At 70.8% G+C, this 57,096-nt stretch carries 53 protein-coding genes (2 of these 53 cut by a window edge); 38 read left to right on the top strand and 15 right to left on the bottom strand.

All coding sequences use genetic code 11. The annotated features are described in order from the left end of the window. Nucleotides 1-289, top strand: partial view of a tetratricopeptide repeat protein gene (locus tag ABT340_RS24935; RefSeq protein WP_352013224.1) — the 3' portion only. Its footprint begins 53 nt before the window's first position; 289 of the gene's 342 nt are visible here — the last part of the coding sequence; its start codon lies off the left edge, out of view; the stop codon is at nt 287-289. A gap of 25 nt (nt 290-314) precedes the next feature. Further along, complete coding sequence (locus ABT340_RS24930) at nt 315-1,334, top strand: HAD-IIA family hydrolase (RefSeq protein WP_352013223.1); 1,020 nt, start codon at nt 315-317, stop codon at nt 1,332-1,334. Nucleotides 1,335-1,363: 29 nt separating this feature from the next. On the opposite strand, the gene ABT340_RS24925 is transcribed toward ABT340_RS24930, so the two are convergent. Then, a complete protein-coding gene (locus ABT340_RS24925) occupies nt 1,364-1,711 on the bottom strand; it encodes an SCP2 sterol-binding domain-containing protein (RefSeq protein WP_352013222.1) in 348 nt (115 codons plus the stop codon). 351 nt (nt 1,712-2,062) lie between these two features. On the opposite strand from ABT340_RS24925, the gene ABT340_RS24920 reads away from it, so the two are divergent. The 12 genes from ABT340_RS24920 to pssA all read left to right on the top strand — a co-directional run bounded on the left by ABT340_RS24920 (nt 2,063) and on the right by pssA (nt 14,635). Further along, on the top strand, nt 2,063-2,236 hold the full coding sequence (locus ABT340_RS24920; RefSeq protein ID WP_352013221.1) for a hypothetical protein: 174 nt from the start codon (nt 2,063-2,065) through the stop codon (nt 2,234-2,236). Next, nucleotides 2,233-3,051 (top strand): TlyA family RNA methyltransferase, encoded by an 819-nt coding sequence (locus ABT340_RS24915; RefSeq protein ID WP_352013220.1) that lies wholly within the window; start codon nt 2,233-2,235, stop codon nt 3,049-3,051. The genes ABT340_RS24920 and ABT340_RS24915 overlap by 4 nt, the downstream gene beginning before the upstream one ends. A gap of 25 nt (nt 3,052-3,076) precedes the next feature. Beyond that, entirely contained in the window at nt 3,077-3,982 is a 906-nt protein-coding gene (locus ABT340_RS24910) for an NAD kinase (RefSeq protein ID WP_352013219.1), read from the top strand. A gap of 90 nt (nt 3,983-4,072) precedes the next feature. Then, nucleotides 4,073-5,785: a DNA repair protein RecN gene (gene recN / locus ABT340_RS24905; RefSeq protein ID WP_352013218.1), complete on the top strand. Its 1,713-nt coding sequence runs from the start codon at nt 4,073-4,075 to the stop codon at nt 5,783-5,785. Between the two features lie 165 nt (nt 5,786-5,950). Then, a complete protein-coding gene (gene steA / locus ABT340_RS24900) occupies nt 5,951-7,162 on the top strand; it encodes a putative cytokinetic ring protein SteA (protein ID WP_352013217.1) in 1,212 nt (403 codons plus the stop codon). Next, entirely contained in the window at nt 7,159-8,124 is a 966-nt protein-coding gene (locus tag ABT340_RS24895; protein WP_352013216.1) for a copper transporter, read from the top strand. Before steA ends, ABT340_RS24895 begins: the two co-directional genes overlap by 4 nt. A gap of 5 nt (nt 8,125-8,129) precedes the next feature. Beyond that, nucleotides 8,130-8,993 carry a hypothetical protein gene (locus ABT340_RS24890; RefSeq protein ID WP_352013215.1) on the top strand — a complete coding sequence of 288 codons (864 nt, stop codon included), beginning with the start codon at nt 8,130-8,132 and terminating at the stop codon, nt 8,991-8,993. Next, on the top strand, nt 8,993-10,696 hold the full coding sequence (murJ, locus tag ABT340_RS24885; RefSeq protein WP_352013214.1) for a murein biosynthesis integral membrane protein MurJ: 1,704 nt from the start codon (nt 8,993-8,995) through the stop codon (nt 10,694-10,696). Before ABT340_RS24890 ends, murJ begins: the two co-directional genes overlap by 1 nt. Continuing rightward, nucleotides 10,689-11,795, top strand: a complete 1,107-nt coding sequence (locus ABT340_RS24880; protein WP_352013213.1) for a glycosyltransferase family 4 protein — start codon at nt 10,689-10,691, stop codon at nt 11,793-11,795. The genes murJ and ABT340_RS24880 overlap by 8 nt, the downstream gene beginning before the upstream one ends. A 222-nt stretch (nt 11,796-12,017) precedes the next feature. Continuing rightward, nucleotides 12,018-13,037 carry a TerC family protein gene (locus ABT340_RS24875; protein WP_352013212.1) on the top strand — a complete coding sequence of 340 codons (1,020 nt, stop codon included), beginning with the start codon at nt 12,018-12,020 and terminating at the stop codon, nt 13,035-13,037. Between the two features lie 100 nt (nt 13,038-13,137). After that, the gene (locus ABT340_RS24870; RefSeq protein WP_352013211.1) at nt 13,138-13,812 is read left to right on the top strand and encodes a phosphatidylserine decarboxylase; all 675 of its coding nucleotides are present in this window, start codon (nt 13,138-13,140) and stop codon (nt 13,810-13,812) included. Continuing rightward, nucleotides 13,799-14,635, top strand: coding sequence for a CDP-diacylglycerol--serine O-phosphatidyltransferase (gene pssA / locus ABT340_RS24865; protein WP_352013210.1), 837 nt, complete (start codon nt 13,799-13,801; stop codon nt 14,633-14,635). The genes ABT340_RS24870 and pssA overlap by 14 nt, the downstream gene beginning before the upstream one ends. Nucleotides 14,636-14,707: 72 nt before the next feature. Here the strand turns inward: pssA and ABT340_RS24860 are convergent, their stop codons facing one another. Both ABT340_RS24860 and ABT340_RS24855 read right to left on the bottom strand, forming a co-directional pair. After that, nucleotides 14,708-15,349 (bottom strand): MBL fold metallo-hydrolase, encoded by a 642-nt coding sequence (locus ABT340_RS24860; protein ID WP_352013209.1) that lies wholly within the window; start codon nt 15,347-15,349, stop codon nt 14,708-14,710. After that, nucleotides 15,346-16,149, bottom strand: a complete 804-nt coding sequence (locus ABT340_RS24855) for a maleylpyruvate isomerase family mycothiol-dependent enzyme (RefSeq protein ID WP_352013208.1) — start codon at nt 16,147-16,149, stop codon at nt 15,346-15,348. Before ABT340_RS24855 ends, ABT340_RS24860 begins: the two co-directional genes overlap by 4 nt. A 223-nt stretch (nt 16,150-16,372) precedes the next feature. Between ABT340_RS24855 and uvrA the strand changes: the two genes are divergently transcribed. From uvrA to ABT340_RS24795, 12 genes are all read left to right on the top strand, one after another. Next, on the top strand, nt 16,373-19,213 hold the full coding sequence (uvrA, locus tag ABT340_RS24850) for an excinuclease ABC subunit UvrA (protein ID WP_352013207.1): 2,841 nt from the start codon (nt 16,373-16,375) through the stop codon (nt 19,211-19,213). Between the two features lie 152 nt (nt 19,214-19,365). Further along, nucleotides 19,366-19,791 (top strand): Rieske (2Fe-2S) protein, encoded by a 426-nt coding sequence (locus ABT340_RS24845; RefSeq protein ID WP_352013206.1) that lies wholly within the window; start codon nt 19,366-19,368, stop codon nt 19,789-19,791. A 148-nt stretch (nt 19,792-19,939) separates the two neighbouring features. Then, the gene (locus tag ABT340_RS24840; protein WP_352013205.1) at nt 19,940-20,389 is read left to right on the top strand and encodes a Rieske (2Fe-2S) protein; all 450 of its coding nucleotides are present in this window, start codon (nt 19,940-19,942) and stop codon (nt 20,387-20,389) included. 130 nt (nt 20,390-20,519) lie between these two features. Further along, a complete protein-coding gene (gene uvrC, locus ABT340_RS24835) occupies nt 20,520-22,460 on the top strand; it encodes an excinuclease ABC subunit UvrC (RefSeq protein ID WP_352013240.1) in 1,941 nt (646 codons plus the stop codon). Next, nucleotides 22,457-23,329, top strand: coding sequence for an RNase adapter RapZ (gene rapZ / locus ABT340_RS24830; RefSeq protein ID WP_352013204.1), 873 nt, complete (start codon nt 22,457-22,459; stop codon nt 23,327-23,329). The genes uvrC and rapZ overlap by 4 nt, the downstream gene beginning before the upstream one ends. Beyond that, nucleotides 23,326-24,261, top strand: coding sequence for a gluconeogenesis factor YvcK family protein (locus tag ABT340_RS24825; RefSeq protein WP_352013203.1), 936 nt, complete (start codon nt 23,326-23,328; stop codon nt 24,259-24,261). The genes rapZ and ABT340_RS24825 overlap by 4 nt, the downstream gene beginning before the upstream one ends. 90 nt (nt 24,262-24,351) lie before the next feature. Further along, entirely contained in the window at nt 24,352-25,332 is a 981-nt protein-coding gene (gene whiA / locus ABT340_RS24820) for a DNA-binding protein WhiA (protein WP_012892507.1), read from the top strand. Between the two features lie 293 nt (nt 25,333-25,625). Beyond that, on the top strand, nt 25,626-26,630 hold the full coding sequence (gene gap, locus ABT340_RS24815; RefSeq protein WP_352013202.1) for a type I glyceraldehyde-3-phosphate dehydrogenase: 1,005 nt from the start codon (nt 25,626-25,628) through the stop codon (nt 26,628-26,630). Beyond that, nucleotides 26,630-27,817, top strand: coding sequence for a phosphoglycerate kinase (locus ABT340_RS24810; RefSeq protein WP_352013201.1), 1,188 nt, complete (start codon nt 26,630-26,632; stop codon nt 27,815-27,817). Before gap ends, ABT340_RS24810 begins: the two co-directional genes overlap by 1 nt. A gap of 109 nt (nt 27,818-27,926) precedes the next feature. Continuing rightward, entirely contained in the window at nt 27,927-28,712 is a 786-nt protein-coding gene (gene tpiA, locus ABT340_RS24805) for a triose-phosphate isomerase (protein ID WP_352013200.1), read from the top strand. Nucleotides 28,713-28,838: 126 nt separating this feature from the next. After that, on the top strand, nt 28,839-29,069 hold the full coding sequence (secG, locus tag ABT340_RS24800) for a preprotein translocase subunit SecG (protein ID WP_352013199.1): 231 nt from the start codon (nt 28,839-28,841) through the stop codon (nt 29,067-29,069). Nucleotides 29,070-29,148: 79 nt separating this feature from the next. Continuing rightward, nucleotides 29,149-29,496: an RNA polymerase-binding protein RbpA gene (locus tag ABT340_RS24795; RefSeq protein ID WP_012892502.1), complete on the top strand. Its 348-nt coding sequence runs from the start codon at nt 29,149-29,151 to the stop codon at nt 29,494-29,496. A 98-nt stretch (nt 29,497-29,594) separates the two neighbouring features. Here the strand turns inward: ABT340_RS24795 and ABT340_RS24790 are convergent, their stop codons facing one another. Beyond that, on the bottom strand, nt 29,595-30,275 hold the full coding sequence (locus ABT340_RS24790; RefSeq protein ID WP_352013198.1) for a TetR/AcrR family transcriptional regulator: 681 nt from the start codon (nt 30,273-30,275) through the stop codon (nt 29,595-29,597). Between the two features lie 224 nt (nt 30,276-30,499). Between ABT340_RS24790 and ABT340_RS24785 the strand changes: the two genes are divergently transcribed. Next, complete coding sequence (locus tag ABT340_RS24785; protein WP_352013197.1) at nt 30,500-30,979, top strand: GNAT family N-acetyltransferase; 480 nt, start codon at nt 30,500-30,502, stop codon at nt 30,977-30,979. Nucleotides 30,980-31,224: 245 nt separating this feature from the next. Continuing rightward, on the top strand, nt 31,225-32,385 hold the full coding sequence (locus ABT340_RS24780) for a UDP-N-acetylglucosamine--N-acetylmuramyl-(pentapeptide) pyrophosphoryl-undecaprenol N-acetylglucosamine transferase (RefSeq protein WP_352013196.1): 1,161 nt from the start codon (nt 31,225-31,227) through the stop codon (nt 32,383-32,385). Nucleotides 32,386-32,569: 184 nt separating this feature from the next. On the opposite strand, the gene ABT340_RS24775 is transcribed toward ABT340_RS24780, so the two are convergent. Continuing rightward, nucleotides 32,570-32,929, bottom strand: coding sequence for a transposase (locus tag ABT340_RS24775; protein WP_352013195.1), 360 nt, complete (start codon nt 32,927-32,929; stop codon nt 32,570-32,572). 327 nt (nt 32,930-33,256) lie between these two features. Here ABT340_RS24775 and ABT340_RS24770 point away from each other — a divergent pair, with 327 nt between their 5' ends. Beyond that, a complete protein-coding gene (locus ABT340_RS24770) occupies nt 33,257-34,321 on the top strand; it encodes a M4 family metallopeptidase (RefSeq protein ID WP_352013194.1) in 1,065 nt (354 codons plus the stop codon). Between the two features lie 163 nt (nt 34,322-34,484). On the opposite strand, the gene ABT340_RS24765 is transcribed toward ABT340_RS24770, so the two are convergent. Then, nucleotides 34,485-36,098 (bottom strand): amidohydrolase, encoded by a 1,614-nt coding sequence (locus ABT340_RS24765; RefSeq protein ID WP_352013193.1) that lies wholly within the window; start codon nt 36,096-36,098, stop codon nt 34,485-34,487. Between the two features lie 67 nt (nt 36,099-36,165). Further along, a complete protein-coding gene (locus ABT340_RS24760; protein WP_352013192.1) occupies nt 36,166-37,566 on the bottom strand; it encodes an NAD(P)/FAD-dependent oxidoreductase in 1,401 nt (466 codons plus the stop codon). A 166-nt stretch (nt 37,567-37,732) separates the two neighbouring features. Between ABT340_RS24760 and ABT340_RS24755 the strand changes: the two genes are divergently transcribed. Continuing rightward, complete coding sequence (locus tag ABT340_RS24755) at nt 37,733-38,767, top strand: GNAT family N-acetyltransferase (RefSeq protein WP_352013191.1); 1,035 nt, start codon at nt 37,733-37,735, stop codon at nt 38,765-38,767. Nucleotides 38,768-38,826: 59 nt separating this feature from the next. Here the strand turns inward: ABT340_RS24755 and pgl are convergent, their stop codons facing one another. The 6 genes from pgl to tkt form a co-directional block, all read right to left on the bottom strand. Beyond that, nucleotides 38,827-39,600 carry a 6-phosphogluconolactonase gene (gene pgl / locus ABT340_RS24750; protein ID WP_352013190.1) on the bottom strand — a complete coding sequence of 258 codons (774 nt, stop codon included), beginning with the start codon at nt 39,598-39,600 and terminating at the stop codon, nt 38,827-38,829. A gap of 109 nt (nt 39,601-39,709) precedes the next feature. Beyond that, complete coding sequence (locus ABT340_RS24745) at nt 39,710-40,621, bottom strand: glucose-6-phosphate dehydrogenase assembly protein OpcA (RefSeq protein ID WP_352013189.1); 912 nt, start codon at nt 40,619-40,621, stop codon at nt 39,710-39,712. Continuing rightward, on the bottom strand, nt 40,622-42,289 hold the full coding sequence (gene zwf / locus ABT340_RS24740; RefSeq protein WP_352013188.1) for a glucose-6-phosphate dehydrogenase: 1,668 nt from the start codon (nt 42,287-42,289) through the stop codon (nt 40,622-40,624). Then, nucleotides 42,290-43,918 (bottom strand): phosphoglucose isomerase-related protein, encoded by a 1,629-nt coding sequence (locus ABT340_RS24735; protein WP_352013187.1) that lies wholly within the window; start codon nt 43,916-43,918, stop codon nt 42,290-42,292. Nucleotides 43,919-43,923: 5 nt separating this feature from the next. Continuing rightward, a complete protein-coding gene (tal, locus tag ABT340_RS24730) occupies nt 43,924-45,027 on the bottom strand; it encodes a transaldolase (RefSeq protein ID WP_352013186.1) in 1,104 nt (367 codons plus the stop codon). A 2-nt stretch (nt 45,028-45,029) separates the two neighbouring features. Then, complete coding sequence (gene tkt / locus ABT340_RS24725; protein ID WP_352013185.1) at nt 45,030-47,126, bottom strand: transketolase; 2,097 nt, start codon at nt 47,124-47,126, stop codon at nt 45,030-45,032. 321 nt (nt 47,127-47,447) lie between these two features. Here tkt and ABT340_RS24720 point away from each other — a divergent pair, with 321 nt between their 5' ends. After that, nucleotides 47,448-48,401 (top strand): heme o synthase, encoded by a 954-nt coding sequence (locus ABT340_RS24720; protein WP_352013184.1) that lies wholly within the window; start codon nt 47,448-47,450, stop codon nt 48,399-48,401. Between the two features lie 126 nt (nt 48,402-48,527). Continuing rightward, nucleotides 48,528-49,754 (top strand): PrsW family intramembrane metalloprotease, encoded by a 1,227-nt coding sequence (locus tag ABT340_RS24715; RefSeq protein ID WP_352013183.1) that lies wholly within the window; start codon nt 48,528-48,530, stop codon nt 49,752-49,754. Here ABT340_RS24715 and ABT340_RS24710 read toward each other — a convergent pair. Both ABT340_RS24710 and ABT340_RS24705 read right to left on the bottom strand, forming a co-directional pair. After that, complete coding sequence (locus ABT340_RS24710; protein WP_352013182.1) at nt 49,736-50,449, bottom strand: SanA/YdcF family protein; 714 nt, start codon at nt 50,447-50,449, stop codon at nt 49,736-49,738. The two genes, ABT340_RS24715 and ABT340_RS24710, sit on opposite strands and share 19 nt — an antisense overlap. 49 nt (nt 50,450-50,498) lie before the next feature. Further along, complete coding sequence (locus tag ABT340_RS24705; RefSeq protein WP_352013181.1) at nt 50,499-51,467, bottom strand: COX15/CtaA family protein; 969 nt, start codon at nt 51,465-51,467, stop codon at nt 50,499-50,501. A gap of 182 nt (nt 51,468-51,649) precedes the next feature. On the opposite strand from ABT340_RS24705, the gene ABT340_RS24700 reads away from it, so the two are divergent. From ABT340_RS24700 to ABT340_RS24675, 6 genes are all read left to right on the top strand, one after another. Continuing rightward, the gene (locus ABT340_RS24700) at nt 51,650-52,810 is read left to right on the top strand and encodes an NAD(P)/FAD-dependent oxidoreductase (RefSeq protein WP_352013180.1); all 1,161 of its coding nucleotides are present in this window, start codon (nt 51,650-51,652) and stop codon (nt 52,808-52,810) included. Continuing rightward, nucleotides 52,807-53,115, top strand: a complete 309-nt coding sequence (locus ABT340_RS24695) for a (2Fe-2S)-binding protein (RefSeq protein ID WP_352013179.1) — start codon at nt 52,807-52,809, stop codon at nt 53,113-53,115. Before ABT340_RS24700 ends, ABT340_RS24695 begins: the two co-directional genes overlap by 4 nt. Continuing rightward, nucleotides 53,112-54,479 carry an FAD-dependent oxidoreductase gene (locus ABT340_RS24690; RefSeq protein WP_352013178.1) on the top strand — a complete coding sequence of 456 codons (1,368 nt, stop codon included), beginning with the start codon at nt 53,112-53,114 and terminating at the stop codon, nt 54,477-54,479. Before ABT340_RS24695 ends, ABT340_RS24690 begins: the two co-directional genes overlap by 4 nt. Before the next feature lie 8 nt (nt 54,480-54,487). Then, a complete protein-coding gene (locus tag ABT340_RS24685) occupies nt 54,488-55,423 on the top strand; it encodes a dihydrodipicolinate synthase family protein (protein WP_352013177.1) in 936 nt (311 codons plus the stop codon). Further along, a complete protein-coding gene (locus ABT340_RS24680; protein WP_352013176.1) occupies nt 55,420-56,421 on the top strand; it encodes a proline racemase family protein in 1,002 nt (333 codons plus the stop codon). The genes ABT340_RS24685 and ABT340_RS24680 overlap by 4 nt, the downstream gene beginning before the upstream one ends. A gap of 370 nt (nt 56,422-56,791) precedes the next feature. Further along, a protein-coding gene (locus tag ABT340_RS24675) for a GntR family transcriptional regulator (RefSeq protein WP_352013175.1) crosses the window boundary here: on the top strand, nt 56,792-57,096 show its start. Its footprint extends 379 nt past the window's final position; 305 of the gene's 684 nt are visible here — the first part of the coding sequence; the start codon lies at nt 56,792-56,794; the stop codon falls past the right edge of the window.

The raw sequence follows: 57,096 nt of genomic DNA, 5'->3' as shown, positions 1-57,096 counted from the left end.
TGCCGCCGACGCGGAGCCGGAGTCGCGAAGCATTCGCGAGGCACTCGCCCGTGCCCAGTTCAACTCCAGACAGTACGCCGACGCCGCCGACAGCTTCCGATGGATCATCGACGCGAACCCGGCCGAGGACTACGCCTATTTCGGGCTCGGGCTCGCTCTGTGGCGGACCGGTGACATGGAGGGGGCACAGGAGCCCCTTGCCATCGCCGTCGCCATGCGTCCCGACCAGCGGCACTACGTGTCGGCCCTGAAGAGCGTCCGGGCGACGCTACGCGCCCGCCGGGCGTGATTCCCGCGGGTGATGGAATGGGCGGGTGGACACGCAAACGTTGATCGACCCCTATGACACTCTTCTCCTCGATCTCGACGGGGTGGTGTATCTCGGGCCCGACGCCGTGCCGGGGGCTCCCGAGGCGCTGCGTGAGGCGGTGGAACGCGGCGTACGGCTCGCGTACGTCACCAACAACGCCTCACGCACTCCTCGCGCGATCGCCCAGCACCTGAGCGCGCTCGGCGCTCCCGCCACGCCCGATGACGTGGTCACCTCGGCTCAGGCCGCCGCGAGACTGGTGGCCGAACGGGTCGATCCGGGTGCCGCGGTGCTGGTCGTCGGCGGGATGGGTCTGCGTGACGCCGTACGCGCCCATGGGCTGCGTCCGGTCAGCACCGCCCTGGAAGACCCGGCGGCGGTGGTGCAGGGCATGGCCCACGGCATCTCCTACGGCTTGCTGGCCGAGGGGGCGCTGGCCGTACGGCAGGGGGCTCTGTTCGTGGCCGCGAACGCGGACTCGACCATGCCCACGGGACGCGGGGAGGTCCCGGGCAACGGCGCGATGATCAGGGTGATCGCCACGGCGACCGGGGCCGAGCCGATCGTCGCGGGAAAGCCGGAGCCGCCACTGCACCGCGAGTCGATCCTGCGGACCGGTTCGAAGCGGCCCCTGGTGGTCGGCGACCGGCTCGACACCGACATCGAGGGAGCGGCCAACGCCGGGGTCGACGGGCTGCTCGTGCTGACAGGCGTGACCACTCCGCTGGACCTGCTGACGGCGCCACCCGAGCACAGGCCCTCGTACGTCGCGGCGGACCTGTCGGCTCTGCACCTGCCCTACCCTCAGGTGCGACGGGCCGGAGACGGCTGGTCCTGCCGCAGGTGGAACGCCCGCTGGCAGGAGGGCCGTCTCAGGCTGGAGGGGGAGGGGGACCCCGTCGACGGCCTCAGGGCGGCCTGCGCCGCGGCGTGGGAGGCGGCCGGTGCCGGCCGGGCGGACGAGGACGCCGTGAAGGCCGTCCTCGGCTCCCCGCTCTCCGGCCGGACGTCCTCACCCGGGTGAGACGTCCCGAAACCGGGGGCCGTGACGGCTCACAGGAGCTTACGCAGGCGCATCAGGTCGCCGAAACTGGCATCGATCTTGACACGGCCGCCGAACACCGCGCGCCCCATGTCGAGTTCACCGTTGACCAGGGCGATCAGGTCGTCACTGCCTATGGTCAGCTTCACGTTCGCGGATCTGGCGTCACCCGGAGGAAGGTCGTCGAAGGGGCCGAGCCCTCCGTGGTGGATGCGGCCGTAGAAGGTGACCCCCAGGTCGCTGATGTGACAGCTGATGCTGCGGTCGACCACGTGCCTGGCGCGGCTCTCCTGGTCGAGTTCGTCGAACTGCTCGCCGAGTTTGCGCAGTGCCACCCGGCACTCGTCGACGGTCGCCATCGTTTGGCGCTCCCTTCTGTCCGGGCGGCCCGAACTCCTTGTCGTCTCTACGGACGGTAGCGTTCCACATCGATGTGGCACGTGATCCGGTGCGTGCGGGAAGCCTCCCGACACGGTGTTCCTGGATGACGTGAGGGTACGCGCGGGCGGCCTTCCGTTCCATCAAGGTGACAACGGGCGAGACACGTACAGTAGTTCGCGGACCGCCCACTTCGGTCGGTGAGTGGCCGATGCGACGCGCGGCACGGCTTCCGATACGGTCAAGGCGACACGGGGCGGTGTGGATCCGTTCCCGTGCGACCACCACGCCGGCCGCCGAGCCGGCGGGGAACGGCTTTCGATGGGGGGCGCATGACGGACCTGCCGGGGGAGACCGGAGAGGAGCGGGTCGACACGGCGCTGGGCGGGCTGGCCCGGCTGGGTACGACGCCTGTCTCCGCGCACGCGAGTGTGTTCGAGGAGGTGTTCGCCGGGCTCGAACAGGCACTCGCCGCGGCGGACGGCACCGCGGACCAGCACCGGTGAGCCGCCGAACACGCCTCGATAGCGAACTGGTACGGCGCGGCCTGGCCAGGTCCCGCGAACAGGCGTCCCAGCTCATCGAGGCGGGCAGGGTCACCGTCGGCGGCCAGGTGGCCGCCAAACCGGCCACCCAGGTGGAGACCGCCTCCGCGATCGTGGTCGCCGAGGCCGCGGAGGGCCCCGACTACGTCTCGCGGGGGGCGCACAAGCTGCTCGGCGCCCTTGAGGCCTTCGGCCCCCGGGGGCTGACCGTCGAGGGACGCCACTGCCTGGACGCGGGAGCCTCGACCGGGGGTTTCACCGACGTGCTGCTGCGCAACGGCGCCGCGCACGTGCTGGCCGTCGACGTCGGCTACGGCCAGTTGGCCTGGTCGTTGCGGACCGACGAGCGGGTCACGGTCATGGAGCGGGTCAATGTCAGGGACCTGACCCCCGAGATGGTCGGGCAGCCGCCCACGCTGATCGTCGGGGACCTGTCGTTCATCTCGCTGCGTCTGGTGCTGCCCGCCCTGGTCGCCTGCGCCGCGGAGCGGGCGGACTTCGCGATGCTGGTCAAACCCCAGTTCGAGGTCGGCAGGGAACGGGTCGGCGCTGGCGGGGTCGTCAGGGACCCGGTGCTGCGGGGCCAGGCCGTACAGGACGTCGCCGACAGCGCGCGGGCGCTCGGCCTGACCGTGCGGGGTGTCACCGCGAGTCCGCTGCCCGGCCCTTCGGGAAACGTCGAGTACGTCATCTGGCTGGGCCGGGGAGAAGGCCCGCCACAGGTAGCGGACGTCGCGGCCGAGATCGGGCGCGCGGTCGCGGAAGGTCCCCAGTAGTGCCCGCCCTCCGGGAGAGTGGAACATGACTGCCAAGCGCACCGTGCTGGTCACCGCCCACACCGGGCGGGGCGCGGCCGTCGACAGCGCCCGTCTGGTGATCGGCAGGCTGGTCAAGGCCGGGCTGACCGTCCGTGTCCTGAGAGCCGAGGCCGAGTCGATCGCGTGCGCGGGCGTCGAGGTGACGCCCGCGGGTGAGACGGCGGTACACGGCGCCGAGATGATGATCGTTCTGGGCGGTGACGGCAGCCTGTTGCGGGCTGCCGAACTGGCCCGTCCGGCGGGGGTGCCGCTGCTCGGCGTCAACCTCGGGCACGTCGGCTTCCTGGCCGAGGCGGAGGTCGAGAACCTCTCGGACGCGGTCGACTCCGTGGTGCGGGGCCGCTACGACGTCGAGGAGCGGATGACCGTCGAGGTCACCGCCCGCCTCAACGGGCAGCTGCTGGCCGACACGTGGGCGCTCAACGAGGCCACGGTGGAGAAACGCGAGCGGATGCTCGAAGTGGTCGCCGAGGTCGACGGACGGCCGCTGTCGCGCTGGGGGTGCGACGGGGTCATCTGCGCCACGCCGACGGGTTCGACCGCCTACGCCTTCTCCGCGGGCGGCCCGGTGGTGTGGCCGGAGGTTGAGGCGATGCTGCTGGTGCCGATCAGTGCCCACGCGCTGTTCGCCAGGCCGCTGGTCGTTTCGCCCCGTTCGACGCTGGCGCTGGAGGTCCAGCCCGCGACGGCGGGGGCGGTGCTGTGGTGCGACGGGCGCCGCCGGTTCGACCTGCCCGCCGGGGCGCGCGTCGAGGTCCGCAGAGCCGACCTCCCCGTACGGCTGGCGCGTCTGCACGGGATCGAGGACACCGGGGCGCCTTTCACCGACAGGCTGGTCGCCAAGTTCGACCTTCCCGTCCAGGGGTGGCGCGGCCGGACGCGAGCCTAGATCGTCCGGGCGGTGGTCGTCCCGAACGCGTAGGATCGTGCCCGCGCACCGCACTGATGTTCGGTGAATTCGATGTGACGGGAGGGACCAGTGCGACCCAGGGTCGAGGAGGTCCGCATCCAAGGGCTCGGTGTGATCGACGAGGCCGTCCTGGTGCTCTCGCCGGGGTTCACCGTGCTCACGGGCGAGACGGGTGCGGGTAAGACCATGGTTGTGACCGGTCTCGGGCTGCTGTTCGGAGGCAGGGCGGACCCGGCCCGTGTCCGGCCCGGTTCGGACAGGGCGACGGTCGAGGGCACTCTCGTGGTCGATCCGGCGGGCCGGGTCGCCCAGCAGGTGCAGGACGTGGGCGGCCAGGTCGAGGACGGCGAGCTGATCATCTCCCGCACCGTCTCGGCGGAGGGCCGCAGCCGGGCCTGGCTCGGTGGGCGGAGCGTGCCCGTCGGCACCCTCACCTACCTGGCCGAGGATCTGGTCGCCGTGCACGGCCAGATGGACCAGCAGCGGCTGCTGCAGCCGGGACGCCAGCGCGCGGCCCTCGACCGCTACGTGGGCGAGGAACTGGTCAAGCCGTTGCGCTCCTACGAGCAGGCCTACAAACGGCACAGGCAGGTCGCCGACCAGCTGGCCGAGCTCACCGACAGGGCCAGGGAACGCGCCCAGGAGGCGGACCTGCTCAGGTTCGGGCTTCAGGAGGTCGAGCAGGCCGACCCCAGACGTGGGGAGGAGACCGAACTGCGTGAGGAGGGGGAGAGACTCGCCCACGCCGACTCCCTCAGGAGCGCGGCCGAGACCGCGCACGGCGCGCTGCTCGGCGACCCGATGTCCGGCGAGGGGGAGATGCAGGACGCCGTCACCCTGGTCGGACGGGCACGAGCCGCCGTCGAGGCGGTCCGCGAGTTCGACCCGGTGCTCGCCGGGATCGCCGACCGGCTCGCCGAGGCGGGTTACCTGATCTCGGACGTGGCCACCGAGCTGGCCTCCTACGCCGAGTCCGTCGAGGCGGACCCGGCTCGGCTTGCGGCCGTGCAGGAACGGCAGGCCGTGCTCAACCACCTGCTGCGCAAGTACGGCGAGGACACCGGCGTCGTGCTCACCTGGGCCGAGCAGGCCGCGGCGCGGGTCGCCGAGCTGGAGGGCGACGACGAGCGGATCGGCGAACTCGCCCGCGAACACGAGGAGCTCACCGGCAGGCTGACCGAACTGGCCGCCGAGCTGACCCGCGTCAGGACGGCCGCCGCCGAACGGTTCGGACAGGCCGTCACCGAGGAGCTCACCGCTCTGGCCATGCCGCACGCCAGGGTGACCGTCGTCATCACCGCCGCGGCGGAGTTCGGGCCGCACGGGATCGACGAGGTGGAGCTGCGCATGGCCCCGCACCCCGCCTCGCCGGCGCTGCCGCTGAACAAGGGCGCCTCCGGCGGCGAGCTGAGCCGGGTCATGCTCGCCATCGAGGTCGTCTTCGCCGGTGCCGACCCCGTCCCGACGTTCGTCTTCGACGAGGTCGACGCGGGGGTCGGCGGCAAGGCCGCGGTGGAGATCGGCCGCAGGCTGGCACGCCTGGCGCGCACCGCACAGGTGATCGTCGTCACTCACCTGCCCCAGGTCGCGGCCTTCGCCGACCAGCACCTCGTGGTGGAGAAGGCGAGCGACGGCAGCGTCGTACGCAGCGGTGTGGTCGCCCTGGACAAGGACGGCCGGGCGCGAGAGCTCTCCCGGATGCTCGCCGGGCTTGAGGACTCCGAACTGGGCAGGGCACACGCGGAGGAGCTTCTGTCGATCGCCGCCGCGGACAAGGCCTGAACCCGTCGCGCGAAGGCCCGGCCACCGACGCCGGCGAGGTAGGAATAACGGGAGGTCTTTCGGATAGCTCAGGGGGCGGGGCCGCGTGGGGATCTTCAGTGACGAATCTGACACACCGTCAACCGCATGGCTCGGCCGGTCTTTCCCTCTGGCAGGATGGGCGTGATGAAGGTGCCGACGGACGAGCTTCAACGCAGGCTCAACGGTTACCTCCGCCGCAGGAAGGCCACGGACCTTCCCGGGGTGACGGCAGTGGCGAGAATCGATCGGCGGACCAAGAGGCTGACCAAGCGCCTCAAGGCCGGGGAAATCGCGATTATCGATCACGTTGACGTTGACCGGGTGAGCGCGGAGGCGCTTGTCGCGTGCGGTGCGGCGGCGGTTATCGACGTCGCGGCGGGCATCAGTGGCCGTTACCCCAATCTGGGTCCGCAGATCCTCGTCGAGGCGGGCGTGACGTTCGTCGACAACGCCACCGCCGAGATCTTCGACCGTGTCAAGGACGGCGACCTGGTCAGGGTGCACGAGGGCGTCGTCTACCTCGACGACGAGGTGGTCGCCAAGGGCGACGTGCAGTCGGCCGAGTCGATCGAGGCCGCGATGGTCGAGGCCAGGGCCGGGCTGACCGTCCAGATCGAGGCGTTCGCGGCCAACACCATGGAGTACGTCAGGCGCGAGCGCGACCTGCTCATCGACGGGGTCGGCGTCCCCGACATCGCGACCGTCATGGAGGGGCGGCACGTTCTCATCGTGGTGCGCGGCTACCACTACAAGGAGGACATCGCCGTCCTGCGCCCCTACATCCGGGAGTACCGCCCGATCATGATCGGGGTCGACGGCGGCGCGGACGCCCTCCTGGAGGCCGGTTACGTGCCGGACATCATCGTCGGCGACTTCGACTCCGTCTCCACCAAGGCCCTGACCTGCGGGGCCGAGCTGGTCGTGCACGCCTACCGGGACGGCAGGGCACCGGGTCTCGAACGGGTGCAGCAGCTCGGCTGCAGCGCCGTGGTCTTCCCCGCCATCGGCACCAGCGAGGACATCGCCATGCTGCTCGCCGACGACAAGGGCGCCGATCTGATCGTCGCGGTCGGCACCCACGCGACGCTGGTCGAGTTCCTCGACAAGGGCCGCTCCGGCATGGCCAGCACCTTCCTCACCCGGCTGCGGGTCGGGGGCAAGCTCATCGACGCAAAGGGCGTCAGCCGGCTCTACCGCAGCCGGATCTCTACTCCGTCTCTGCTCCTGCTCGTCGCCACCACGCTGATCACCATGGGGCTGGCCGTCATCGTCTCCCCGGTGGGCAAGATCTGGCTCGACAGCGTCCGCGACATCTGGAACGGCTTCATCTTCTGGTTGGTCGGACTCTTCTCGTGATCGATTTCCGCTATCACCTCGTCTCCATCGTCGCGATCTTCCTCGCGCTCTCCGTCGGCATCGTGCTGGGCACGACCCTGCTGAAGGAGCCCGCCATCGACACGGCGGAGACCCTGGCCAACCAGCTCAGACTGAGCAACAACGAGTTGCGCGCCGAGCTGAAGACGGTGCAGGGCCAGAACGCCGCCAACGACGCGTTCGTCACGGCCGACACCCCCAGGCTCGTGCGCGACACGCTCGCCGGTGAGCGCGTCGTCATCGTCGAGGCCCCCGGCAGTTCGGTGAGCATGCGCGAGGCGGTGCAGCAGGTGGTCACCGAGTCCGGGGCGATCGTGAGCGGCCGGGTCACCCTCACCGACAAATACCTCGACGCGACCCAGTCGGACGTCGTCGACAGGCTGGCCACCGACGCCAAGCCGGTTGAGATGACCTTCACCGCCGAGGACACGCCGTACGACAAGGCGGCCGCGGTGCTCGCGAACGCGATCGTGACCGGCGACCCCGCGCAGGTCGGCAAGGCGAACCCGGTCGCGACCGGAGTCCTTGAGGCATTCCAGCGCGGCGGTCTGATCAACGTCGCGGAGCAGCCGGCCAAACGCGCCGACCTGGCCCTGGTGATCGGCCCGGCCGAGCCGTACGCAGGGGAGACCGCCGGCGCGCAGTCGGCCGCGGTGGTCTCGATGGCCACGGCGCTCGACGAGGCGGGCCGGGGGACGGTGCTGGCCGGTCCGCTGAACAGCAGCGCCGCAGGCGGCGCCCTGGCCGCGCTGCGGGAGGACACCGTCGCCGCGGAGAAGGTCTCCACCGTGGACAACGTCGATATGCCCGCGGGCAGGGTCGTGGTGGTCTACGCTCTGCGGGAACAACTGTCAGGCTCTTCAGGCCAGTACGGCATGGGCCCCGGCGTCTCGGCCATCGAGCCCAGCGCGCCCGCCGTCCCCACGCCCACCTCCGGAGGATGAACCCCATGGCTCGTCGCGCTCTTCTCGGCGCCCTGGCCGGCGCCCTCGCCGGAGCGGCCGCCGCCAGGCTCGCCTACGCGGCCTTCAGCCGCAGGCCACCGGTCGGTGACGCGGAGACCTGGGAGAGGACCAATCACAGAGGCGAGCCGATCACCCTGCTCGAAGGGCCCGCCTTCGCCGCAGGCGCCGCCGCGGCCGCCGCGGCGCTTCCCGGGCTGCCCGTGAGGACCCGCGCGGCCGTGCTGCTCGCCGTGACGGGAAGCGGTGCTCTGGGCGCCTACGACGATCTGTACGGCGCGACCTCCTCGAAGGGCTTCAGAGGGCATCTGAACGCCCTGGCGAAGGGGGAGATCACCAGCGGTGCCGTGAAGCTGGTCGGCATCGGCGTGACGGGCCTGGCCGCCGCGGCCCTGACCGCCCGCGGCCCGGTGGACGTCGTGGTCGACGGGGCGCTCGTCGCGGGCTCGGCCAACCTGGCCAACCTGTTCGACCTGAGGCCGGGACGTGCGATCAAGGTGGGCCTGCTGGCCGGGGTTCCCCTGCTGGCGGCCGGGCTGCGCCGTGGCGACCCGGTCCCGGCGGCTCTGATCGCGCTGCCCATGGGCGCGGCGCTCGCGCTGCTGCCCGAGGACCTGGGCGAGCGGGCCATGCTGGGAGACGCGGGGGCGAACGCCCTGGGCGCGCTGGTGGGCCTGGCGGCGGCCACGACTCTCGGCAGGCCTGGCCGCCTCGCCGTGCTCGGCACCGTGGTCGCGCTCACCGCGGCCTCGGAGCGGATCAGCTTCACCAGGGTCATCGCCGCCAACCCGGTGCTCAACCGCATCGACATGCTCGGCCGTCGTCCCGTGGAGCAGGCGCCCGCCGACTGATGATCAGGAAGATCGGCCAGGGGGTCGCGGGGGCGGCGCTCCTGATCGGGATCGTGACCGTCGTGGCTCGGGTGGCGGGGTTCGGCCGCTATCTCGTTCAGTCCCAGACCGTCGGCAACCTCTGCCTGAGCACCGCGTACAACACCGCCAACTACGTTCCCAACATCGTCTTCGAACTGGTCGCGGGGGGCGCGCTGGCCGGGACGGTGGTTCCGGTCCTGGCCTCGGCGGCCTCCAGGTCCGCCACCGATCCCGAGGCCAGGGCCGAGGTCGGCAGGACCACCTCGGCACTGCTGACCTGGGTACTGCTGGCACTGGTCCCGCTGACGCTGCTCATCGCCGCTTTCGCGGGGCCGGTCGTCACTCTGCTGGTCGGCGACGTCGGCGACTGCGACGTGAGTCAGGTCATCGGGGTGGGCACGGACATGCTCGTCGTCTTCGCCCCTCGAATGATCTTCTTCGGGCTCGCGGTCATCCTCTACGGTGTGCTCCAGGCCCACCGGCGCTTCATGGGGCCCGCCCTGGCGCCGCTGGTGTCCAGTCTGCTGATCATCGGCTCCTACCTGGTCTTCCAGCCACTCGGCGGTGACGCCGCACACGACCTCTCCGCCCTCACCACGGCGGGGCAGCTGACGCTCTCCCTCGGCGCGACCGTCGCCGCGGCGGCCATGGTGGTCACGGTGATCGGTCCAGTGGCCCGGCTGCGGTTGCGGTTGCGGCCGTCGTTGTCCTTCCCGCCCGGCGTCGCCGCCCGTGCCCGGCGGCTCGCGACCGCGGGCGTCGCGGTCCTCGTGGCGCAGCAGATCGCGTTGACCGTGGTCGTCCGCCTGGCCAACGACCTGGGCGGGGCGGGGGCGACGGGCGTCTACACATACGCCTGGGCGCTTTACCAGCTTCCCTTCGCGGTGCTCGTGGTGCCGATCGCGACGAGCTCGTTCCCTGTGCTCGCCACGCGGGCGGGTGAGGGGGACCTGGCCGGGTTCGACGACCTCACCGCCTCGACCACCCGGGTCGTGTTGCTGGTCACGGGGCTGGCGGCCGGGGTGATGGCGGCGGTCGCCGTGCCCGTGGCCCGGGTGTTCCTCCAGGGGACCCCGGGCGGTGATCCCGCGGAGATGGCACGGGCGGTCGTGCTGTTCGCGCCGGGCCTGGCGGGATACGCGCTGATGTTCCACCTCGCCCGGGTGCTGTACGCCTGCGGCCGGGGCAGGTCGGCCGCGATCGCCTCCGTCGCGGGGTGGGTGGCGGCGCTGGTGGCGCAGATCCTGCTGGCCGGGGCCACGGGTGAGCGGACCGAGGTGGTCGGCGACCTGGCGCTCGGCAGCACCGTCGGCATGACCGTGGGCGGGATCCTGCTGGTGTTCGCCGTGCTGCGGGCCAGGGGGACGGCGGCGCTGCACGGGGCCTGGCGGGGACTGCTGGTCGCCGTGGCCGGTGGCGGGGCGGCCTGGGCGGCGGGACTGGCGGTCGTCACGCCCTTTCAGAACGTCTCCAAGTGGATGTGCGTCCCGGTCGGGCTGGGCGCCGCGGCGGCGGGTTGCGTGGCGTTCGCGGTCGTGGCCTCGGTGATCGACGGACCGGACGCCCGGATGCTGCTGGCGCGGTTCAGGCGGGCGCCCTCCAGAAGCTCTCAGGACATTCAAGACTCTCAGGGCTCCCGGGACCCGCAGGAGTCACGAGAGAGGAACGGTGCCGATGAGTGAGCGGACGGCGCTGGTGCTGGGAACCAGCACGGGCGGTGTGGGGCGGCACGTGGCCATGCTGGCCGAGGGCCTGACCCGCGAGGGACATCGGGTGGTCGTCGCAGGGCCACCGGGTACCCGGGAGGTCTTCGCCTTCGAGCGGCTCGGCGCGGTCTTTCTGCCCGTGCCGATCTCCGACAGGCCGCGCCCGCTGCACGACCTGCGGGCCGTACGGGTGCTGCGGGGGCTGCGGGGGGCGGACGTCGTGCACGCGCACGGGCTGCGGGCCGGGGCGCTGGCCGCGCTCGCCCTGGCCGGGACCGGGACAGGTCTGGTGGTGACCCTGCACAACGCCGCGACGGCGGGCGGGGCGGTCGGCACGGTTTACGCCCTGCTCGAACGGATCGTCGCCCGGCTGGCGGACCGGATCCTGGTGGTCTCCCCGGACCTGGGCGAGCGGATGACCGGGCTGGGCGCCCGGAACGTCGCGGCCGCCGTCGTCCCGGCGCCCGCCTTGCCCCCATCGGGGCGATCGGTCCAGGACGTCAGGGCGGAACTGGGCGTCGGCGGGCGGCCCGTCCTGCTGACGGTCGCCAGGCTCGCCCAGCAGAAGGGGCTGGAAACCCTCCTGGACGTCGCCTCGGCCTTCGCAGGGAAGGAGAGCACCGAGGGACCGGTGTTCCTGGTCGCCGGGGACGGGCCGTTGCGCGGGCCGCTTGAGGAGCGCGTCGCCCGGGAGGGCCTGCCCGTCAGGCTCCTCGGGAACCGGGAGGACATCGGGGACCTGCTCACCGTCGCCGGAGCCCTGGTGGTGCCCAGCCGCTGGGAGGGCCAGCCGCTCGTGGTGCAGGAGGCCCTGCGGGCGGGCACACCGGTGATCGCCACCGCGGTCGGCGGAATCCCGCCGATGGTCGGGGACGCCGGGCTGCTGGTGCCGTACGGCGACGCCGTCGCGCTGCGCGGGGCGGTCGGGAGGTTGCTCGCCGACGGCGGCCTGGCCACGGCCCTGAGAGAGGCGGCCGTACGGCGAGGCCGTGAGCTGCCCGGTGCGGTTGAGGCCCTTGAGGCGGTGCGGGAGGTCTACGGCGATCTACGTGGGGATCGGGGAGGGATTACCTGAAGGATCCCATGGCAGGCGGCGGTCCGCCGTGGGAACATCCTTGTGGAACCCACCGCCGAATTGGGCACTGCCAGGCCCGGCATCTATACTGGTTTGGTTAGGGGGGGAGTATCCCTTCGTGACAGTCTCGTCATCACGGTGTTGCCTCACTCCACGGGGCCCCCGGGGCTGTCGGTTCGTGCTTGGTTACGCACGGGCGGGAGAGACCTCCGGCTGTCAGTCATGCGCGCCGCCGGAGGTTTTGTTGTGACTATTCCCGTATGGGCTTGGATCGCCGTTATTGGTGGTTTGCTGGTCATTCTTGCTTTTGACCTGTGGATCGTCGACCGGGGTGAACCCCGGGAGTTCTCCCCGCGGCAGGCCGGCTTCTGGGTCGGCTTCTATGTGACGCTCGCGGTGATCTTCGGTGTGGTGTTGTGGATCTTCGCCGGGCCGACCTCGGCGGGCCAGTTCTTCGCGGGTTACCTGACCGAATACAGCTTGAGCGTCGACAACCTCTTCGTCTTCTACATCATCATGAGCCGCTTCGCGGTGCCGAAGATCTATCAGCACAAGGTGCTGCTGGTCGGCATCCTGATGGCCCTGGTCATGCGAGGCGGCTTCATCGCCGTCGGCGCGGCCGCGCTGTCCAGCTTCGGCTGGCTGTTCTACGTGTTCGGCCTGTTCCTCATCTACACCGCGGTGCAGCTGGTCCGCCAGCACGGCCAGGACGAGGAGGAAGAGGTCAAGGAGAACCTGGTGCTGCGCTGGGCCCGCAGGGCGCTGCCCCACACCGACGACTACGTCGGCTCCCGGGTCCTCGTCAAGGTGGACGGCAGGCGCATGGTCACCCCGCTGCTCATCGTGATGATCGCCATCGGCACCACCGACCTGCTCTTCGCGCTCGACTCGATTCCCGCCATCTTCGGCCTCACGACCGACGCCTTCATCGTCTTCACGGCCAACGCGTTCGCGCTGATGGGACTGCGTCAGCTCTACTTCCTGCTGGGCGACCTGCTGCAGCGTCTGGCCTACCTCAGCTACGGTCTCGCGTTCATCCTCGGCTTCATCGGGGTTAAGCTGATTGCCGAGGCGCTGCACTCCAGCGGCGTGTCCTGGGCACCCGAGGTGCCTATCTGGCTGTCATTGTCGGTCATCGGCGTCACCATGGTGATCACTACCGGAGCCAGCCTGATCAAGGCCCGCCGCGACGCACGCGAGGGCGAGCACATCACCACCGCCGCGAGCGCCGACCAGGGCTAGCGGATTGGCTTGTGACGCGCTTTGCTTGTCTCGTTACGCCGTACCAGGGCTGAGAGACGGGTAGCATCCTGCCGGAGAGCAGGCAGACAATACCGGTCTAATGCCGCAAGACATCAAAAGGTTTCCTGTGTCCCACGATTCAGCAAGCCATAAGCCGGGCCGTGTACGGCTGGCGCGTGGCGTCTCCCCGTGGTTGCTCCCAACCGTGGCCGCCACTGCAGCGACCTCGCTGCTCAGCCGTCGTGACCGGCGCTGGGCGCTGGCGGCGGCTCCGCTGGCCGTACTCACCGGTGGCATGCTCTGGTTCTTCCGGGACCCCGAGCGCACGCCGGGTACGGCGCGGATCCTGTCGCCCGCGGACGGCGTGGTGCAGAGCATCGACCCGTGGCCGGACGGCCGCACCCGTGTGGCGATCTTCATGAGCCCGCTCGACGTGCACGTCAACCGTGCCCCGCTGGCCGGTACGGTGACCTCGATCGAGCACGTCACCGGAGGGTTCGTTCCCGCGTTCAACAAGGACAGCGACAAGAACGAGCGGGTGGTCTGGCACTTCGCGACCGAGGTCGGCGACGTGGAGCTGGTCCAGATCGCCGGTGCCGTCGCGCGGCGCATCATCCCCTACCTGACCGTGGGAGCCAAGGTGGCCAGAGCCGAGCGCATCGGTCTCATCCGGCTCGGTTCCCGGGTGGACGTCTACCTGCCCGAGGGGATCGAGCCCGCGGTCTCGGTCGGCCAACGGACTGTCGCGGGGGTGACCGGCCTTGACCACGGCTGACGCGAGCTGGCCTCTTGACGAGACGGACGAGGAGCCGAGGGGGCCGGTCGGCAAGGCCTTCCGGCTCTCCGCGGCCGACTCGCTGTCCCTCGGCAACGCGCTGTGCGGCTTCCTGTCGGTCTGCGTGCTCGCCTGGTCGGCGATCCGCGCGCTGCAGGAGCACAAGCCCTTCGCCGCAGACCCCCGGTTCTTCGGCACCGCCGTGGTGCTGTTGCTGATCGGCGCGACCTGTGACCTGTTCGACGGTCTGGTCGCGCGCAAGTTCCGCGCCTCGGCGATGGGCGCCGAACTGGACAACCTGGCCGATGTGATCAGCTTCGGGTTCGCCCCGGCGTTCATGGTGGTCATCTGGGCCGGATTCACCCCCCAGGTGCCCTTCCCGCTGGTGATGACCGCCGCGGGGTCCGTGCTGCTGGCCGGGGTCATCCGGCTGGCCAGATTCGCCTGCGTGAAGACCAAGAGCGGTGACTTCATGGGGCTGCCCATCCCGATGGGCGCCATGACCGTGGTCTCGGTCGTGATGTTGTTCGCACCGTCGATCTGGACGGTGCTGCCGATCTTCGGGATCGCCTACCTCATGGTCAGCCGGATCGAGTACCCCAAGCCCAAGGGCAACCTGGCGGCCGCGGTCCTGGCCTGGATGATGATCAACGTGGCCTGCCTGACCATCTGGGCCGCGGGCCTGGCAGGCGGTGACACGCTCATCAAGGTCGGCGCGATCATGCAGATAGCGATGGTCTCGGCCATCCCGCTGCGCGTGCTCATGTTCAAGCGGGAGAAGCGCAGGGAGCAACGCCGGGAGTCCGAGCTGTCCTCCCTGTGACGGCCGCCTGAGGGACGTTCCGTTCGCCCGGGGACCATCGGAGGTCCCCGGGCGAACGCGTTCCAGGGAGGCTCACCAGCCGCGTGCGCGCCACTGCGGCAGGGACGGGCGTTCGGCGCCCAGCGTGGTGTCCTTGCCGTGGCCCGGGTAGACCCAGGTCTCGTCGGGCAGCCGGTCGAAGATCCGCTCGGAGACGTCGGTGAAGAGCCGGTCGAACCGCTCGGGGTCCTTCTCGGTGTTGCCGACGCCGCCGGGGAAGAGCGAGTCACCGGTGAACACGTGGCCCGGCCGGTACAGGGCGATCGAGCCAGGCGTGTGCCCGCGCAGGTGGATCACCTCCAGGGTGACCACGCCGACGGTGACCCCGTCTCCGTGCTCGACCTTCAGGCCGACGGGAACCGGTAGCGCGGGCGCGTCGAGCGGATGCGCCACGACGGTCGCACCCGTCGCGGAGGCGACCTGCTCCAGGGCCTGCCAGTGGTCACCGTGCCGGTGGGTCGTGACGATCTTGCTGATCGGGCGGTCCCCGATGAGCGCCAGCAGCCGGTCGGCCTCGGCGGCGGCGTCGATGAGCACGCCGTCACCGGTCTCGTTGCACCGCAGCAGGTAGGCGTTGTTGTCGTAGGGGCCGACCGCCAGCTTCGAGATCGTCAGGTCGGGCAGCTCACGCACGTCGGCTGGACCGCCGACCTGCACGTCGCCGGTGTACGTCATGGATACTCCTCTGGCGGGTTCGAGGGAAGGCCGGTAGGAGCGGAGCGGGCGGGCCATCCGGGCGGTGCGGGCGCTGCCCGCGCCTCCGCGGGCAGGTTGCCCGCCGTTCCCTCCGGCATCACCTTAAGCCCCGCACCCGACGCCCGGCCGGTAAGCCACCCGAGCAGGCTCCAGACGTCGCCCTGGAGCACCGGCCCCGTGCCGAGGTCCCGCCAGACCTGGTGGTGGTTCTCCCCGTCCCTGACCTCCTCGACCACGATCTCGCTCACCACCGAGAGTTCCCGGGGCCAGCACAGCATCGCGTCGTGCAGTTCTCTGCGGGCGAACGCCTCCGGCCAGTCGGCGGGTCCGTACCCTGTGCCGAGGTCGGCGTGGTGCACCTCGACCTCGCGTGCCCTGCGCGCCAGCACGTACCAGGCCGGGTGGAGGACGGGGGCCGTGCCGACCGGGGCCGACCAGTTCGCGCCGGACAGGGCGGCGGCCGCCTCGGCGAAACGCGCCGTGCTGGCCTCGAGGTCGGCGAACTGTTCCCGCGCGGACCGTCCCGCGCCCGCCTCGATGTCCAGGTCGCGCCTGCCCGGGTCGGGATACTGAGGGGTCTTTACGCCCGTCCTGGCCCATGTCAGCAGGTTGACGAGGCTGTCGGCGTTGCGGGCGAGATGAGTCAGGACGTGCCCCCTGCCCCAGCCGGGCAGCCGTGAACCGCCTGTGACGTCGGTGTCCGACAGCTCGGCGACGCCGGCCAGCAGGCGGTCGTTCGAGGCGGAGAGCTCGGCCTGGAGAACGTCTGTGACATCCATCCCCCCACTCCACCACCGCGGCGGGTGATCGGGCCAGGGCATAAAGGGCGTGTCCCGGCGGTTGACATCGACAAGCGGCCCGAAGGGCCCCCGGGAAGGCCGTAACCTGGTGAGGGCGGGGAAAGACCACCAGGCGCATCGCCGCTTGCGGATTTTTGTCGGACCCCGTGGCTAGTCTTCCCGCGACCGCTTCTCAACCCTCTACATCGACGTCGGGATCGCAGTGGCTGACCGCCTCATCGTGCGTGGCGCACGTGAACACAACCTCAAGGACGTCTCGCTGGACCTGCCGCGGGACTCTCTGATCGTCTTCACCGGGCTGTCCGGCTCGGGCAAGTCGAGCCTGGCCTTCGACACCATCTTCGCCGAGGGCCAACGCCGCTACGTGGAGTCACTGTCCGCATACGCCAGGCAGTTCCTCGGGCAGATGGACAAGCCGGACGTCGACTTCATCGAGGGGCTCTCGCCCGCGGTCTCGATCGACCAGAAGTCGACGAGCCGCAACCCCCGTTCGACCGTCGGCACGATCACCGAGGTCTACGACTACCTGAGGCTCCTGTGGGCCCGCATCGGCAAGCCGCACTGTCCGCAGTGCGCCCGCCCGATCGCCAGGCAGAGCCCCGAGCAGATCGTCGACCGGGTGATGGAGCTGCAGGAGGGCACCCGTTTCCAGGTGCTCGCGCCGGTCATCCGCGGCCGCAAGGGGGAGTACGCCGAGCTGTTCGGCCAGCTCCAGGCCAAGGGCTTCGCCAGGGCACGCGTCGACGGCACCGTGGTCCGCCTCGACGAGCCGCCCACGCTGAAGAAGCAGGAGAAGCACGACATCGAGGTGATCGTCGACCGCCTCACGGTCAAGGAGAGCTCACGCAGCCGCCTGACCGGGTCGGTCGAGACCGCCCTGCAGCTGTCGGGCGGCACGATCACACTGGAGTTCGTCGACCTTCCCGAGACGGACCCGAACCGCGAGCGCTTCTACTCCGAGCACCTCTACTGCCCCTACGACGACGTGTCGTTCGAGGAGCTCGAACCCCGCTCGTTCTCCTTCAACTCGCCCTTCGGCGCCTGTCCCGAGTGCACGGGTCTCGGGGTGCGCATGGAGGTCGACCCCGAGCTCGTCGTGCCCGACCCGGAGAAGACGCTGGAGGACGGCGCGATCTCCCCGTGGGCGGGCGGGCACACCAGCGACTACTTCGTCCGTCTCATCGAGGCGCTCGGCCTGGCCACGGGGTTCACCCTGGGCACCCCGTGGGAGCGGCTGCCGAAGAAGGCCCAGAAGGCGCTGCTGTACGGCCACGACGAGCAGGTCCACGTCCGCTACAGCAACCGCTACGGCCGTCAGCGCTCCTACTACACCACCTTCGAGGGGGTCATCCCCTGGGTGCAGCGCCGCCATGCCGAGTCCGAGAGCGACGGCATGCGGGAGAAGTACGAGGGCTACATGCGGGAGATCCCCTGTCCCGCATGCCAGGGGGCCAGGCTCAAGCCCGTCTCGCTGGCCGTCACCGTCGAGGGGCGCTCGATCGCCGACGTCTCGGCGATGTCGATCGGCGACTGCGCCCGCTTCCTGGCCGGGCTCACGCTGTCGGACCGGGACATGCAGATCGCCGAGCGGGTGGTCAAGGAGATCAACGCCCGGATGGGCTTCCTGCTCGACGTGGGCCTGGACTATCTGACCATGGACCGCGCCGCGGGCACCCTCGCCGGTGGCGAGGCGCAGCGCATCCGCCTGGCCACCCAGATCGGCTCCGGCCTGGTCGGCGTCCTCTACGTGCTCGACGAGCCGTCCATCGGCCTGCACCAGCGTGACAACCAGCGGCTGCTGGAGACCCTGATCAGGCTGCGTGACATGGGCAACACGCTCATCGTGGTCGAGCACGACGAGGACACCATCGCCGCCGCCGACTGGGTGGTCGACATCGGCCCCGGCGCGGGCGAACACGGCGGCCAGGTCGTCGTCTCCGGCACCGTGGCCGACCTGCTGTCCGCCGAGGACTCGCTGACCGGCGCCTACCTGTCAGGCCGCAGGACCATCGCCGTCCCCGCCGCCCGCCGTAAGCGGGACAGGAAGCGGCAGATCACCGTCAAGGGGGCCCGTGAGCACAACCTCAAGGGCGTCGACGTCGAGTTCCCCCTGGGCGTGTTCACCGCGGTCACCGGCGTCTCCGGCTCGGGCAAGTCCACGCTCGTCAACGACATCCTCTACAACGCCCTGGCCAAGGAGCTGAACGGCGCCCGCACCGTCCCCGGGCGTCACGCACGGATCAACGGCATGGACCTGGTCGACAAGGTCGTGCACGTGGACCAGTCACCGATCGGCCGCACCCCGCGCTCGAACCCGGCGACCTACACCGGGGTCTTCGACAAGGTGCGCGACCTGTTCGCGCAGACCACGGAGGCCAAGGTCCGCGGATACGCCAAGGGCCGCTTCAGCTTCAACGTCAAGGGCGGCCGCTGTGAGGCCTGTTCCGGCGACGGGACCATCAAGATCGAGATGAACTTCCTGCCGGACGTCTACGTGCCGTGTGAGGTCTGTCACGGCGCGAGATACAACAGGGAGACCCTGGAGGTCCACTACAAGGGCAAGACCATCTCCGAGGTGCTCGACATGCCGATCGAGGAGGCCCTGGAGTTCTTCGACGCGATCCCGGCGATCAAGCGTTACCTCAAGACGCTCAACGACGTCGGCCTGGGCTACGTCCGTCTCGGCCAGCCCGCGACCACCCTGTCGGGAGGCGAGGCCCAGCGCGTCAAGCTCGCCTCCGAACTGCAGCGCCGTTCGACGGGCCGGACCATCTACGTGCTGGACGAGCCGACCACCGGCCTGCACTTCGAGGACATCCGGCGGCTACTCGGCGTGCTGGGCAAGCTCGTCGACGGAGGCAACACCGTCATCGTCATCGAGCACAACCTCGATGTGATCAAGACCGCCGACTGGATCATCGACATGGGGCCGGAGGGCGGTTCGAAGGGCGGCACCGTGCTGGCCACCGGTACGCCCGAGGACGTCGCCCTGGTCGAGAACAGCCACACCGGGCGTTTCCTGCGCAAGATCCTGGGCTCCTAGGGCCTGTTCCGCGAGCGCCATCCGGGCGGTCGCAGAAGGTATGAAGATCCACAAAACGGGACCCAAGGGTCGATCCGGAGGGCGGCACTCCTCGCCAATATCCTTGACGAGGATGCCCGCCTCCCGGCCGGGCGACGTCGGGGGAGGTCCCAGTGAGCGGTAACGACGGCTTCGCCGCGCCCACACGCAGACATGTGATCGGTGCCGCCGCCGTGGCGGCGTGCGGGGCGGCGCTCACCGGGTGCGCCGCCGCCGAGCCGGGACCGGCCATCGTGCCCCCGGGCATCAAGGGGCAGGTCATCGTCAAGACCGCGGACGTCCCCGTGGGGGGCGGCAAGGTCGTCAGCAAGTGGAAGATCGTGATCACCCAGCCGAAGGCGGGGGTGTTCAAGGCCTTCAACGCGAGCTGCCCCCACCGGGGCTGTTCGGTCGGCCGGGTCGCGGACGGCGTCATCCACTGCCCCTGTCACGGCAGCGAGTTCGCCGCCGACTCCGGCAAGTGCCTCAAGGGCCCGGCCGAGGCCCCGCTGGTGGAGTACGCCCTGAGGGTCGACGGCGATGGCATCGTCATGGTCTGAGCCCCGGTGACCGTTATGAGAGAAGATTAAATCTTCCGCATGCGTAATTCTTCACAGTTTCCTGACGGCGGGTACGGCATGCTGAACCAGCGGCGATGCGCTGGTGTGCCGGCCGTACCCGCAGGAACAGGAAGACGAAAGGACGACCATGACGGAGACGACGCGTCGCTCGGTGATGCTGGGCGCGGGAGGCATCGGGGTCGCGGCGCTGCTGACCGCGTGCGGCAGCGAGGGGGGCGGTACAGGCGGCGGCGAGCCGGCCGCGGAGGCCCCGGCCTCGACGCCCTCGGGTTCGCCGGTGGCCGGCAAGAAGGAGGCCCTCGCGCAGACCGCCGACATCCCGGTGGGGGGCGGCACGGTCTTCAAGGACAAGAAGATCGTGGTCACCCAGCCGAAGGCGGGGGAGTTCAAGGCCTTCACCTCCGTGTGCACCCACCAGGGGTGTGACGTGGGGAGCGTTTCCGACGGTGTCATCGTGTGCCCCTGCCACGGCAGCAAGTTCGCCATCGCCGACGGCTCGGTCACCGACGGCCCGGCGGGCAGGCCCCTGGAGAAGAAGGAGATCAAGGTCGAGGGCGGCTCCATCGTCCTGGGCTGAGCGGTGGTCCACGCGGCGCCGGAGCAGGAGGGGGCGGCGCCGCGTGCCCGCGCCGTACCGGATGCGCGGGGCTCGCCGGGCAGGGGTCCTGTCGGTGAGGGCCGATAGGCTTTCGGGCGTGGCGAGATCTATGGGCGGTCCGGTGAGTTTCCGGCCCGAGCCGGGCACGATTCCCGAGTCCCCCGGCGTCTACCGGTTCAGGGACGCCGGTGGCAGGGTCATCTACGTGGGCAAGGCCAAGAGCCTGCGCCAGCGACTCAACTCCTACTTCGCGGACTTCGCCGGGCTGCATCCGCGCACCCAGACCATGCTCACGACGGCCGTCGGCGTCGACTGGACGGTCGTCGGCACCGAGGTCGAGGCGCTCCAGCTCGAATACTCCTGGATCAAGGAGTACGACCCCCGGTTCAACGTCAAATACCGCGACGACAAGTCCTATCCCTATCTCGCGGTCACCATGGGGGAGGAGTTCCCCAGAGTCCAGGTGCTGCGCGGCGCCAAGCGCAAGGGCATCCGCTACTTCGGCCCCTACTCCCACGCCTGGGCCATCAGGGAGACGGTGGACCTCCTGCTGAGGGTCTTCCCGATCAGGAGCTGCTCGGCCGGGGTGTTCCGGCGCGCCGCCCAGATCGACCGCCCCTGCCTGCTGGGCTACATCGGGAAGTGCTCGGCTCCCTGTGTCGGCAGGGTCACCGCCGAGGAGCACCGGGCGCTGGCCGACGACTTCTGCGACTTCATGGCGGGCAACACGGGCCGCTTCACCAAACGCCTTGAGCGTGAGATGCGTCAGGCCGCAGCCGAGCAGGAGTACGAACGCGCGGCCAGGCTGCGCGACGACATCCAGGCGCTGCGGCAGGCGATGGAGAAACAGGCGGTGGTGCTGGCCGACAACACCGACTGCGACGTGATCGCCCTGGTGGAGGACAACCTCGAGGCCGCGGTCCAGGTCTTCTACGTGCGTTCGGGGCGGATCAGGGGCCAGCGCGGGTGGGTGGTGGACAAGGTCGAGGACGCGGAGCCCGGCGAGCTCGTCGAGCAGTTCCTGCTCCAGATGTACGGCGAGGCCGCCCCCGAGGCGCTGCCCCGCGAGGTCCTGGTGCCCGCCATGCCCCCCGACGCCGAGGCGGTCGCCGAACTGCTCGGCGAGCACCGCGGGACCAGGGTGGAGATCCGCGTCCCGCAGCGTGGCGACAAGAAGACGCTCATGGAGACCGTCGAGCGTAACGCCAAGGAGGCCCTCAAGCAGCACAAGCTCAAGAGGGCCAGTGACCTGAACACCCGCAGCAGGGCGCTGCAGGAGGTCGCCGACGCGCTCGGGCTCGACCAGGCGCCGCTGCGGATCGAGTGCTACGACGTCTCCCACACCCAGGGCACCAACGTGGTCGCCTCCATGGTGGTCTTCGAGGACGGTCTGGCCCGCAAGAGCGAGTACCGCAGGTTCTCCGTCAACTCCACCGAGGGTGACGTCGCCTCGATATACGAGGTGATCTCGCGCAGGTTCAAACGCTACCTGGAGGAACGTTCCGAGACCGGGGAGCTCGACGTCGAGACGGGGGCGGCGGCGGAGACCGGCGGGACCGGCACCGGGGCGGCTCTCGACCCGGAGACCGGCAGGCCGCGCAAGTTCGCCTATCCCCCCAATCTCGTCGTCGTCGACGGCGGCCCCGCCCAGGCGGCCGCCGCCCAGCGGGCGCTGGACGAGCTGGGGGTCGATGACGTGGCGGTCTGCGGCCTGGCCAAGCGGCTGGAGGAGGTCTGGCTGCCAGGAGAGGACCTGCCGGCGATCCTTCCCCGGTCGAGCGAGGCCCTTTACCTCCTGCAGCGCGTACGCGACGAGGCCCACCGCTTCGCCATCACCTACCATCGGTCGAAGCGGTCGAAGAGCGTGAGGGAAAGCGCCCTGGACGAGGTTCCCGGGCTCGGCCCAGCCCGCAGACAGGCGCTGATCAAACACTTCGGATCCGTGAAGCGGCTGAGTGAGGCCACCGCCGAGCAGATCCGCGAGGTTCCCGGGATCGGCCCCGCCACGGCCGAGACGATTGTGTCGGCGTTGAAGGGGGAGCACCCATGAACGACAGAGAGACCGCGTTCGTCATCGTCACCGGCATGTCGGGCGCCGGACGCAGCACCGCGGCCAAGGCGCTTGAGGACCTGGGCTGGTTCGTCATCGACAACCTGCCCCCCGGCCTGCTGTTCGCCATGGCGGAGGAGGCCGGGCGGGTCAAGCTGGCCGCGGACAAGGTGGCCGCCGTGGTCGACGTGCGCAGCCTGGCCTTCACCACCGACCTCAACGCCGCGATCGAGGAGCTCGACGGGCGCGGCGTCGCGGTGCGGGTGGTGTTCCTTGAGGCCAGCGACGAGGAACTGGTCCGCAGGTTCGAGAACGTCCGCCGCCCGCACCCGCTGCAGGCGGAGGGCCGGCTGGTCGACGGCATCGCCAGGGAACGCGGCATCCTGCGTGAGGTCCGTGCCAACGCCGACCTGGTCATCGACACCTCCAACCTCAACGTCCACGAGCTTCGCGGCAAGATCGTCGCCTTCTTCGGCGGGGAGGACCGCCCCGGGCTGCGGGTCAACGTGGTCTCCTTCGGCTACAAGTACGGCCTGCCCGTGGACGCCGACCTGGTCGTCGACTGCCGCTTCCTGCCCAACCCGCACTGGGTCCCCGAGCTGCGCCCGATGAACGGTCTGGACGCCTCCGTGCGCGACTACGTCCTCAACCAGGCGGGCGCCAAGGAGCTTCTCGACGCCTACGAGGAGGTGGTCGGCATCATCGCCGCCGGTTACACCCGTGAGGGCAAGAGCTACGCCACGCTCGCCGTCGGCTGTACCGGCGGCAAACACCGCAGTGTCGCGATGGCCGAGCAGCTCGGCGGCCGATTGCGAGATCGGGGAGGAATGGAGGTGCAGGTGAGCCACCGGGATGTGGGTCGCGAGTGAGCGAGGATCTCAAGGTCGTCGCGCTGGGCGGCGGACACGGGCTGTACGCGTCGCTGTCGGCGCTGCGCAGGGTCACCTCCGAACTGACGGCCGTCGTCACCGTGGCCGACGACGGCGGGTCGAGCGGACGGCTTCGCCGTGAACTCGGCGTGCTGCCTCCCGGAGACCTCAGGATGGCCCTGGCCGCGTTGTGCGGCGACGACGATTGGGGCCGCACCTGGAGTGAGGTCGTCCAGCACCGCTTCCGCAGCGAGGGCGACCTGCACGGGCACGCGGTCGGGAACCTGCTGATCGTCGCCCTGTGGGAGCGTCTCGGTGACACGGTCGCCGGGCTCGACTGGGTCGGGCGGCTGCTCGGCGCGCACGGGCGGGTCCTGCCGATGGCCTCGGTGCCGCTCGACATCGCCGCCGAGGTCGAGCTGGACGGCCGGGTGAGCACCGTGTACGGCCAGGTGGCCTGCGCGCTCACCCCGGGCAGGGTTCGCGCGATCTCGCTGCTGCCCACCGACCCGCCGGCCTGCCCCGAGGCGGTCCAGGCGGTGCTCGAAGCCGACTGGGTGGTCTTCGGGCCGGGGTCGTGGTTCACCAGCGTGCTGCCTCACCTCAAGGTGCCCGAGCTGGCCGACGCGCTGCTGCGCACCCGGGCGCGCAGGCTGGTCGCACTCAACCTGGCCCCGCAGCCGGGTGAGACCGACGGTTTCTCACCGCAGAAACACCTGGAGGTGCTGCGTCAGCACGCCCCCTCCCTGACGATCGACGTGGTCCTCGCCGACACCGGTGTCGCCGAGGACGGTGAGGAGCTGGAGAAGGCCGCCGCTGAGCTGGGCGGGCGGCTCGTCATGGCCCCGGTCGCCGACGAGGACGGCTCCCCGCGGCACGATGCGCAACGTCTTGCCTCCGTCCTGGACGAGATTTTCCGTGAGAAGCGTTGATCCTGGTCAGCGCCGCTCAGGAGTGCGAGAAACTTCTGTGAGCCTGGTTTCTCGGCCGCATGAGGTCTGTATGGGGGAGGACGAACGCGCATGGCGATGACAGGTGTGGTGAAAGACGAGCTGAGCCGCTTGCCGGTCCTGAAGCCTTGCTGTCGTAAGGCCGAGGTGTCGACGCTGCTGCGGTTCGCCAGCGGGCTGCACCTGGTGGGCGGGCGGATCGTGATCGAGGCGGAGCTGGACACCAACGTCACCGCGAGGAGGCTCATCAAGGACATCGGAGAGGTGTTCGGGCACAAGGCGGAGGTGCTCGTCCTGGCGCCCGCCGGGTTGCGCAAGGGGTCACGCTACGTGGTCAGGGTCTACCGCGACGGTGAGGCCCTCGCCCGTCAGACGGGGCTGATCGACAACCACGGCCGTCCGGTCCGGGGCCTGCCGCGTCAGGTGGTCGCGGGGGCGACCTGCGACGCGGAGGCCGCCTGGCGGGGTGCCTTCCTGGCACACGGCTCGCTCACCGAACCGGGCCGTTCCATGTCGCTGGAGGTGACCTGTCCCGGCCCGGAGGCGGCGCTGGCGCTGGTCGGCTCCGCACGGCGGCTGAAGATCCACGCCAAGGCGCGCGAGGTGCGGGGTGTCGACCGCGTGGTGGTCCGTGACGGTGACGCGATCAGCGCGCTGCTGACCCGGCTCGGTGCCCACGACAGCGTGCTGGCCTGGGAGGAGCGGCGGATGCGCCGCGAGGTGCGGGCCACGGCCAACCGGCTGGCCAACTTCGACGACGCCAACCTGCGGCGCTCGGCCCGTGCGGCGGTCGCGGCGGGGGCCCGGGTACAGCGGGCGCTGGAGATCCTCGGGGAGGAGGCGCCGGAGCATCTGGTGATCGCGGGCCGTCTGCGGGTCGAGCACAAGCAGGCCTCCCTGGAGGAGCTTGGCCAGCTCGCCGACCCGCCACTGACCAAGGACGCCATCGCCGGCCGCATCCGCCGCCTGCTGGCCATGGCCGACAAGCGCGCCCAGGACATCGGCATCCCCAACACCGAGGCGAATCTCACGGTGGACATGCTGGCGCCGTAGTCCGGTCTCCTCGTCTCGCGGGCGGTCCCGGTTCCGGGACCGCCCGTTCGCATGCCCGGCCATCGTTTTGAGATGTCTTTGCTGGTCACAGCAGCGTTGTACGGATTTATCGTGACAAGCCGGGCACTTCACTTGAATAGTGCGATACCTACGCATGAGGCAAAGAAGAAGAGACCTGCCCCCGCAAGTGGTCTAAACCAATTTGGGTCCGATAGTGTTCGTGCTTGAGGTATCAGCCCGCCCAAGTCGCCGGTCTTCTCGGCCGGCGCATGACGTACGAGGAGACCGGAACCGTGAGCATCCGCGTAGGCGTCAACGGATTCGGCCGTATCGGCCGCAACTTCTGGCGTGCGGCCGCCGCCAGCGGCAAGGACATCGAGATCGTCGCGGTCAACGACCTGACCGACAACGCCACGCTCGCCCACCTGCTCAAGTACGACAGCATCCTCGGCCGTCTGCCGTACGAGGTGAAGAGCACCGCCGACGAGATCATCGTGGACGGCAAGACGATCAAGGCCTTCGCCGAGCGCGACCCCGCCAAGCTGCCCTGGGGCGACCTGGGCGTGGACGTCGTGGTGGAGTCCACCGGTTTCTTCACCGACGCCAACAAGGCCAGGGTGCACGCCGAGAACGGCGCGAAGAAGGTCATCATCTCGGCCCCGGCCAAGAACGAGGACGTCACCGTCGTGATGGGCGTCAACCACGACAAGTACGACCCGGCCAGTCACACCGTCATCTCCAACGCCTCCTGCACCACCAACTGCCTGGCCCCCATGGCCAAGGTCATCAACGACACCTTCGGTATCGAGAAGGGTCTGATGACCACGATCCACGCCTACACGCAGGACCAGAACCTGCAGGACGGCCCGCACAGCGACCTGCGCCGCGCCCGTGCCGCCGCGCTGAACATCGTGCCGACCTCGACCGGCGCGGCCAAGGCCATCGGCCTGGTGCTGCCCGAGCTGAAGGGCAAGCTCGACGGCTTCGCGCTGCGCGTGCCGATCCCCACCGGCTCGGCCACCGACCTGACCGTCGACGTCAGCCGCGAGACCACCGTCGAGGAGGTCAACGCCGCGCTCAAGGCCGCCGCCGAGGGCGCGCTCAAGGGCTACCTGACCTACACCGAGGACCCGATCGTCTCCGCCGACATCGTCACCGACCCGTCCTCCTGCATCTTCGACGCGGGCCTGACCAAGGTGATCGGCAACCAGGTCAAGGTCGTCGGCTGGTACGACAACGAGTGGGGTTACTCCAACCGTCTCGTGGACCTCATCGAGCTGGTCGGCGCCGACCTCTGATGAAGGACCTCTCCGAGTTCGACGTGAAGGGTCGGCGCGTCCTGGTGCGCGTCGACCTCAACGTCCCCCTGGACGGGGACGTCATCACCGACGACGGCCGCATCCGGGCCTCGGTCCCGACGATCCAGGAGTTGGCGGGCAAGGGCGCGCGTGTGATCGCCTGCGCCCACCTGGGGCGTCCCAAGGGCGAGCCCAATCCGAAGTACTCCCTGGCCCCCGTCGCCAGGCGCCTGGGCGAACTGCTCGGCGCCGAGGTCGCCTTCGCCTCCGACGTGGTCGGGCCGTCGGCCCAGGCCGTCGTCGCGGGTCTTGAGGACGGCCAGGTGGCGCTGCTGGAGAACCTGCGCTTCGAGCCGGGCGAGGAGTCCAAGGACGACGCGGTGCGCGCCGCCTTCGCCGAGAAGCTGGCCGCCCTGGCCGAGCTCTACGTCGGCGACGGCTTCGGTGCCGTCCACCGCAAGCACGCCAGCGTCTACGACGTGCCGCTGCTGCTGCCGCACGCGGCGGGCAGGCTCGTCCTGGCCGAGGTCGAGGTGCTCAAGAGGCTGACCGAGGAACCCGCCAGGCCGTACGCCGTGGTGCTGGGCGGGGCCAAGGTCTCCGACAAGCTCGGCGTCATCGGCAACCTGCTCACCAAGGTCGACCGGCTGCTCATCGGCGGCGGCATGGCCTACACGTTCCTGGCCGCCCAGGGATACGAGGTCGGTCAGTCGCTGCTGCAGCGTGACCAGCTCGACCAGGTGCGCGACTTCCTCAACGAGGCGATCAAGCGCGGCGTGGAGATCGTCCTGCCCGTCGACGTGCTGGCCGCCACGCACTTCGCCGAGGACGCCGACCACGAGGTCGTGGACGCCACCGCGATCCCGGCCGACCGGCAGGGGCTGGACATCGGCCCGCGCAGCCGTGAGCTGTTCGCGACGAAGCTGGCCGACGCCCGGACGGTGTTCTGGAACGGCCCGATGGGCGTCTTCGAGTTCGAGGCGTTCTCCGGGGGAACCCGAGCCGTGGCTGAGGCGTTGATCCGTTCGGAGGCCTTCACGGTCGTCGGGGGCGGTGACTCCGCCGCCGCCGTACGACAGCTGGGCCTGCCGGAGGACGGTTTCTCGCACATCTCGACCGGTGGCGGCGCCAGCCTCGAATACCTTGAGGGCAAGACCCTGCCCGGCCTCGTCGCCCTGGAGGCGTAGGGGTGGACCGACGCGACGAGCGCCGTGCCGCCCGCCGTCCCCGGAACACGGGGGCGGCGGGTTCGGAACATGACCGAGACGAAGGCGGACGAGAGACGGTGAGCCACTGATGAGCACGACGCGCAAGCCGCTCATGGCCGGCAACTGGAAGATGAACCTCAACCACCTTGAGGCCATCGCCACCACCCAGAAGCTGGCCTTCGCCCTCAACGACAAGGACTTCGACAAGGTCGACGTGGCGGTGCTGCCGCCGTTCACGGACCTGCGCAGCGTGCAGACCCTGATCGACGGCGACAGGCTGCGCCTCCTGTACGGCGCGCAGGACCTCTCCCTGCACGACGCGGGCGCCTACACCGGAGAGGTCTCCGGGGCGATGCTCGCCAAGCTCGGGTGCACCTTCGTCGTGATCGGGCACTCCGAGCGGCGGCAGTACCACCGCGAGGACGACGACGTGGTCAACGCCAAGGTGCAGGCGGCCTACCGCAACTCGCTCACGCCGATCCTGTGCGTGGGGGAGGGGCTGGAGGTCCGCAGGGCGGGTGACCAGGTCTCCCACAGCGTCTCGCAGCTCGACGGGGCGCTCAGGAAGGTCCCCGCGGAGCAGGTCAGGTCGATCGTGCTGGCCTACGAGCCGGTCTGGGCGATCGGGACCGGTGAGGTGGCGACCCCGGCCGACGCGCAGGAGGTCTGCTCGGCGCTGCGTTCCCGACTCGCCGAGCTGTATGACGGCGAGGTGGCCGCCGCCGTCCGTATCCTTTACGGAGGATCGGTCAAGTCTGACAACGTCGCCGGCATCATGGCTCAGCCCGATGTGGACGGTGCCCTGGTCGGCGGCGCCAGCCTCGACCCCGGAGAGTTCGCCAAAATCTGCCGCTTTAGCGAAATGTCCGGCTGACTGGGCCATTCGGAGGGTACGACTTGACAACAGGTCGTACCCTCTTAGAGCAAGTTTGAATCGTCACGCCACAGGCGTCATCCAGGGACACACCCGGACGCGGGTCGCACACAGGGACAGGTCACGGTGACAATCGGAATCTCCATCGCCCTCATTTTGTCGAGCATGCTGATGGTGCTGCTTGTTCTGCTCCACAAGGGCAAGGGCGGCGGCCTCTCGGACATGTTCGGCGGCGGCTTCTCGTCGTCGTTTGGTGGCTCCTCCGTGGTGGAGCGCAACCTCGACCGGCTCACCGTCATCACCGGTGTGGTCTGGTTCGTGTGCATCATCGCGTTGGGCCTCATTCTCAGGCCCTGATCCGGCTACGCAAGCGTGACAGTGGTTCAGCCCCCCGCATCCAACCGAGCGCAGGGGCCATCGAGCGAGGAGTTCATCCGTGGGTAGTGGCAACGCGATCCGTGGCAGTCGTGTCGGCGCGGGCCCGATGGGGGAGGCGGAGCGTGGCGAGGCGGCTCCCCGGGTAAGGGTTCCGTTCTGGTGCGCGAACATGCATGAGACGCGCCCAAGCTTCGCCAGTGACGCCGCCGTCCCTGAGTTCTGGGACTGCCCCCGGTGCGGTCTTCCCGCCGGTCAGGACGAGGCGAACCCGCCCGCTCCGCCGCGCAACGAGCCTTACAAGACGCACCTGGCCTACGTGAAGGAACGTCGCAGCGACAAGGACGGCGCTCAGATCCTGGCCGAAGCCCTGGAGCGGCTGCGCTCCTCCTCGCGACCCATTTACTAGTACGGCATGCCGAGAGGCCCTCGTGGAACATCCGCGCGAGGGCCTCTCGGCATGACTACGGAATGGTTACGGATCTTGTCATGCGGAGATTTCTCCGCTTATATGGGGGGTGATGGCTCCGGCTGGGGCCGATCTTCGAACTCGAAGTCCGGTTGCCTGAGTGTGCGCACCAGTTCGTCCAGACCGGCTTTCACCCGTTCGACGTCCATGCCCAGTGTCCTGCGCTGGTGCAGGTAAAGAGGAGCGGCCAGCGGGGCAAGCAGGGCGTCCGCCAGGTAGTGGACGTCCGTGTCGGGACGAAGGTTCAGCAGCAGCGTCGTCAGATGCAGGTGGTAGGCGGCGTAGGAGCCGCCGGTGTACCGCGCCTCCGGCGCGCTGGCTTCTGCGAAGAGCAGCAGGTCGGCCTGTTCCTCGGTGCGGTCGACCAACGCCTCCATGAAGGCGATGATGCGTTCGGAGGCTGGCGCCCCCGGCCCGAGTGGTGGCGGTCCGTGCAGGAACGCGGCCTGCAGGGTGCGTTCTCGCTCGTCGATCAGCGCGTACGCCAGACCGGCCCGATCCCCGAATCGCCGGTAGACCGTGCCGACCCCGACACCTGCGACCTGAGCCACTTCGTCCATTGACAAGCTCTCCACACCGCCGGAGGCCGTGATGCGCCGGGCGGCGGAGAGAATCTTTCTCCGATTCTCCGCCGCGTCGGCCCGCTCTCTGGGAGCGTCTCCGACGAGTGGTAGCTCCTTCCCCGTTACTGAGGGCTCCTTCCTGGTCGGCTCAGCCATCGAAGGCGGTTCCGGATGCGGCGCCCGTCTCCCCGGCCGCGCCCATGTCCTTCTTCATATTCATGATCGTATCTGTGTGGAGGCTCCCGCGTGTCTCGGCGGCGAAGATCCTTATATCTTCCTTTCTGGACATAGGGGACATAACGGATGCATCTCCTGTTCTTGCTGGACTGCGCTGGTTTATCCGTTGGCTCCTGTCCCGGCCGGGACTGTAGGTTCCTGCCGTGACCGGCACAGAGGCGACGACGAAGATCAGGCCCGCGAACACGGCGGACGCGGCGGCGATAGCGCACATCCACATGACCTCCCGGGCGGTGACCATGCCGTACCTGCCGCCGCAGAGACGCGACCACGCCCAGGTCACCCGATGGATCGAGGAGGTCGTGCTCACCTCGTGCCGGACCTGGGTTGCGGTGCGGGACGGAGAGGTCGTCGGCTACGCCGCCCTTGAGGGGGACATGCTCGAACATCTCTACCTGAGGCCGGACATCCGCCGCCAGGGCATCGGCACGCTCCTGCTCGACGAGGTCAGGCGGCACAGCCCGGACGGCCTCTCCCTGTACGTCTTCCAGAGCAACGTCGAGGCCCGCGCCTTCTACGAACGCCACGGTTTCACCGTCTTCGACACCGACGACGGCCAGCGGAACATGGAGAAACTGCCCGACATGACTCTTCGCTGGACACCGTACGACGCACACCGCTGATTCGCCCGCGAGCCGTGCGGTCACGGCATCATGGGGAAAACGGGGATAAGCCCTCGGAAGGGGGTGGAAGCAAATATCGTTTCCCGTGTCTCCGGGGGCAGGAAGGCCGGTTGTCACCCGTCGAGGCGGTGGCCGTACCCGGTGAATTGGATCTTCGTCGTGACTCCGGGTAGCGTGCGCGAGGCCGCCGGACGCTCCGGCGCGGCCCAGAGCCCGGATGACCGCAACGCTGGAAGGACACGAACATGAACGCCGGAAACCCCCGTCCCCTGCGGATGCTCGTCACCGGAGGCGGAACCGGCGGTCACACCTACCCCGCGCTGACCACGGTCGCGGCCGTGCGCGAGCAGGCCGCCGCCCGCGGCCTCGGCCTCGACGTCCTCTGGGTGGGTACGGCGAGCGGCCTTGAGGCCCGCGTCGCGGCCGAGCACGGCATCCCGTTCCGCGCGATCAAGGCGGGCAAGCTCCGGCGTTCCCCCAATCCGCGTGAACTGCTCACCAATCTCGCCGACATGTTCCGCATCCCCGTCGGTGTCCTGCAGGCCTTCGGCATCGCCGCCCGCTACCGTCCCGACGTGGTGCTGTCGACCGGGGGATACGTGTGCGTGCCGCTGGGACTGGCCTCCAGACTGCTCGGCCGGCCGCTGGTGATGCACGAACAGATCACCGCGCTCGGCCTGGCCAACCGCATCCTGGCGCGCTTCGCCACCCGCGTCGCGCTCACCCATCCCTCGTCGGTCGAGCACCTGCCCGCCTCCGCGCGGGAACGTGCCGTGGTCACCGGCAATCCCGTCCGCCCCCACCTGCTGAACGGCAACGCCCCGTCGGGCCGCTGGCACTTCCGTCTGTCGCCCGAACTGCCGCTGGTCTACGTGACCGGCGGGGCACAGGGCAGCAGGCAGATCAACACCATGATCGAGGCCGTCCTGCCGTCGCTGCTCACCAGGGCGCAGGTGCTCCACCAGTGCGGCGCGGGCTGGATCGACGGGCTCAACCGGACCGCCGCGGCCCTGCCCCCCGAACTGGCGGAGCGCTACCAGCCGGTGGCCTACGTGGGGGAGGAACTGGCCCACGTGTTCGCCGCCGCCGACGTCGTCGTCTCCCGCAGCGGCGCCGGTACGATCGCCGAACTGACCGCGATCGGCAAGCCCTCCGTCCTGATCCCCCTGATCCCGTCGGCGGGGGACGAACAGCGGCAGAACGCCCGCTACCTGGCCGAGGCGGGGGCGGCCAGGGCGCTCCTGGACGCGGGTCCCGCCCCGGAGCACCTGCTCGCCGAACTCGGATCGTTGCTGGCCGACCCCCACGCCCGCGCCACCATGGCCAAGGCCGCCAAGTCCCTCGGCCGTCTCGACGCCGCCGACGCCCTCGCCCGCGTCGTCCTCCAGGAGGCGGCCGTCGGCTGAGCCCGCGCGGCTGAACACCCGAAAGCGGGGAACGGGCGGCCGCATCCCGGGGGTGCCGGGCCGGACCGGTACGTGCCCCGGGCACAGGATCGAGGCGTGACGCGCCGAGGGCGCCGGGACAGGGCCGCCATGAGGCGTTCACGGCCGCGCTCGGCCGGTGGACCCGGGACGCGGTCCGCCTCGGTCACCAGTGCGCGACCTCGAACATCATGCCCGGCCGGATGTCCTGGCGCGCGGGGCGACCTGAGCCCGTCGCCCTGTCCGGCTCGGGCACGGTCTCGCCCGAGAGCAGCGCCTGCAGGATCGTCTCCCAGGTGCCGTCCGTCGACCAGCGCCGATGGCGGTTGTAGACGGTCTTCCACCGGCCGTAGACCTCGGGGACGGCACGCCACGAGCAGTCGGCCCGGCTGCGGAAGAACACCCCGTTGATGGTCGCCCGGTGATCGGCCCAGCGATGACCCCTGCGGGGATGCGAGGGTAAAAGCGGCGCCAGCCGTACCCACTCGTCCTCGGTCAGGTCGTGACGCTTCAACCGGTTGTCCACGACCTCATGATGTACACCATTTGTGCCCACTGATCTATCCGCCACGTCTTCGCCCTGACGGGACGGCGTGTCGCCGGGGTGTATCGGGTGCCCGTTAGGCGGGCGCGCCCGCGGGGTCCTCGCCGCCACGGGGCCGGGGAAGGGACGGCGCGGTCGTTACGGGACGCCTCTCGCGAATCGCGGGCCGCGCGGCCGGTCGTCCGAAAAGCGCCGGACATTGCCGTGCCGCCTGCGAATTTGTATTTTCCAGGAGAAAACGACCCGGGCGACGGGCGTTCTCCACGTGTCGATTCTGACGAGGAACCCCCCAGAAGAAGGAGCCGTCAGATGACCTCCAAGATCGTGCTGGGCGCCGTCGTGGTCGTGACGGCGCTGACGTCGGCCACACCGGCGACGGCGTCCGAGCCGGATAGCCCGGTCCAGCAGGGCGTGGGCCACAGCTACTACAACGGCGATCCGGTGTCCCTGCGGACCGCGGGAGGCCCCGACCACTACATCATGAGCGATCCCACCTACTCGGGACTGAGCTGCAACGTCGGGGCGTTCGGTGTGCCCCTCGTCAAAAGTGGCAACGACTGGGGCGACAGGAGCCCGGTCAACCAGGAGACCGCCTGCGTCGACGGCATGTTCGCCGCGCAGCGGTACATGGACATGCTGCGCGACTGGTTCGGGCGCGACGGCACCGATGGGCAGGGCCGTACCCTCCCGGTGTATCTCAAGCCGGACCTGGTCGGCTCCTACCTGAGCGGGTGGGTCGCCCTGGGCCGGAACCAGGCGGGCACGAAGTGGGCCACCTCACTGGACATGGTCGGGCACGAGTACGGTCTGCGGACCTTCCTGGAGTCCGGCTCGGGCTGGAGCGGTTCCTCCGGCGGTGACGGCCAGGAGCACCAGGGACTCAACGAGTCGTCGGGTGACATCTTCGCCACGCTGCTCGAACACTACGTCGGCCACCCGGACACACTCGACGAGCCGGACTACCTGATCGGTGAGGAGTTCGACCTGAAGGGCGACGGGCCGGTCCGCAACATGTACAACCCCTCCCGGCTGGACGGCAAGAACTGCTACACCCGCTTCACCACCGACGCCGGCCCGCAGAACCACTGGTTCTACCTGCTCGCGGAGGGGACCAACCCGGTGGGCAAGCCCTCCAGCCCCGTCTGCTCCGGGCCCTCGGTGCTGAGGGGCATCGGCATCCGTAAGGCGGGGGAGATCTTCTACCGCGGCGTCCAGCTCAAGACCGCCCCCTGGAACTACGCCAAGGCACGCGCGGCCACCGTACAGGCCGCCGCGACCCTCTACCCGGGAAGCTGCACCGAGGTGAACGCCGTCAGGGCCGCCTGGAGCGCGGTCGGGGTCGCCGCCAAGACCGGGGAACCGATCTGCGACTGAGATCCCGTCCCGGAGACTCCGCATCGCTCCCGGCGGCGGTGAGGGCCCCGCCGGGCGCGCCGATCGCGTTGCCCGGCCGGAGGGCGGTCCGAGGTCTCCCGTCCCGGCGCCTCCGCCGGGACCACGGCCGCCCAAGCGAAACGATCGAGGTGTGGGCCGCCGGTCAGCGGTGGTAGACCTCCTCGCCGCCGACGAAGGTCATCGCGACCCTGGTCCGCCAGATGTCCGCCGCCGGTTCGGTGAACGGGTCGCGGTCCAGGACGACCAGGTCCGCGCGGTTGCCGGGGGAGATGACCCCGGCCTCGTCGTCTCCGTTGATCCAGGCCGAGCCCGCGGTGTAGGCGGTCAGCACGGTGGACAGGTCCAGGCACTGGCCCGGCAGGAACGGCGTCCGGGCGGTGGGGTAGTCCACGTGCACCGAGCCGCCGGGCTCGGTGCGGTTGACCCCGACGTGCATGCCCTGGAACGGGTCGGCGGTCGAGACGGGCCAGTCACTGCCCGCGCAGAACCGGGCGCCCGAACGCAGCAGGTCGGCGAAGGGGTACTGCCAGGCGGACCGCTCCTCGCCGAGGAAGGGGATCGTCAGCTCGTCCATCTGCGCGTGATGGGTCGCCCACAGCGGCTGCAGGTTGGCGGTCACCCCGAGGGCGGCGAAGCGCGGCACGTCCGAGGGCTCGATGATCTGCAGGTGCGCGATGTGGTGCCGGTTGGCGGGGTCCGTCCCCTCGAAGCTGTCGAGGGCCTCGCGGACCGCGCGCTCGCCGATGGCGTGGAAGTGCACCTGGAAGCCGTGCCGGTCCAGTTCGGCGACGTGGCCCTTCAGCAGCGCCGGGTCCACGTAGGAGAGGCCGGTGCCGCCGCAGCGGCAGTAGGGCTCGATCACCGCGGCGGTGAAGTTCTCGGTGATGCCGTCCTGCATGATCTTCACCGAGGTGGCGCGGAAGCGCTCCAGGCCCTCGGCCGAGGCGCGGCGTTCGATCAGCTCGGGGATCTGCTCGGCGCCACGGGTGCGGTCCCACCACAGCGCGCCGACGACCCTGGCCCTCAGCCGCCCCGAGGCGGCGGCCGACAGGTAGACGGGCAACTGGTCGTCCCAGCCCGCGTAGGAGCCGACGATGGCGTCCTGCCAGCCCGTGATGCCCAGGGAGAACAGGTGGTTCTGGGCCTCGACGAGCGCGTCGGCCATGTCGCCCGGCGTCGGGCTCGGTGCGAGCAGCCCGACCAGGTCCATCGCGCCCTCGTGCAGCACGCCGCTCGGCGTGCCGTCCGGGTCGCGCTCGATGCGTCCGTCCGGCGGGTCGGGCGTCTCGCGGGTGATGCCCGCCCGCCGCAGGGCGAGGGTGTTGACCCAGGCCGCGTGGTGGTCGCGCTGGAGCAGGTAGGCGGGCCGGTCGAGGAAGTCGATCTGTGAGCGGTGCGGCAGGCCGCCCGGGAAGGCCGCCATGTCCCAGCCGCCGCCGTCGATCCACTCGCGGGTGGTGTTCGCCTCCGCGTAGGAGATGATCCGCTCCAGGTACTCCGGCAGGCCGTAGACCTCGGACAGGTCGCACCTGGCCCGTTCGAGGCCCGCCTGCACCGGGTGGATGTGCGCGTCGGTGACGCCGGGGATCAGCAGGCCGCCGCCCAGGTCCACGGTCTCGTGGCCGGGGGCGGCCCGCCGTAGGAGGTCGGTCTCGGGGCCGACGGCGGCGATCCTGCCGTCACGGACCAGCACGGCCTCGGCGAAGGCGTCCGCTGCCAGGAACGCCCGGCCGCCGCGGAACAGGATGTCGTTCACCGCTCCTCCGCGTACACGTGGGACGGGTGGGTCATGGCTCTCCTCTGTGTGCGGTGACGGTGGTGGCTCAGCGTCCGGTGATGGAGTCGGCGACCCGTGCCAGGACGGAGGTACGGCCCAGCCCGGCCCGCTCCCTGGCGTCCGCCCTGCGGTACAGGTCGTACATGGCGTGTACCCCGATCCAGCGCAGCGGCTCGACCTCCCAGCCTCGCACCCTGCGGCCGACCCAGGGCAGCGAGGCCAGTTCGGTGTCCCGGCGCAGGATCAGGTCCCGCAGTGTACGGCCCGCCAGGTTGGTCGTGGTCACCCCGTGCCCGGTGTAGCCGCCCGCCCAGCCGATGCCGGTGGCGTGGTCGACGTGCACGCTCGCGCACCAGTCGCGGGGCACGCCGAGCACGCCGGACCAGGCGTGGGCCACCCTGGAGGCGCGCACGGCGGGGAACATGCCGGTCAGCAGCTCCCACAGCGCCTCGATCGTCCAGCTGTGCGTGTGCCCCCTGTCGTCGACGCGCGAGCCGTACAGGTAGGGCTTGCCGCGCCCGCCGAAGGCGATCCTGCCGTCCGCGGTGCGCTGGGCGTACATGTAGTAGTGCGCCATGTCGCCGAGCAGCTCGCAGCCCTCCCAGCCGATCTCGTCCCACAGCTCGCCGAGCGGTTCGGTGACGATCATGGAGCTGTTCATCGGCAGCCAGGCCCGGTGGTACTGCCGGAGTTCCGCGGTGAACCCCTCGGTCGCCCTGATGACGTAGTCGGCGCGGACGGTGCCGTACGGCGTGCGGGCCCGCCCCGGCGCGATCTCGATGACGGGGGTGCGTTCGACGATCTCCACCCCGAGGTCCCGTACGGCCCGCGCCAGGCCACGGGCGAGCTTGGCCGGCTGGATGCGGGCGCAGTGCGGGCTCCAGATCGCACTGACCGCCCCCTCGACCCGAAGGCGGGCCTCCCGTTCGGTCGGGTCGAGCAGCCTGACGTCCTCCTCCGTCCAGCCCCAGTGCCGTTCGTGCGCGAGCAGCTCACGCAGCCGCCGGTCCTGGGCGGCGTTGGTCGCCACCGTGGTCACGCCGCCCTTGACGATGTCGGCGTCGACGCCCTCCTCCCCGGCCACGGTCACGACCTCGTCGACCGCCTCGAACATCACCCGCTGCAGCCGTCTGGCCGCCTCGACGCCGTGTGTCCTGGCGTAGCGTTCCGGCGTTCCGGCCAGCTCGCCGACGAGCCAGCCGCCGTTGCGTCCTGAGGCGCCGTATCCGGCGAACTCCTTCTCCAGTACGACGACCCGCAGTTCCGGTCGCGCCTTCTTCAGGTAATACGCCGTCCACAGACCGGTGTAGCCCGCGCCGACGATCGCCACGTCGGCGTCGCGGTCGCCGCCGAGGGGGGCACCCGCCTCGGGAAGGCCGAGGGAGCGGTACCAGAAGGAGACGTCTCCGTTGACGAAGTCATCGGAGAGTGGAACACGCGTGCTCATGGCCATACATACTGCTATATCCGTCAATTAGTACGAACCTTCCAACGGAAACCGTTGTATAAACGCATCATGGGTGATATTTCATGACGTAACTGGGGTCTCACTCCCGTGTAGCGCTCCCGTAACGGAGACGCGGCAGGCTGTGCCTGACAGAGGGAGTGATCCGATGGGGTTTCTGAGGATTCGTACCACGGTTGACGAGCGTCCCGGGCGGCTGTCCTCGCTGGCCGCCGCGCTGGCGGACAAGGGTGGCAACATCCTGGGCCTGAGCGTCCAGACCGACACCGAGGGCACCGTGGACGAGTTCCTCGCCGACATCCCCTCGGGGCCCGAGACGGTGCGCCGGGTGCTTGAGGAGGCGGGCGGCCGCCAGGTCCAGGTCGTCACCGCGACCGCCCACGAGCTGACCGACGAGCCGACCCGCGCCCTGCTGCTCGCCGCCGGGCTGCGCGCGGAGCCCTGGCGCCTCCCCGAACTGCTGGCCGAGCTGCTGCGCGCCGAGGACGCCCGCTGGGTCGACGGCGCGGAGAGGGGCGACCTTCCCGACCCGACGCTGCTGACCGTCCCGGTGACCCCGCGCCGCTCCGTGCGGCTGCGCAGAGCCGGGCTGCCCTTCACCCTGACGGAGGCCGCCAGGGCCGCCTCCTTCGTACGGCTGGCCCAGCCGACCCTGCGGCAGCGGCCCGGCGCCGAACGGGTCGTCACGCTGTCCGACGGCACCCAGGCGCGGGTCCGCCCGCTCACCGAGCTCTACCGCGAGGCGGTCCGCGACCTGCACGACCGCTGCTCGCCGGAGTCCCGCCGCTTCCGCTACCTCACCCCGGAGCCCGTGCTGCCGCCCCAGGCCTTCGACCGGCTCTGTGACCGCTCCCGGGGCCGGTCGCTGGTGGCCGGGCACGACGGGCAGGTCATCGCCGTGGCCACCCTCGCGCTCACCCCCGGACCGGGGACCGCAAGGATGGCCCTGCTGGTCGAGGACCGCTGGCAGGGCATGGGACTGGGCGCCGCGCTGGCCAGGATGATCCTCACCGCCGCCCGCGATCTGGGACTCGCCGAGGTCAGGGCCGCGATGCTCACGGACAACGCGCGAATGCTCGCCCTGCTGGCCTCGCTGGGAGCGGCGGTCACCCCGACCGACGACCCCGGCGTGGTCGAGGCCAGGCTCGCGGTCGGCACACTGGCCGGGGCGTTCCCGGGGTGAGTCTCCAGCCGGGTGCGCGACCTGTCCGCTGACCCGCCGTCATACGACAGGGGAGGGGGTCAGGGGGAGGAGATCCGGCCGAGGGAGGCGGGGATCTTGGCGGCCGCGGCCCTGTCCAGCAGGAACAGCGTCCGCTGCCTGCCGCGGGCGCCCGCCGCGGGAATCTGCACCGGCCCCGTGTCGGACAGCGCCAGCCGTACGGCGGAGGCCTTCTCCGCACCGGCGGCGACCACCCACACCTCACGCGCCGCCTGGATGACCGGCAGCGTCAGCGAGATCCGGGTGGGCGGCGGCTTAGGCGAACCGTGCACCGCGACCACGGGACGGGTCTCGTAGAGCGCGGGCATGCCGGGGAACAGCGAGGCGACATGGCCGTCCGGGCCCATGCCCAGCAGAAGGATGTCGAACGACGGCGCGGGCCCGTGATCCTCGGGGAGCGCGGCGCGGTGCAGCTTCTCGGCGTAGGCGTCGGCGGACTCCTCGGCCGTCATCCCGGAGTCGGGGCCGCGCATCACGTGGACACGGGCGGGGTCGAGGTCGACCTGGTCGAGCAGGGCGGCACGGGCGCCGGTCTCGTTGCGCTCGGGGTCGCCGGACGGCAGGAAACGCTCGTCACCCCACCAGATGTCCAGGTGCCGCCAGTCGATCGCGTCACGGGCGGGGCTGGCCGCGATCTCGGCCAGGGTCGCGATGCCGACGGTGCCGCCGGTCAGCACCAGGGAGGCCGAGCCCCGGCTCGACTGGACGTCGACGAGGCCGGTGATCACCCGGGCGGCGACCGCCTTGGCGAGCATGTCGGCGTCACGATGAATGATCACAGTGGGAACGCTCACGGGACTTCTCTCTCAAGAACTCTCGGCGGGTGCCACGGCCGGGCCTTCGGTACGGGAGCCCCGCCGTGAGGGCGTCCCGCGGCGGACCGCGGGACGCCTCACCCGGGTTTCAGGACTTGCGGCCGCGGGCGATCCGCCGGATCGCGGCCTCGTAGATCTCGTCCGGGTCGAGACGGCGCATCTCCTCGGCGAGCAGTTCCGCGGTCGGCCGCCTGGTCAGCGCGACCTGCCGGTCGGGCCTGCCGGGACGTGACAACGTGGCCAGCCGCCCGTCGCCACGGGTGATGGAGATGTCGCCGTTGGTGGTGGTCAGCCTGACCGCGGTCAGGCCCGGCCCCTCCGAGTCGACGACCTTGACCGGGACGCCGAGGCGCTCGCTCAGCCAGGCCGCCAGCAGCAGCGCGCTCGCGTGCCCCGGCACGGCCTCGACGACCCCCTTCTTGACCTTGCCGACCGGTTGGTCGAACACGGCGGCCAGCAGGCTCCGCCACGTCGTCAGCCGGGTCCAGGCCAGGTCGGTGTCGCCGGGCACGTACCCCTTCGACCGGCCCGTGATCGCCTCGACCGAGTCGGCGGCCGACCTGGCGTCGACGATGCGGCGCTGCGCGAGCAGGCCGATCGGGTCCTTCGCCGGGATGGCGGGGCAGGAGCCCGGCCACCAGACGACCACCGGGGTGTCGGTCAGCAGCAGCGGGCCGACCACCGATTCGGCGTGCTCGGTGAGCTCGCCGTACAGGCGCAGCAGGATCACCTCGCCCGGGGTCGTCTCGCCGACCCGGATCTCGGCGTCGAGACGGTTGGGCTCCCTCTGGCCACGGGGGATGACGACCAGTATCCGGGAGGGGTGCTCCCTGGCCGCCTCGGTCGCCGCCCTGACCGCGTCGTACTGGTTGCCCTCGTCCGAGACCACCACCAACGTCAGCACCATGCCGACCGCGGGGGTGCCCATCTGGTGCCGCAGCTGGGTGAGCTGGGAGGAGATCTTCGACGCCGTCGTGCCGGTGAGCATGAAGCTCGTCATCTACAACCTCCTCCACTCGCGTCCGTCGCGGGCCATCATCTCGTCGGCCGAGGTGGGACCCCAGGTGCCGGAGGGATACTCCTCCGGCGGGCCCTGGGTGGCCCAGAAGTCCTCGATCGGGTCGAGGATCTTCCACGACAGCTCGACCTCCCGCTGGTGCGGGAAGAGCGGCGGATCACCGATCAGCACGTCCAGCAGCAGCCGCTCGTAGGCCTCGGGGGAGGACTCCATGAACGACTCGCCGTAGGCGAAGTCCATCGAGACGTCCCTGACCTCCATCGCGGTCCCCGGCACCTTCGAACCGAAGCGCACCGTGATGCCCTCGTCCGGCTGGACCCGGATGACCAGGGCGTTCTGCCCCAGGATCTCGGTGTCGTCCTTGCTGAACGGCAGGTGCGGCGCACGCTGGAAGATCACCGCGACCTCGGTCACCCTGCGGCTGAGGCGCTTGCCGGTGCGCAGGTAGAACGGCACCCCGGCCCAGCGGCGGTTGGCGATCTCCAGCTTGACCGCGGCGTAGGTCTCGGTGATGGAGTCCGGCGGGATGCCGTCCTCCTGGGTGTAGCCCGCCACCGGCTCCCCGCCCTGCCAGCCGGGCCCGTAACGACCCCTGGCGGTGGACAGCTCCAGGTCCGGCGGGAGCTGTACCGCCTTGAGGACCTTCTCCTTCTCCCTGCGCAGCGAGTCGGCCCCGAACGACGTCGGGTCCTCCATCGCCACCAGCGCGAGCAGCTGCAGCAGGTGGTTCTGGATGACGTCACGGGCCGCGCCGATGCCGTCGTAGTATCCGGCCCTGCCGCCGATGCCGATGTCCTCGGCCATCGTGATCTGGACGTGGTCGACGTAACCCCGGTTCCAGATCGGCTCGAACAGGTTGTTGGCGAAGCGCAGCGCCAGGATGTTCTGGACGGTCTCCTTGCCCAGGTAGTGGTCGATGCGGAACACCGAGCTCTCCGGGAAGACGGCGCTGGTGATCGCGTTGAGCTCCTGGGCGCTCCGCAGGTCGTGCCCGAAGGGCTTCTCGATCACCACACGGCGCCAGGAGCCCTCCGGGGCGTTGGCCAGCCCCGTGCGCTTGAGCTGCTGGACCACCACCGGGAAGAACTTCGGCGGAACCGACAGGTAGAACCCGTAGTTGCCGCCCGTCCCCCTGGTCTGGTCGATCTCCTTGAGCATCATGGCCAGCGCGTCGAAGGCCCCGTCGTCGGTGAACTCCCCGGGGCAGAAGAAGATGCCCTCGGAGAGCTGCTTCCAGACCTCCTCGCGGAAGGGCGTGCGCGCGTGCTCCTTGACGGCGTCATGGGTGAGCTGCGCGAAGTCCTGGTCCTGCCAGTCGCGGCGGGCGAAACCGACCAGGGAGAAACCGGGGGGCAGCAGCCCCCGGTTCGCCAGGTCGTAGATCGCCGGCAGCAGCTTCTTGCGCGCCAGGTCGCCCGTCACGCCGAACAGGACCAGCACGCACGGGCCCGCGACCCGGGGCAGCCGCTTGTCGCGGGGGTCGCGCAGCGGATTGGACTCGATCAGGGCCTCGGTGGTGCTGACGGTCGCCGCCGCGGACGTCTCGGCCGCGGACCGCTCGCCCCCCACGGGGTCGGCGTGCGCGTCCTCGCCGCGCACGTCCTCCGGCTCCGCCTCTGCCGGGCGGGCTCCGGACTGCTTGTCACTCATTCAGGCCTCCCGCGCAGCCTCAAGGAGGCGTGCGACACCGGCGGTGCGGTCGGTCAGGTGGAGTCGTACCGCGGGCCGTCCCCGCCCGGCCAGCGCGTCCTGGTCTCCCAGAGCCTGCGCCAGCTGCAGCCTGCCCAGCGTGTACGGCTTGCCGGGCACCTCGACGTCCTCCTCGACGGCCCCGGTGATCTGCAGGAACACACCGTTCTGCGGGCCGCCCTTGTGGTACTGGCCGGTCGAGTGCAGGAAACGGGGGCCCCACCCGAAGGTGACCGGCCGCTCGGTGCGCACCGCGAGGCGGCCGCGCAGCGTCGCCGGGTCGGCGGCGCTCCAGGCGTCGGTCATCTCCTCGAAGGAGGCGTCCTCGGCGTGCGGGGCGTCGAAGGCCGCCTCCCTGTCGAGGTAGGCCATGATCGCCAGATAACCGTCCTCGGGGACGGCCTCCAGCAGGCGGGTGAGCACCTCGGGCAGGTCCTTGGGGACCTCGCCGCCGGGCAGCTCGCCGTACACCTCGACCGGGCCGTCGACCAGGATCGGCGTGCCCGTGGGCAGCTCCTCCCGGTCGAGCAGCCTGCCGGTGTTCTCCTTCGACTCGGCCACGTTCGGCTGGTTGAAGGGGTCGATGCCCAGCAGGCGGCCCGCGACGGCCGTGGCGTACTCCCACACCAGGAACTGGGCTCCCAGCGGGCCGCCGACCGTGACCACCCCGTCGGAGTCGATCCCGGCGACCAGCTCGTCCGGAGCCTCACCGGGGTCGGCGCCGACGACCGGCAGGATGCCCCTGCCGGACTTGCCGGTCGACTCGGCGATCAGCTGCTCGATCCAGTCGGGCAGGCCGTTGATCTCGGACAGGCCGTCCTCAAGCACGAGCTTGTCGCGCCCGGCGAGCGCGGCGGCGCCGAGGGCGGCGCCCAGCTCCAGGCCGGGATTGCCCTCGGACCGCGCGAGCAGCGGCCGCACCTCGGCGGCCTCGTCGAGCAGCCGCTCGACGTCGGCGCCGGCCAGCGCGCTGGGCACCAGGCCGAAGGCCGTCAGGGCGCTGTAGCGGCCACCGACGTTCGGGTCGGCCAGGACGACCGGGTAACCGGCCTCGACGGCGATCCGCTCAAGCGGCGAGCCGGGGTCGGTGACCACGACGATCCGCTCGGCCGGGTCGATGCCCGCCTCACGGAAGGCCTTCTCGTAGATACGCCGGTGGCTGTCGGTCTCGACGGTGCCACCGCTCTTGCTGGCGACGACCAGGACCGTGCGGTCGAGCCTGTCGCGCAGCGCGCGCAGCACCTGGCCGGGGTCGGTCGTGTCGAGCACGGTCAGCGGCACGTCGGCGGTCGTGGTGATGACCTCGGGGGCCAGTGAGGAGCCGCCCATGCCGGCCAGGACCACGTGGTCGAGGCCCCGCTCGCGGGCCCGCTCGACCAGCTCGCCGATCTGCGGCAGCAGCTGCCTGCTGCTCAGCGGAAGGTCGAGCCAGCCGAGACGGATCGCGGCCTCGTCCGCGGCGTCCGGGCCCCACAGGGCGGGGTCTCCGTTGGAGAGGGCCTCGGGAACGCCCTCTGAGGCGAGCCGGGCGGCCGCCTCGGCGGCCTGCTCGGCGAGCTTCTCCTCGGCGAACGTCACGGAAACCGACATGTGTTTCACGCCTTCCGGAGTTCGGCGGCGACGGTGGCCAGCAGCTCGTTCCAGGAGGCCTCGAACTTCTCGACGCCCTCCTCCTCCAGCACCCGCACGACGTCGTCGTAGTCGATGCCGGCCTCCTTGAGGGCGGCCATGGTGTTCCAGGCGTCCTCGTAGTGGGGGCGGACGGTGTCACCGGTGACGCGGCCGTGGTCGGCGACGGCGTTGAGGGTCTTCTCCGGCATGGTGTTGACCGTGTTCCGGGTGACCAGCTCGTCGACGTAGAGGGTGTCGGGGTAGCTGGGGTCCTTGGTGCCGGTCGAGGCCCACAGCGGGCGCTGCGGGCGGGCCCCCGCGGCGCTCAGCGCCTGCCAGCGCGGAGAGTTGACCACGTCCTCGTAGGCGGCGTGGGCCAGGCGGGCGTTGGCGACCGCGGCCTTGCCCTTGAGGGCCCCGGCCTCGGGGGTGCCGACCTTGTCCAGGCGCTTGTCGATCTCGGTGTCGACCCGGCTGACGAAGAAGGAGGCGACCGACTCGATGCCCGCCAGGTTCAGGCCGTTGGCCTTGGCCCGTTCGAGGCCGGTCAGCCAGGCGTCCAGGACCGCGCGGTAGCGTTCGAGGGAGAAGATCAGCGTGACGTTGACGCTGATGCCCTCCGAGATCGCCTGCGTGATCGCGGGCAGGCCCTCGGCCGTCGCGGGGATCTTGATGAACAGGTTGGGACGGTCCACCATCCACCACAGCGCCCGCGCCTCGGCGACGGTCTCGTCCGTCTTCCTGGCCAGGCGGGGGTCGACCTCGATGGAGACCCTGCCGTCGACGCCGCCGGTGGCGTCGTAGACGGGCCTGAGCACGTCGGCGGCCCAGCGGATGTCGTAGGTGGTGATGGCGCGCACCGCCTCCTCGACCTCCACCCTCCGCACGGCGAGGTCGTGGAGCTGGGTGTCGTAGGCGTCGCCCTTGCTCAGCGCCGAGGCGAAGATCGTCGGGTTGGAGGTGACGCCGACCACGTGCTTGTCGCGGATCAGCGCCTCCAGGTTGCCGGTGCGCAGGCGCTCCCGGCTGATGTCGTCAAGCCAGATGGAGACGCCCTGGTCGGATAGGCTCTTGAGAATCTCACTCATGATCAATTTCCCGTCGTCTCGCCCTTGTCGGCCCCGGTCCTGGCGAGGCTTGCCTTGGCTGCGGCGGCCACGCGCTCGGCGGTGAGACCGAACTGCTCGTAAAGGGTCCTGTAGGGAGCCGAGGCTCCGAAGTGCTCCAGGCTGACCACTTCCCCCTCATCTCCCACGAACTCCCGCCAGCCCAGCCCGATTCCCGCCTCGACGGCGACCCTCGCGCGGACCGCCGGCGGCAGCACCGTCTGCCGGTAGGCGGCGTCCTGGGCGTTGAACCACTCGACGCACGGCATCGAGACGACCCGGGCGGAGATGCCCTGGGCCTCAAGGAGCTCACGGGCCCCGACGGCCAGTTCGACCTCCGAGCCGGTGCCGATCAGGATGACGTCGGGCTGCCCGTCGGAGGCGTCCTGGAGTACGTAGGCGCCCTTGGCGACCTTCTCCGCGTCGGCGGTGCCCTCGTAGACCGGCAGGTTCTGCCGGGTCAGCGCCAGCGCGGCCGGGCGGTCGGTGTGCTCGATCACGGTCCGCCAGGCGGCGACGGTCTCGTTGGCGTCGGCGGGCCGCACCACGTCGAGGCCGGGAATGGCGCGCAGCGACCACAGGTGCTCGATCGGCTGGTGGGTCGGGCCGTCCTCGCCGAGGCCGATGGAGTCGTGCGTCCACACGTAGACGACCGGCAGCTGCATCAGCGCCGCCAGCCGTACGGCGGGGCGCATGTAGTCGCTGAAGACCAGGAACGTGCCACCGTAGGGCCGGGTGCCGCCGTGCAGCGCGATGCCGTTGAGGATGGCCCCCATGCCGTGCTCGCGGATGCCGAAGTGCAGCGTCCTGCCGTAGCGGTTCCCGGGGAACTCCTTGGTCTGGTACTCGTCGGGGATGAAGGACGGCTCGCCCTTCATCGTGGTGTTGTTCGACTCGGCGAGGTCGGCCGAGCCGCCCCACAGCTCGGGCAGTACCCGTGCCAGGCTGCCCAGCACCTCGCCGGAGGCCTTGCGGGTCGCCACGGAGGCGCCGGGCTCGAAGGCCGGCAGCGCCTCGGTCCAGCCGGCGGGCAGCAGCCTGGCGGAGATGCGGTCGAACTCCGCGGCCCGCTCGGGGTTGGCCTCCCGCCAGGCGATGTAGCCCTTCTCCCACTCGGCGTGGGCGGCGCGGCCCCGCGCGACCACCTCGCGGGCGTGCTCCAGCACCTCGCCGGGAACGTCGAAGCTCTTGGCCGGGTCGAGCCCCAGGATCTCCTTGGTGGCGGCGACCTCGTCGGCGCCCAGGGCCGAGCCGTGGACCTTGCCGGTGTTCTGCTTGTTGGGCGCGGGCCAGCCGATGACGGTGCGCAGCCTGATGAAGGAGGGCTTCCCGGTCTCGGCGCGGGCGGCCTCAAGGGCCTGGTACAGCTCCGCGACGTTCTCCGAGTAGGTGTCGCCCGCCGTCCAGTCGACGGTCTGGACGTGCCAGCCGTACGCCTCGTAGCGCTTGACGATGTCCTCGCTCAGCGCGATCTGGGTGTCGTCCTCGATGGAGATGTGGTTGCTGTCGAAGACGACGACCAGGTTGCCGAGCTTCTGGTGACCGGCCAGGGCGCTGACCTCGTGGCTGATGCCCTCCTCGATGTCGCCCTCGGAGGCGATGCACCAGATGGTGTGGTCGAAGGGGCTGGTGCCCTCGGCGGCGGCCGGGTCGAACAGGCCGCGCTCACGGCGGGCGGCCATGGCCATGCCGACGGCGTTGCCGATGCCCTGGCCCAGCGGGCCCGTGGTCGTCTCGACGCCGACGGTGTGGCCGTGCTCGGGGTGCCCCGGGGTGAGGCTGCCCCACTGGCGGAGGCTCTTCAGGTCGTCGAGGGACAGTCCGTAGCCGGACAGGAAGAGCTGGATGTAGAGGGTCAGGCTCGAGTGCCCGGCGGAGAGCACGAAACGATCCCGGCCCACCCACGTGGGATCGGAGGGGTCATGGCGCATCAACCGCTGGAAAAGCAGGTAGGCGGCGGGCGCCAGGCTCATCGCGGTGCCCGGGTGACCGGATCCCGCCTTCTCTACCGCGTCCATCGCCAGGGCCCGTACGACGTCGACCGCCCGGCGGTCAAGGTCGCTCCATTCAAGGGCTGGCACGAGTTCGCTGCTCAACTGCTCGATCTCCGGATCTATTCGTGTGATGGTGGCGCCGGTTTGGCTTTTCCCGCCCACACCGGACCCTAACGGTTCGGCATCGCTACCGTTGCGTAGGCTGAGCCGGGGCGAGTCCGCAGGAGCTTCAACAGATGTGGACACAGCCCCCCAAGGCATCACATCGTGCCGCTTCCCCACCCCATGCCGGAACCGGCCACCCCAACAACTACAGTTGATTGCTCAGGCTGGCTGGTGCCCGCATCCACGGATTCGCTCTCAATCAGAGGTTACGCGTTGACCCCGCACGTGCTGGAAGCGCCGTAAATGGTGCTGACCGACAAGCAATCGACGACCCCGCCCGCGACGGAGGCGGCCGCGTCCGACGCGCCGCGCTCGTTCGGCGACGTCGTGAAGGCCTATGTCGCCCTCACCAAGCCGCGGATCATCGAGCTGCTGCTGATCACGACGCTGCCGGTGATGTTCCTGGCGGCCAAGGGCCTGCCCCCGCTGTGGATCGCCGTCTGCACGCTGGTCTTCGGCACCCTTTCCGCGGGCAGCGCCAACGCGCTGAACTGCTACATCGACCGCGACATCGACGCGGCGATGCGCCGCACCCGGCGCCGCCCGCTGGCCCGTGACCAGGTGCCGCCGACGAACGCGCTGATCTTCGGCGTCGTCCTCGGCGTGCTGTCGACTCTTGGCCTGGGTTTGACGGTGAATTGGCTCGCCGCGCTGCTCTCGCTGGCGGCCAACCTCTTCTACGTGCTCGTCTACTCGATGATCCTCAAGCGCAGGACCCCGCAGAACGTGGTGTGGGGCGGCATCGCGGGCTGCATGCCGGTGCTAATCGGCTGGGCGGGCGTCACCGGGAGCCTCTCCTGGGCCCCCGTCGTGCTCTTCGGCGTGGTGTTCTTCTGGACGCCGCCGCACACCTGGACCCTGGCCATGCGCTACAAGGAGGACTACGCCGCGGCGAAGGTCCCCATGCTTCCCGTGGTCGCCACCGAGCGCCGGGTGGTGCTGGAGAGCCTGGCCTACACCTGGGCCACGGTGCTGTGCTCGCTGCTGCTGTGGCCGATCGCGGGGACGACGCTCCTATACCCCGTCGTGGCCACCGTCCTCGGCGCGGCCTGCCTGTGGGAGGTCTACCGCCTCCTCGGCCGGGTCAACGCGGGCAAGACCGGTGTGGACCTGCGGCCGATGCGCTTCTTCCACTGGTCGAACGCCTATCTGGCGTTGCTCTTCCTCGCGGTCGCCGTCGACTCCCTGCTCGTCTGAGCCCGCCCGCTCCGAGGGGTCCCACCGTTTCGTGCCGCCCTGTCCGGCAATACCTCTTCGTGGCCGGTTACGGACCACCATGAGGCGAGAGGGGACACGTCGTGGCTGATCGGTTACGGTTGCCGCATGGCGAGCCGTGATCCCCGCTGGGTCTTGAGGGACCGCCCGTCCGTCGCGCTGATCGCGGGGCTCGTCGTGGCCGGTCTGTGCGCGTTGGCCTCCTTCTCCTTCGACCTGCTCAACGGAGATCCGGTCTACTTCTTCATCGCCCTGGCCCTGGCGCTCGCGCCGGTCCCCGTGCTGCTGGCGGCGGTGCTGGCGCTGGACCGGATGGAGCCCGAGCCCCGCAGCAACCTGATCTTCGCCTTCGCCTGGGGCGCCGGGGTCGCGGTCCTGGTGGCCGGTGTGGTCAACTCCCTCGGCCTGATCTACATCGAGAGCACCGTCCAGCTCGGCTACGACAGCGCGCGCAACATCGCCGCCACCTTCGGCGCCCCGGTGGTCGAGGAGACGATGAAGGGCCTGGTCCTGCTGGGTCTGCTCAGGTTCAGGCGGGCCGAGCTCGACGGGCCGACCGACGGCGTCATCTACGCCAGCATGGTCGGCCTCGGCTTCGCGATGAGCGAGAACGTCAGCTACTACGTGGCCGCCCTGCACGAGATGGGGGCCAGGGGACTGGCCGTGACGGTCGTGCTGCGGGGCATCCTGTCGCCGTTCGCCCACCCGCTGTTCACCTCGATGATCGGCGTCGCGGTCGCCTACGCCGCCCAGCGCCGGGGGCCGGGACGCATCTGGGTGGTCGCGGCGGGCTGGGCCGGCGCCATGCTGCTGCACGGCATCTGGAACGGCCTGGCCTCCTACGTGGGCGTGGGCGGCCTGGCCGCCGCCTACCTGCTGCTGCTGGTGGTGCTGGTGGTGCTGATCTGGATCGTCTTCAGGGACCGCAAGCGGATCGTCGGGCTGATCACCACCTACCTGCCCGCCTACGGGGCGACGGGCCTGGTCGGGCCGTACGACGTGGTCATGCTCTCCTCACTGCCCGGGCGCCGCAACGCCAGGCAGTGGGCGAAGGAGAACGGTGGCGGCGCGGGGCTGCGGGCGATGCGCGACTACCAGCTCGCCGCCACCGAGCTGGGCCTGCTGCACGAGCGGGCCAGACGACACGTGATCGACGAGCACACGTTCAACGAGGAGCAGCAGGCCCTGCTGCAGTGCATGGCCGACGCCCGCTCGGCGTTCCCGCCGCCGAGCGCCCCCGGCGGTGCCGGGCCGTACGGCGCGCAGGCGCAGCCCTGGGGGCCCACGCCGTACTCACCGCACCCCCGGCAGGCCCCCTACCCGCGTCCCGACTGAGCCGCCGTGCGGAGCGCGGTGTCCAGGGTGGTCTCGCGCGGCCCCGGGAAGACGGGGGAGGAGCGCAGCACGACCGCGTCCAGGAAGCCCTTCGCGGCGGCGCCGAACTCGCGGACGGCGCCGGCGTAGGTGGTCGCGGCCCATCGGGTGGCCGAGTCGTCGCCGACGCCGAACGTCTCCAGGCCCGCGGCGCGGCACAGCGTCACGGCCCTGGGCAGGTGGAAGAGCTGCGTCACCACGGTGACCTTGGTCGCCCCGAACACCTGGCGGGCCCGTACACACGAGTCCCAGGTGTCGAAGCCCGCGTAGTCGAGCACGAGGGCGCGTGGGGGGACGCCGCGGGCGATCAGGTAGTCGCGCATGGCGGTCGGCTCGTCGTAGTCCCTCCTGCTGTTGTCGCCGGACAGCAGCAGGGTCCGCACCCTGCCCGACCGGTACAGCTCGGCGGAGACGTCCAGCCGCCTGGCCAGCATCGGGGAGGGACGGCCACCGGGGGCGGCGGCGCCGAGGACCAGCGCCGTGGGGGCCGGGGGGACGCCCGTGGTCCAGGTGGGGGAGGAGTCGGCGACCGCCGTGTGCCCGGAGCTGGACAGCCGGGCCCAGGTCGGCGGGGCGAGCGCCAGCACGCTCAGCAGGACGAGCCCCTGGTAGAGGCGTCGCATGGTGGGGCGTGACAGTGCCAATAAGCCGGTCATACGGCCATTTTTGCCGATATTTCCGGGCTACTTGCGATCTTTGGGTGGATCAGGAGGACGCGAGGCGCTCGGCCCCGAACGGCCCCCGCGAACGCAGCGTGAACCCCACCCGCAGCGCGTAGATCCACACCAGCGTCGAGCCGAAGACGTGCAGGCCGACCAGGAAGGCGGGCAGGGCCAGGAAGTACTGGACGTACCCGATGACGCCCTGGGCCAGCTCCACGCCCAGCAGCGTCAGCGCCGCGCGCCGGGCCGCGGCGGGCGCCCCGGTGACGTACAGCGCGAACAGCAGGGCGAAGGTGAGCCCGACCACGACGTAGACCACGTCGGCGTGGATCCTGGCCACGGTCTCGATGTCGAAGGCGAAGCGGGAGGCGGCCTCGTCCCCCGAATGCGGCCCGGTGCCGGTCACCACGACACCCGCGACGAGCAGGACGGCCACCGCGGGCACGAGCGCGAGACCAAGCGTGCGGATGGCCGGATGGACCAGCGGTTCGGGCGCCGCGTCTCCCTCCTGGGCGCGGGCGAGGAAGACGACGGCGGCGGCGAGCATGCCGATGGAGAGCAGGAAGTGCACGCTCACGGTCACCGGGTTGAGCATGGTGCGCACGACCAGGCCGCCCCACAGCGCCTGCGCGGCCACCCCGGCCGGCTGGATCCAGGCCAGCGTCGTCAGGTCACGGCGCCGGGGACGCAGCCGCGCGGCCGAGACCAGGCAGGCCAGCCCCACGATCAGGACCACGAAGCTCAGCAGCCGGTTGCCGAACTCCACGGCCATGTTGATCGGGGAGATGTCGGCGTGGGCGACCGGGATGAAGCTGTCGGCGGTGCACCGGGGCCAGGTGGGGCAGCCGAGGCCGGAGCCGGTGACCCGTACGACGGCGCCGGTCACCACGATGCCCACGTTGACGACGACGGTCGCCAGTGCCCAGCGGCGCAGAATCGCGGGCGTGGGGGACAACACCCCGGGCAGGAAGCCAAGGGCACGTGGACGTGCCTGGTCGAGGAGGTGGTTCACGGCTCACATGCTAGGTGGCGTGGGCGGTGGTCCCGCCGCTGCCCCACACGCTCGGGCCGGGACACGGCAGGGCGGGTGGACCGCGCGGCGGAGATCGGCTGAACTGGAGGGTGGCGGCCGATTGATCCCCCGAAAAGCATGTGACATGTTACTGGTGGGCCGATCCGGGAACGAGGTGGATCATGCCGGACGTCGTGGTGATCGGCGCGGGAGCCGTCGGGGCCGCCTGCGCCTACTACGCGGCGCGCGCGGGCCTGGACACCCTCGTCGTCGACCGGGGATCGGTCGCGGCGGGCACCACGGGGGCCGGGGAGGGAAACGTCCTCGTCTCGGACAAGGCGCCGGGACCCGAGCTCGCCCTGGCCCTGCTCTCCCGCGACCTCTGGCTCGGCCTGGCCGCCGAAGGCGGTGACGGGGGGTTCGAGTACGAGCCGAAGGGCGGCCTGGTGGTCGCCAGGACCTCCCGGGAGCTCACCGCCCTCACCGCCCTGGCCACGGCGCAGGCGGGGCAGGGAGCCGAGCACGTCGTCGTCCCCCCGGACGCGCTCGGAGACCACGAACCCCACCTGGCGGACGGCATGGCCGGAGGCGTGCTCTACCCGCAGGACGCCCAGGTCCAGCCCGCGCTGGCGGCGGCCGGGCTGATCCGGCGCGGCGCCGAACGCTTCGGCGGGGGCACCCTGATGCTGCGTACCGGCGTCACCGTCACCGGCCTGCTGCGTGCCGGGAGCCGGGTCACCGGCGTCGCGACCGACCACGGCGACATCCTCGCCGGAGCCGTCGTCAACGCCGCGGGCACCTGGAGCGGTGAGATCGCCGCCATGGCGGGCACCGGCCTGCCGATCCTGCCCAGGAGGGGGTTCGTGCTGGTCACGGAGCCGATCCCGGAGCCGCTGATCAGGCACAAGGTCTACACCGCCGCGTACGTCACCGACGTGGCCAGCGACTCGGAGGACCTGGAGACCTCGGCCGTCGTCGAGGCGACCCCCTCGGGGCCCGTGCTCGTCGGCGCAAGCCGGGAACGCGTCGGCTTCGACCGCACGACCTCGATCCCGGTGCTGGAACGCCTGGCCCGCCAGGCCGTCGAGTTGTTCCCCGTGCTGGCCGGGCGCAGGGCGATCCGGGCCTACTGCGGCTTCCGCCCCTACAGCCCCGACCACCTGCCCGTGATCGGGGAGGACCCCGCGGCTCCGGGCCTGCACCACGCATGCGGCCACGAGGGCGCAGGCATCGGCCTGGCCCCCGCGACCGGTCACCTGCTCGCCCAGACCCTGGCCGGCGTCACCCCCGACCTGGATCTGAGCCCCTTCCGGCCAGGACGCTTCGAGGAGGCACGCCGATGAGACCCGAGGACCGCGGACGGCCGTACGACCTGGTGGGGGCCCGTCCCGAGGCGGAGTTCGAGATCAGCGTGGACGGCGTTCCCGTCCCCGTCGTCCCCGGGCAGACCGTCGGCGCGGCCCTGCACGGCGCGGGCGTGCGCTCCTGGCGGCTCACCCGCCGGGAGGGCAGGCCACGCGGGCTGTTCTGCGGCATCGGCGTCTGCTTCGACTGCCTGGTCACGGTCAACGGCGTCCCGTCCCTGCGGGCCTGCCTGACCGAGGCGCGGCCCGGCGACCGGATCACCACCGGGGAGGGCGACCGGTGAGCGGCGGATACGACCTCGCCGTCGTCGGAGCGGGCCCGGCCGGGGTCGCCGGTGCGCTCAGCGCCTGCCTGGCCGGGCTGGACGTCGTGCTGATCGACGGCGCTCCGCGTCCCGGCGGCCAGTACTTCCGCCATCTGCCCGAGGGGTTCCACGCCACCCGTCAGGAGACGCTCCACCACGGGCTCGGCAGGTTCGCCAGGCAGTGGGAGACGCTCACCTCCCGCGCGGCCGTACTGCTCGGGCACCGCGTCTGGGCGGTTGAGGACACCGGCGACGGGTTCGCCGTGCGCTGCCTCGAAGGCGACCGCGAGGAACGGCCCCGCACAGTCACCGCCAGGAGGCTGCTGTTGGCCACCGGCGCCCACGACAGGCCGCTGCCCTTCCCCGGCTGGGACCTGCCCGGCGTGCTCACGGCGGGCGGGGCGCAGGCCCTGCTCAAAGGCGACCTCGTCGTCGCGGGGGACAGGGTCGTGGTCGCCGGGACCGGGCCGTTCCTGCTGCCGGTGGCCGCCGGCCTGGCCAGGGCGGGAGCGGACGTGCGCGGCGTCTACGAGGCCAACGGCCGCCTCGGCCTCGCCAGGCACCCGCTGCTCGCCGCGGGCAGGGCCGCCGAGGCCCTCGGGTACGGCGTGAGCCTGGCCGGGCACCGCGTTCCCTACCTCGGCCGTCACGCGGTGATCGAGGCGCACGGCCGCGACGCCCTGACCCACGTCACGGTGGCGAGACTGGACGCACGCTGGCGCCCCCTGGCCACCAGAACCGTCGAGTGCGACACCCTGGCCTGCGGATACGGCTTCGTCCCCCAGATCGAGCTGCCCGTCCAGCTCGGTTGCCTGACCCGCCAGGAGGCCGACGGCACCCCCGTCGTGGCGGTCGACGCGGGCATGCGCACGAGCGTGTCCGGCGTCTACGCGGCCGGGGAGACGACCGGGGTGGGCGGGGCGCTGCTCGCCGAGGCCGAGGGGCGTGTGGCGGGCCGGGCGGCCGCCGCGGACCTGGGCCGCCGCGTCCCGCCGCTGCCCGCTCTCTCCAGACGCGTGGCACGCCTGTCCGCCTTCGCCCGCGCGCTGGCCCGGGCCTACCCCGTACGGCCCGGCTGGCAGGGCTGGCTGCGCGAGGACACCCTGATCTGCCGGTGCGAGGAGGTGCCCCTCTCCGCCGTGCGCGAGGCGCGTTCCCTGGGCGCCCGCGACGCCCGCGCCGTGAAACTCCTGGCCCGGCCCGGCATGGGCTGGTGCCAGGGCCGGATGTGCGGACACGCCGTCGCCGCCCTCGCCGGCGACGGCCCCGAGCCGCCCCGGCGCCCGATCACCCAGCCGGTACGGCTCGGCGACCTGGCGAACCCTCCCCCCGAGACCCCCTGAGGAGTCTGATGACGACGGACCGGGACAGGCCCTGGCACGGCGTGACGGTGGCCACCGCGCTTCCCCTGACGGACGACCTTTCCATCGATCTGGACGGCTACGCCGCTCACTGCCGAGGGCTGCTCGACGGAGGTTGCGACGGTGTGGTGCCGAACGGCTCACTGGGCGAGTACCAGACGCTGACCCCGCAGGAACGGGCCCGGGTGGTCGAGACGGCGGTCGCGGCCGTCGGCGGAGACCGGGTCATGCCGGGAGTGGCCGCCTACGGGGCGACCGAGGCGCGCCGCTGGGCCGAGCAGGCACGCGAGGCCGGATGCGGCGCGGTGATGCTGCTGCCGCCGACCGTCTACCGGGCCGACGAACGGGCCGTGGTCGAGCACTACCGCGAGGTCGCCGCGGCGGGCCTGCCCGTCGTGGCCTACAACAATCCCCACGACACCAGGGTGGACCTCACCCCGGACCTGCTGGCCAGGCTGTACGGCGAGGGCCTGATCGTCGCGGTCAAGGAGTTCAGCGGCGACGTCCGCAGGGCCTACCGGATCGCCGAACTCGCCCCCGGCCTCGACCTGCTCGCGGGCGCCGACGACGTGCTGCTCGAACTGGCCGTCGCGGGCGCGGTGGGCTGGGTCGCCGGATTCCCCAACGCGCTTCCCGGCCCCTGCGCCGCCCTGTACCGGGCGGCCGTCGCGGGAGACCTGGCCACGGCGCTGCCGCTGTACCGCGCGTTGCACCCGCTGCTCCGCTGGGACTCGGCGACCGTGTTCGTCCAGGCCGTCAAGCTGTCCATGGACCTGGCCGGGCTGCGGGGCGGGCCGTGCCGTCCGCCGAGGCTGCCGCTGTCGCCGGAGCAGGAGACCGCCGTGCGCGAGGCGACGCTGCGGGCCCTTACGGTCACGGGGGCCCTTACGGTTACGGGGGAGGGAACCGAGAAGGAGGGCCGATGAGGACGAGACGGGTCTTTCACGCGGTCGACTCCCACACCGAGGGCATGCCGACCCGCGTGATCACCGGGGGAGTCGGCGTCGTTCCCGGCGCGACCATGGCCGAGCGCCGCCTGCGCTTCATGGCGGAGATGGACTACGTCAGGACCCTGCTCATGTACGAGCCGCGCGGCCACTCGGCGATGAGCGGGGCGATCCTGCAGCCGCCGGCCCGTCCCGACGCCGACTTCGGGGTCCTCTACATCGAGGTCTCCGGCTGCCTGCCCATGTGCGGGCACGGCACCATCGGCGTGGCGACCGTCCTGGTCGAGACCGGGATGGTCGAGGTCGCCGAACCGGTGACGGTCGTGCGCCTGGACACCCCCGCCGGGCTGGTCGTCGCCGAGGTGCGGGTCGAGGACGGCGCGGCGACCTCGGTGACCATCACCAACGTGCCCTCCTTCGTGGTCGGCCTCGACCGTACGGTCCGGGTCGACGGCCTGGGCGAGGTCGTCTACGACCTGGCCTACGGCGGCAACCACTACGCGATCCTGCCGATCGAGTCCGTCGGCCTGCCGTTCGAGCGTTCGCACGGGCGGCGCATTCTCGACGCGGGCCTGTCGATCATGGAGGCGATCAACGAACAGGACGAGCCGGCCCACCCGCTCGACCCCGCGATCAGGGGCTGCCACCACGTGCAGTTCACCGCCCCCGGCTCGGACGCCCGCCACTCGCGGCACGCGATGGCCATCCACCCCGGCTGGTTCGACCGCTCGCCGTGCGGCACGGGAACCAGCGCCAGGATGGCCCAGCTGCACGCCAGGGGTGAGCTCGCCCCCGGCGCCGACTTCGTGAACGAGTCGTTCATCGGCACCCGCTTCGTCGGCAGGATCGCCGGGGAGACGAGCGTCGCCGGGCTGCCCGCGGTGATCCCGGCCATCACCGGCAGGGCGTGGATCACCGGGACCGCGCAGTACTTCCTCGACCCCCGCGACCCCTTCCCCGAGGGGTTCCTGCTGTGAACCCGGGGGCGTCCCGGCGAGCACGCCGTACGCCCCCGGGATTCCCCTCCACGGGAGTAGGCTGACCCGCGACGGCCTACCGTGGTCACGGCCGCCCCCTCCCGAGCCGTCCGCCGGGTACGGCGGCGCGCACCGGGCGTCGGAAGCCGTCGGAGCCCGCGGAGTTGTCCCCCGAGTGCGGAGGATCGGCCCATCCCCTCTGTGGAGCGCTATGATCACCACCGGTCATCCGGCCGGGAACCCGGGAACCTGTCGCCGGTGCCTCACGGCACGGGACCCGGGCGTTCGAGAAAGTGGGCACGGAGCGGGGAGGCCTCGACGGCGTCCGCCGCCTGCAAGAGTCGACGAGTGCGAGACGAGAGGCACGGGAATGGCTCCTTCGGCGCAGGACCGGCTCGACCTGCCGGCCGTGGGCGAGCGGCAGAGCCTGCGCGAGCAGGTGGCCCACGCGTTACGGGCCGCTCTGATCACCGGTGAGATGCGGCCCGGTGTCGTCTACTCGGCGCCGGTGCTGGCCGCCCAGTTCGGGGTCTCCGCGACCCCGGTGCGCGAGGCGATGCTCGACCTGGCCAAGGAGGGCCTGGTCGAGGCGGTGCGCAACAAGGGCTTCCGGGTCACCGAGCTGTCGGAACGCGACCTGGACGAGATCACCGAGATCCGCAAACTCATCGAGGT

Origin of the sequence: Streptosporangium sp. NPDC000239 (assembly GCF_040300765.1) — a bacterium.
GTDB lineage: Bacteria > Actinomycetota > Actinomycetes > Streptosporangiales > Streptosporangiaceae > Streptosporangium.
Note: the sequence above shows the minus strand (reverse complement) of the source record. Positions and strands in the feature narration are given on the sequence as shown.

Coding starts and splice junctions, on each gene's coding strand:
- ABT340_RS24925 (WP_352013222.1), bottom strand. CDS start 1,711: ATGGCGACCGTCGACGAGTGCCGGGTGGCACTGCGCAAACTCGGCGAG.
- ABT340_RS24920 (WP_352013221.1), top strand. CDS start 2,063: ATGACGGACCTGCCGGGGGAGACCGGAGAGGAGCGGGTCGACACGGCG.
- ABT340_RS24910 (WP_352013219.1), top strand. CDS start 3,077: ATGACTGCCAAGCGCACCGTGCTGGTCACCGCCCACACCGGGCGGGGC.
- steA (WP_352013217.1), top strand. CDS start 5,951: ATGAAGGTGCCGACGGACGAGCTTCAACGCAGGCTCAACGGTTACCTC.
- ABT340_RS24890 (WP_352013215.1), top strand. CDS start 8,130: ATGGCTCGTCGCGCTCTTCTCGGCGCCCTGGCCGGCGCCCTCGCCGGA.
- murJ (WP_352013214.1), top strand. CDS start 8,993: ATGATCAGGAAGATCGGCCAGGGGGTCGCGGGGGCGGCGCTCCTGATC.
- ABT340_RS24880 (WP_352013213.1), top strand. CDS start 10,689: ATGAGTGAGCGGACGGCGCTGGTGCTGGGAACCAGCACGGGCGGTGTG.
- ABT340_RS24875 (WP_352013212.1), top strand. CDS start 12,018: ATGCGCGCCGCCGGAGGTTTTGTTGTGACTATTCCCGTATGGGCTTGG.
- ABT340_RS24870 (WP_352013211.1), top strand. CDS start 13,138: ATGCCGCAAGACATCAAAAGGTTTCCTGTGTCCCACGATTCAGCAAGC.
- ABT340_RS24860 (WP_352013209.1), bottom strand. CDS start 15,349: ATGACGTACACCGGCGACGTGCAGGTCGGCGGTCCAGCCGACGTGCGT.
- ABT340_RS24855 (WP_352013208.1), bottom strand. CDS start 16,149: ATGGATGTCACAGACGTTCTCCAGGCCGAGCTCTCCGCCTCGAACGAC.
- ABT340_RS24840 (WP_352013205.1), top strand. CDS start 19,940: ATGACGGAGACGACGCGTCGCTCGGTGATGCTGGGCGCGGGAGGCATC.
- uvrC (WP_352013240.1), top strand. CDS start 20,520: ATGGGCGGTCCGGTGAGTTTCCGGCCCGAGCCGGGCACGATTCCCGAG.
- rapZ (WP_352013204.1), top strand. CDS start 22,457: ATGAACGACAGAGAGACCGCGTTCGTCATCGTCACCGGCATGTCGGGC.
- whiA (WP_012892507.1), top strand. CDS start 24,352: ATGGCGATGACAGGTGTGGTGAAAGACGAGCTGAGCCGCTTGCCGGTC.
- ABT340_RS24810 (WP_352013201.1), top strand. CDS start 26,630: ATGAAGGACCTCTCCGAGTTCGACGTGAAGGGTCGGCGCGTCCTGGTG.
- tpiA (WP_352013200.1), top strand. CDS start 27,927: ATGAGCACGACGCGCAAGCCGCTCATGGCCGGCAACTGGAAGATGAAC.
- ABT340_RS24790 (WP_352013198.1), bottom strand. CDS start 30,275: ATGGCTGAGCCGACCAGGAAGGAGCCCTCAGTAACGGGGAAGGAGCTA.
- ABT340_RS24780 (WP_352013196.1), top strand. CDS start 31,225: ATGAACGCCGGAAACCCCCGTCCCCTGCGGATGCTCGTCACCGGAGGC.
- ABT340_RS24770 (WP_352013194.1), top strand. CDS start 33,257: ATGACCTCCAAGATCGTGCTGGGCGCCGTCGTGGTCGTGACGGCGCTG.
- ABT340_RS24760 (WP_352013192.1), bottom strand. CDS start 37,566: ATGAGCACGCGTGTTCCACTCTCCGATGACTTCGTCAACGGAGACGTC.
- ABT340_RS24755 (WP_352013191.1), top strand. CDS start 37,733: ATGGGGTTTCTGAGGATTCGTACCACGGTTGACGAGCGTCCCGGGCGG.
- ABT340_RS24745 (WP_352013189.1), bottom strand. CDS start 40,621: ATGACGAGCTTCATGCTCACCGGCACGACGGCGTCGAAGATCTCCTCC.
- zwf (WP_352013188.1), bottom strand. CDS start 42,289: ATGAGTGACAAGCAGTCCGGAGCCCGCCCGGCAGAGGCGGAGCCGGAG.
- ABT340_RS24735 (WP_352013187.1), bottom strand. CDS start 43,918: ATGTCGGTTTCCGTGACGTTCGCCGAGGAGAAGCTCGCCGAGCAGGCC.
- tal (WP_352013186.1), bottom strand. CDS start 45,027: ATGAGTGAGATTCTCAAGAGCCTATCCGACCAGGGCGTCTCCATCTGG.
- ABT340_RS24720 (WP_352013184.1), top strand. CDS start 47,448: ATGGTGCTGACCGACAAGCAATCGACGACCCCGCCCGCGACGGAGGCG.
- ABT340_RS24715 (WP_352013183.1), top strand. CDS start 48,528: ATGGCGAGCCGTGATCCCCGCTGGGTCTTGAGGGACCGCCCGTCCGTC.
- ABT340_RS24710 (WP_352013182.1), bottom strand. CDS start 50,449: ATGACCGGCTTATTGGCACTGTCACGCCCCACCATGCGACGCCTCTAC.
- ABT340_RS24700 (WP_352013180.1), top strand. CDS start 51,650: ATGCCGGACGTCGTGGTGATCGGCGCGGGAGCCGTCGGGGCCGCCTGC.
- ABT340_RS24695 (WP_352013179.1), top strand. CDS start 52,807: ATGAGACCCGAGGACCGCGGACGGCCGTACGACCTGGTGGGGGCCCGT.
- ABT340_RS24685 (WP_352013177.1), top strand. CDS start 54,488: ATGACGACGGACCGGGACAGGCCCTGGCACGGCGTGACGGTGGCCACC.
- ABT340_RS24680 (WP_352013176.1), top strand. CDS start 55,420: ATGAGGACGAGACGGGTCTTTCACGCGGTCGACTCCCACACCGAGGGC.